Annotated in this window: 56 protein-coding genes, 1 tRNA gene and 1 pseudogene; 9 read left to right on the forward strand and 49 right to left on the reverse strand. The window is 66.2% G+C overall.

Annotation, left to right across the window (positions count from 1 at the left end):
- Positions 1-480: pseudogene (locus tag AB4Z48_RS02490) on the forward strand (hypothetical protein); the annotation flags it as partial.
- 44 nt (positions 481-524) lie between these two features.
- Here AB4Z48_RS02490 and AB4Z48_RS02495 read toward each other — a convergent pair.
- Entirely contained in the window at positions 525-1,460 is a 936-nt protein-coding gene (locus tag AB4Z48_RS02495; protein ID WP_441612282.1) for a LysR family transcriptional regulator, read from the reverse strand.
- A 165-nt stretch (positions 1,461-1,625) separates the two neighbouring features.
- On the opposite strand from AB4Z48_RS02495, the gene AB4Z48_RS02500 reads away from it, so the two are divergent.
- Together AB4Z48_RS02500 and AB4Z48_RS02505 are read left to right on the forward strand one after the other, a co-directional pair.
- Complete coding sequence (locus tag AB4Z48_RS02500) at positions 1,626-2,888, forward strand: acyl-CoA dehydrogenase family protein (protein WP_441612283.1); 1,263 nt, start codon at positions 1,626-1,628, stop codon at positions 2,886-2,888.
- Between the two features lie 180 nt (positions 2,889-3,068).
- On the forward strand, positions 3,069-3,761 hold the full coding sequence (locus tag AB4Z48_RS02505) for a glutathione binding-like protein (protein ID WP_441612284.1): 693 nt from the start codon (positions 3,069-3,071) through the stop codon (positions 3,759-3,761).
- A 47-nt stretch (positions 3,762-3,808) separates the two neighbouring features.
- Here AB4Z48_RS02505 and AB4Z48_RS02510 read toward each other — a convergent pair whose 3' ends face one another.
- Entirely contained in the window at positions 3,809-4,585 is a 777-nt protein-coding gene (locus AB4Z48_RS02510; protein WP_441612285.1) for a hypothetical protein, read from the reverse strand.
- Positions 4,586-4,984: 399 nt separating this feature from the next.
- Here AB4Z48_RS02510 and AB4Z48_RS02515 point away from each other — a divergent pair, with 399 nt between their 5' ends.
- The gene (locus AB4Z48_RS02515) at positions 4,985-5,371 is read left to right on the forward strand and encodes a helix-turn-helix domain-containing protein (protein ID WP_441612286.1); all 387 of its coding nucleotides are present in this window, start codon (positions 4,985-4,987) and stop codon (positions 5,369-5,371) included.
- A 27-nt stretch (positions 5,372-5,398) separates the two neighbouring features.
- Here the strand turns inward: AB4Z48_RS02515 and AB4Z48_RS02520 are convergent, their stop codons facing one another.
- Positions 5,399-6,397 (reverse strand): threonine/serine dehydratase, encoded by a 999-nt coding sequence (locus AB4Z48_RS02520; protein ID WP_441612287.1) that lies wholly within the window; start codon positions 6,395-6,397, stop codon positions 5,399-5,401.
- Positions 6,398-6,782: 385 nt separating this feature from the next.
- On the opposite strand from AB4Z48_RS02520, the gene AB4Z48_RS02525 reads away from it, so the two are divergent.
- Positions 6,783-7,526 carry a class I SAM-dependent methyltransferase gene (locus AB4Z48_RS02525; protein WP_441612288.1) on the forward strand — a complete coding sequence of 248 codons (744 nt, stop codon included), beginning with the start codon at positions 6,783-6,785 and terminating at the stop codon, positions 7,524-7,526.
- A gap of 6 nt (positions 7,527-7,532) precedes the next feature.
- Here the strand turns inward: AB4Z48_RS02525 and ureG are convergent, their stop codons facing one another.
- The 13 genes from ureG to urtA form a co-directional block, all read right to left on the reverse strand.
- Entirely contained in the window at positions 7,533-8,162 is a 630-nt protein-coding gene (gene ureG, locus AB4Z48_RS02530) for an urease accessory protein UreG (RefSeq protein ID WP_441612289.1), read from the reverse strand.
- 63 nt (positions 8,163-8,225) lie between these two features.
- Complete coding sequence (locus tag AB4Z48_RS02535) at positions 8,226-8,918, reverse strand: urease accessory protein UreF (RefSeq protein WP_441612290.1); 693 nt, start codon at positions 8,916-8,918, stop codon at positions 8,226-8,228.
- Between the two features lie 40 nt (positions 8,919-8,958).
- The gene (gene ureE, locus AB4Z48_RS02540; RefSeq protein WP_441612291.1) at positions 8,959-9,588 is read right to left on the reverse strand and encodes an urease accessory protein UreE; all 630 of its coding nucleotides are present in this window, start codon (positions 9,586-9,588) and stop codon (positions 8,959-8,961) included.
- 20 nt (positions 9,589-9,608) lie between these two features.
- A complete protein-coding gene (ureC, locus tag AB4Z48_RS02545) occupies positions 9,609-11,327 on the reverse strand; it encodes an urease subunit alpha (RefSeq protein WP_441612292.1) in 1,719 nt (572 codons plus the stop codon).
- Complete coding sequence (locus AB4Z48_RS02550) at positions 11,327-11,632, reverse strand: urease subunit beta (RefSeq protein WP_441612293.1); 306 nt, start codon at positions 11,630-11,632, stop codon at positions 11,327-11,329. The genes ureC and AB4Z48_RS02550 overlap by 1 nt, the downstream gene beginning before the upstream one ends.
- A 77-nt stretch (positions 11,633-11,709) precedes the next feature.
- Positions 11,710-12,321: a HupE/UreJ family protein gene (locus AB4Z48_RS02555; protein ID WP_441612294.1), complete on the reverse strand. Its 612-nt coding sequence runs from the start codon at positions 12,319-12,321 to the stop codon at positions 11,710-11,712.
- Positions 12,322-12,393: 72 nt separating this feature from the next.
- Positions 12,394-12,696 (reverse strand): urease subunit gamma, encoded by a 303-nt coding sequence (locus AB4Z48_RS02560; RefSeq protein ID WP_441612296.1) that lies wholly within the window; start codon positions 12,694-12,696, stop codon positions 12,394-12,396.
- Positions 12,697-12,800: 104 nt separating this feature from the next.
- Positions 12,801-13,676 carry an urease accessory protein UreD gene (locus tag AB4Z48_RS02565; RefSeq protein ID WP_441612297.1) on the reverse strand — a complete coding sequence of 292 codons (876 nt, stop codon included), beginning with the start codon at positions 13,674-13,676 and terminating at the stop codon, positions 12,801-12,803.
- Between the two features lie 126 nt (positions 13,677-13,802).
- Positions 13,803-14,495 (reverse strand): urea ABC transporter ATP-binding subunit UrtE, encoded by a 693-nt coding sequence (gene urtE / locus AB4Z48_RS02570; RefSeq protein ID WP_441612298.1) that lies wholly within the window; start codon positions 14,493-14,495, stop codon positions 13,803-13,805.
- A 64-nt stretch (positions 14,496-14,559) separates the two neighbouring features.
- Positions 14,560-15,408, reverse strand: coding sequence for an urea ABC transporter ATP-binding protein UrtD (gene urtD, locus AB4Z48_RS02575; protein ID WP_441612299.1), 849 nt, complete (start codon positions 15,406-15,408; stop codon positions 14,560-14,562).
- Complete coding sequence (urtC, locus tag AB4Z48_RS02580) at positions 15,405-16,604, reverse strand: urea ABC transporter permease subunit UrtC (protein WP_441612721.1); 1,200 nt, start codon at positions 16,602-16,604, stop codon at positions 15,405-15,407. Before urtC ends, urtD begins: the two co-directional genes overlap by 4 nt.
- Positions 16,604-18,238, reverse strand: coding sequence for an urea ABC transporter permease subunit UrtB (urtB, locus tag AB4Z48_RS02585; protein ID WP_441612300.1), 1,635 nt, complete (start codon positions 18,236-18,238; stop codon positions 16,604-16,606). Before urtB ends, urtC begins: the two co-directional genes overlap by 1 nt.
- 176 nt (positions 18,239-18,414) lie before the next feature.
- Complete coding sequence (gene urtA, locus AB4Z48_RS02590; protein ID WP_441612301.1) at positions 18,415-19,680, reverse strand: urea ABC transporter substrate-binding protein; 1,266 nt, start codon at positions 19,678-19,680, stop codon at positions 18,415-18,417.
- Positions 19,681-20,070: 390 nt separating this feature from the next.
- On the opposite strand from urtA, the gene AB4Z48_RS02595 reads away from it, so the two are divergent.
- The 3 genes from AB4Z48_RS02595 (at position 20,071) to AB4Z48_RS02605 (ending at position 21,917) form a co-directional block, all read left to right on the forward strand.
- Positions 20,071-20,349: a hypothetical protein gene (locus tag AB4Z48_RS02595; RefSeq protein ID WP_441612302.1), complete on the forward strand. Its 279-nt coding sequence runs from the start codon at positions 20,071-20,073 to the stop codon at positions 20,347-20,349.
- A gap of 52 nt (positions 20,350-20,401) precedes the next feature.
- Positions 20,402-20,548 carry a hypothetical protein gene (locus AB4Z48_RS02600; protein WP_441612303.1) on the forward strand — a complete coding sequence of 49 codons (147 nt, stop codon included), beginning with the start codon at positions 20,402-20,404 and terminating at the stop codon, positions 20,546-20,548.
- Between the two features lie 67 nt (positions 20,549-20,615).
- Positions 20,616-21,917, forward strand: coding sequence for an MFS transporter (locus AB4Z48_RS02605; protein ID WP_441612304.1), 1,302 nt, complete (start codon positions 20,616-20,618; stop codon positions 21,915-21,917).
- A 50-nt stretch (positions 21,918-21,967) separates the two neighbouring features.
- Here AB4Z48_RS02605 and AB4Z48_RS02610 read toward each other — a convergent pair whose 3' ends face one another.
- The 28 genes from AB4Z48_RS02610 to AB4Z48_RS02745 form a co-directional block, all read right to left on the reverse strand.
- A complete protein-coding gene (locus AB4Z48_RS02610) occupies positions 21,968-22,447 on the reverse strand; it encodes a MaoC family dehydratase (protein WP_441612305.1) in 480 nt (159 codons plus the stop codon).
- Positions 22,448-22,542: 95 nt separating this feature from the next.
- Positions 22,543-22,992: a MaoC family dehydratase gene (locus AB4Z48_RS02615; RefSeq protein WP_441612306.1), complete on the reverse strand. Its 450-nt coding sequence runs from the start codon at positions 22,990-22,992 to the stop codon at positions 22,543-22,545.
- A 78-nt stretch (positions 22,993-23,070) separates the two neighbouring features.
- Positions 23,071-24,189 carry an acyl-CoA dehydrogenase family protein gene (locus AB4Z48_RS02620; RefSeq protein ID WP_441612307.1) on the reverse strand — a complete coding sequence of 373 codons (1,119 nt, stop codon included), beginning with the start codon at positions 24,187-24,189 and terminating at the stop codon, positions 23,071-23,073.
- Between the two features lie 13 nt (positions 24,190-24,202).
- Positions 24,203-25,405, reverse strand: a complete 1,203-nt coding sequence (locus tag AB4Z48_RS02625) for an acyl-CoA dehydrogenase family protein (protein WP_441612308.1) — start codon at positions 25,403-25,405, stop codon at positions 24,203-24,205.
- 94 nt (positions 25,406-25,499) lie between these two features.
- Positions 25,500-25,952 carry a DUF1178 family protein gene (locus tag AB4Z48_RS02630; RefSeq protein WP_441612309.1) on the reverse strand — a complete coding sequence of 151 codons (453 nt, stop codon included), beginning with the start codon at positions 25,950-25,952 and terminating at the stop codon, positions 25,500-25,502.
- Positions 25,953-26,170: 218 nt separating this feature from the next.
- The gene (locus tag AB4Z48_RS02635; protein ID WP_441612310.1) at positions 26,171-26,818 is read right to left on the reverse strand and encodes an NUDIX domain-containing protein; all 648 of its coding nucleotides are present in this window, start codon (positions 26,816-26,818) and stop codon (positions 26,171-26,173) included.
- A gap of 51 nt (positions 26,819-26,869) precedes the next feature.
- On the reverse strand, positions 26,870-27,178 hold the full coding sequence (locus AB4Z48_RS02640; protein ID WP_441612312.1) for a DUF2818 family protein: 309 nt from the start codon (positions 27,176-27,178) through the stop codon (positions 26,870-26,872).
- A gap of 20 nt (positions 27,179-27,198) precedes the next feature.
- Complete coding sequence (gene nuoN, locus AB4Z48_RS02645) at positions 27,199-28,674, reverse strand: NADH-quinone oxidoreductase subunit NuoN (protein WP_441612313.1); 1,476 nt, start codon at positions 28,672-28,674, stop codon at positions 27,199-27,201.
- Positions 28,675-28,692: 18 nt separating this feature from the next.
- A complete protein-coding gene (locus AB4Z48_RS02650) occupies positions 28,693-30,159 on the reverse strand; it encodes an NADH-quinone oxidoreductase subunit M (protein ID WP_441612314.1) in 1,467 nt (488 codons plus the stop codon).
- Positions 30,160-30,172: 13 nt separating this feature from the next.
- Positions 30,173-32,275: an NADH-quinone oxidoreductase subunit L gene (nuoL, locus tag AB4Z48_RS02655; protein WP_441612316.1), complete on the reverse strand. Its 2,103-nt coding sequence runs from the start codon at positions 32,273-32,275 to the stop codon at positions 30,173-30,175.
- A gap of 59 nt (positions 32,276-32,334) precedes the next feature.
- The gene (gene nuoK, locus AB4Z48_RS02660; protein WP_006156828.1) at positions 32,335-32,640 is read right to left on the reverse strand and encodes an NADH-quinone oxidoreductase subunit NuoK; all 306 of its coding nucleotides are present in this window, start codon (positions 32,638-32,640) and stop codon (positions 32,335-32,337) included.
- Positions 32,641-32,656: 16 nt separating this feature from the next.
- Positions 32,657-33,292 carry an NADH-quinone oxidoreductase subunit J gene (locus AB4Z48_RS02665; protein WP_441612317.1) on the reverse strand — a complete coding sequence of 212 codons (636 nt, stop codon included), beginning with the start codon at positions 33,290-33,292 and terminating at the stop codon, positions 32,657-32,659.
- A 155-nt stretch (positions 33,293-33,447) separates the two neighbouring features.
- Positions 33,448-33,939: an NADH-quinone oxidoreductase subunit NuoI gene (gene nuoI, locus AB4Z48_RS02670; protein ID WP_441612318.1), complete on the reverse strand. Its 492-nt coding sequence runs from the start codon at positions 33,937-33,939 to the stop codon at positions 33,448-33,450.
- A gap of 65 nt (positions 33,940-34,004) precedes the next feature.
- Positions 34,005-35,069: an NADH-quinone oxidoreductase subunit NuoH gene (gene nuoH / locus AB4Z48_RS02675; protein WP_441612319.1), complete on the reverse strand. Its 1,065-nt coding sequence runs from the start codon at positions 35,067-35,069 to the stop codon at positions 34,005-34,007.
- Positions 35,070-35,087: 18 nt separating this feature from the next.
- On the reverse strand, positions 35,088-37,463 hold the full coding sequence (gene nuoG / locus AB4Z48_RS02680; RefSeq protein ID WP_441612320.1) for an NADH-quinone oxidoreductase subunit NuoG: 2,376 nt from the start codon (positions 37,461-37,463) through the stop codon (positions 35,088-35,090).
- 12 nt (positions 37,464-37,475) lie between these two features.
- Positions 37,476-38,771, reverse strand: coding sequence for an NADH-quinone oxidoreductase subunit NuoF (nuoF, locus tag AB4Z48_RS02685; protein WP_441612321.1), 1,296 nt, complete (start codon positions 38,769-38,771; stop codon positions 37,476-37,478).
- Between the two features lies 1 nt (position 38,772).
- Positions 38,773-39,273: an NADH-quinone oxidoreductase subunit NuoE gene (nuoE, locus tag AB4Z48_RS02690; RefSeq protein WP_441612322.1), complete on the reverse strand. Its 501-nt coding sequence runs from the start codon at positions 39,271-39,273 to the stop codon at positions 38,773-38,775.
- A 204-nt stretch (positions 39,274-39,477) separates the two neighbouring features.
- Positions 39,478-40,731, reverse strand: a complete 1,254-nt coding sequence (locus AB4Z48_RS02695; protein WP_441612323.1) for an NADH-quinone oxidoreductase subunit D — start codon at positions 40,729-40,731, stop codon at positions 39,478-39,480.
- A gap of 8 nt (positions 40,732-40,739) precedes the next feature.
- A complete protein-coding gene (locus AB4Z48_RS02700) occupies positions 40,740-41,339 on the reverse strand; it encodes an NADH-quinone oxidoreductase subunit C (RefSeq protein WP_441612324.1) in 600 nt (199 codons plus the stop codon).
- 1 nt (position 41,340) lies between these two features.
- Positions 41,341-41,823, reverse strand: a complete 483-nt coding sequence (locus AB4Z48_RS02705) for a NuoB/complex I 20 kDa subunit family protein (RefSeq protein ID WP_020203631.1) — start codon at positions 41,821-41,823, stop codon at positions 41,341-41,343.
- Positions 41,824-41,829: 6 nt separating this feature from the next.
- On the reverse strand, positions 41,830-42,189 hold the full coding sequence (locus tag AB4Z48_RS02710) for an NADH-quinone oxidoreductase subunit A (RefSeq protein WP_420992699.1): 360 nt from the start codon (positions 42,187-42,189) through the stop codon (positions 41,830-41,832).
- Between the two features lie 164 nt (positions 42,190-42,353).
- Positions 42,354-42,438, reverse strand: a tRNA-Leu gene (locus AB4Z48_RS02715).
- Positions 42,439-42,628: 190 nt separating this feature from the next.
- On the reverse strand, positions 42,629-42,994 hold the full coding sequence (secG, locus tag AB4Z48_RS02720; RefSeq protein ID WP_441612325.1) for a preprotein translocase subunit SecG: 366 nt from the start codon (positions 42,992-42,994) through the stop codon (positions 42,629-42,631).
- 46 nt (positions 42,995-43,040) lie between these two features.
- Positions 43,041-43,778, reverse strand: a complete 738-nt coding sequence (tpiA, locus tag AB4Z48_RS02725) for a triose-phosphate isomerase (RefSeq protein WP_441612326.1) — start codon at positions 43,776-43,778, stop codon at positions 43,041-43,043.
- A gap of 114 nt (positions 43,779-43,892) precedes the next feature.
- Positions 43,893-44,897 (reverse strand): NAD(P)H-quinone oxidoreductase, encoded by a 1,005-nt coding sequence (locus AB4Z48_RS02730; RefSeq protein ID WP_441612327.1) that lies wholly within the window; start codon positions 44,895-44,897, stop codon positions 43,893-43,895.
- A 179-nt stretch (positions 44,898-45,076) separates the two neighbouring features.
- On the reverse strand, positions 45,077-47,260 hold the full coding sequence (gene pnp, locus AB4Z48_RS02735) for a polyribonucleotide nucleotidyltransferase (protein WP_441612328.1): 2,184 nt from the start codon (positions 47,258-47,260) through the stop codon (positions 45,077-45,079).
- 412 nt (positions 47,261-47,672) lie between these two features.
- Positions 47,673-47,945: a 30S ribosomal protein S15 gene (rpsO, locus tag AB4Z48_RS02740; RefSeq protein ID WP_441612329.1), complete on the reverse strand. Its 273-nt coding sequence runs from the start codon at positions 47,943-47,945 to the stop codon at positions 47,673-47,675.
- A gap of 194 nt (positions 47,946-48,139) precedes the next feature.
- Positions 48,140-49,387, reverse strand: a complete 1,248-nt coding sequence (locus AB4Z48_RS02745; RefSeq protein WP_441612331.1) for a branched-chain amino acid ABC transporter substrate-binding protein — start codon at positions 49,385-49,387, stop codon at positions 48,140-48,142.
- Between the two features lie 247 nt (positions 49,388-49,634).
- On the opposite strand from AB4Z48_RS02745, the gene AB4Z48_RS02750 reads away from it, so the two are divergent.
- Positions 49,635-50,162, forward strand: coding sequence for a hypothetical protein (locus AB4Z48_RS02750; protein ID WP_441612332.1), 528 nt, complete (start codon positions 49,635-49,637; stop codon positions 50,160-50,162).
- 141 nt (positions 50,163-50,303) lie between these two features.
- Here the strand turns inward: AB4Z48_RS02750 and AB4Z48_RS02755 are convergent, their stop codons facing one another.
- From AB4Z48_RS02755 to ilvC, 5 genes are all read right to left on the reverse strand, one after another.
- Positions 50,304-51,842 carry a 2-isopropylmalate synthase gene (locus AB4Z48_RS02755; RefSeq protein WP_441612333.1) on the reverse strand — a complete coding sequence of 513 codons (1,539 nt, stop codon included), beginning with the start codon at positions 51,840-51,842 and terminating at the stop codon, positions 50,304-50,306.
- Positions 51,843-52,199: 357 nt separating this feature from the next.
- Entirely contained in the window at positions 52,200-52,694 is a 495-nt protein-coding gene (gene lysM, locus AB4Z48_RS02760) for a peptidoglycan-binding protein LysM (protein ID WP_441612335.1), read from the reverse strand.
- A gap of 169 nt (positions 52,695-52,863) precedes the next feature.
- A complete protein-coding gene (gene pssA, locus AB4Z48_RS02765; protein WP_441612336.1) occupies positions 52,864-53,766 on the reverse strand; it encodes a CDP-diacylglycerol--serine O-phosphatidyltransferase in 903 nt (300 codons plus the stop codon).
- A gap of 43 nt (positions 53,767-53,809) precedes the next feature.
- The gene (locus AB4Z48_RS02770; protein ID WP_441612337.1) at positions 53,810-54,454 is read right to left on the reverse strand and encodes a phosphatidylserine decarboxylase; all 645 of its coding nucleotides are present in this window, start codon (positions 54,452-54,454) and stop codon (positions 53,810-53,812) included.
- A 154-nt stretch (positions 54,455-54,608) separates the two neighbouring features.
- Positions 54,609-55,625: a ketol-acid reductoisomerase gene (gene ilvC / locus AB4Z48_RS02775; protein ID WP_441612338.1), complete on the reverse strand. Its 1,017-nt coding sequence runs from the start codon at positions 55,623-55,625 to the stop codon at positions 54,609-54,611.
- Between the last annotated feature and the right edge of the window lie 47 nt (positions 55,626-55,672).

Raw genomic sequence — 55,672 nt, forward strand, 5'->3', positions numbered from 1 at the left:
CCGCCGGCCTTTGCGCCGATGGCTGTCGCGCCGCCGCCGGCACCCGCCGCGCCGCGTGCCCAGCCCGCTCCGGTCGCGCCCGTGGCGCCCATTGCACCGGTTTCCCCGCCCGCCCCGGCGCTCGCCATACAGGCTCCGCGCTTCGCGCAGCGCTCTGCCCAGGCCACGCCGGGCGAGACGGCGCGCGCGCGCGCACAGCTCGCAGGCGCGCTGACGATGAACGTACGGGAGGATCCGCAGCTGGCGGTGGAACGCCTGATGCCCGAAGTGCCGGGCGCGGACCAGGCCAGCGGCGCGCCGCTGGCGCTGCGCATCACGGCGGCAGCGCCGGGCAGCCCCGAGATCCGGGCCTGGGTCGAGCGGCTATGGCAGGCGGTGCCGGCGCCGCGGCGCCCGCCGCTGCCCTATGCGGTGCAGGCCGACAGCACACTGCCGCCGGAAACCTTGCGCATCGAACGCATTGCCGACAGCGCACGCTGAGCGCAGGGGCCAAAGCCCGCGCAATGCGCAGGCAATCAGGGGAGTCAGCCCTGCGCGCCCTCAGCCAGTCCGCCGCCCAGCGAAGTGATCACCGCCAGCAACTGCTCGCGCAGCCAGCGGTTGGCACCGTCGTTCTCGCCGCCGCCGTGCCAGTACAGATGCAGCTCCAGCGAAGGCACCTTGAACGGCAGCGACAGCAGCCGGTTGGCGTAGGGTTCGTTGGCGATGCGCGCATAGCGCAGCGGCAGCGTGGCCAGCAGGTCGGTGCAGCTCACCACCCGGCAGGCCCCGGCATAGTGCTGGCAACGCAGCCGCACCCGGCGCGTCAAGCCCATGCGGTGCAGGGCCTGGTCCTCCAGTCCCGCGCCGCGCCGGCGCGAAGACACATGCACGTGCTCGGCAGCCAGGTAGCGCTCCAGCGTCAGCTCCTTCTTCACCAGCGGATGGTCGCGGCGGGCCAGCACCACCATCGGGTCCGCCATGAACGGGGCATGGTGGATGGCAGGTGAAACCGGCAGCAGGATATCGATGGCGGCGTCGAGCGTGCCAGCCAGCAGTTCGGACTCCATCTCGCGCCGGTCGAAGCGAATCGCGGCGATTTCCACCTGCGGCGCCATCGCGGTCACCCGCGTCATCAGCGGCGGCAGCAGCGTGGATTCCAGCGCGTCGCGCATGCCGATGGTGAAGCGGCGCACGGTGGCGGCCGGATCGAAGTGCGGCGTATCCTGCAGCGTGCGCGCGAACGACTGCAGGGCGGCGCGGACCTCGGCCGCCAGCGAGCGCGCCAGTGGCGTGGGCGCCATGCCCTGGCCGCGCCGCTCGAACAGCGGGTCGTCGAACAAGGTGCGCAGGCGGCCCAGCGCATGGCTCACGGCGGGCTGCGTCAGGTTGAGCTGGCGCGCAGCCGCGGTGATGCTGCCTTCGCTGTAGATGGCGTCGAACACCACGAAGAGATTGAGGTCGATCCGGGAGAGCTGCATGGCGGTGATTCTGGCATGGAATGCATCATATTGATACTGGCAAATCCAGAAAATTCATTTTTCTAATTATATGGATTGCGGTACAGTCCTCTCCAGTCGGCGCGGACCGCGTCCGCCAGGACCGGGAACGGCTCCCGGCACTCATTCAGAGGTGGAGGAGACAACATGCAATTCGAGTACACGCCCAAGGTCAAGGAAATGCAGGCCCGCCTGCTGGCCTTCTTCGACAAGCACATCTATCCGAACGAGAAGCGCTTCTACGCGGAGATCCAGGCCAACCGCCAGGCCGGCAACGCCTGGGTCCCGACCAAGGTGATCGAGGAGCTCAAGCCGCTGGCCCGCGAAGCCGGCCTGTGGAACCTGTTCCTGCCCCACTCGAAGCGCGCGCCGGAAGGCCTGTCCAACCTCGAATACGCGCCGCTGTGCGAGATCATGGGCCGGGTGCCCTGGTCGGCCGAGGTATTCAACTGCGCCGCGCCCGACACCGGCAACATGGAAACCCTGGAGCGCTACGCCTCCGAGGAACTCAAGGACCGCTGGCTGGAGCCGCTGCTGCGCGGCGAGATCCGCTCGGCCTTCCTGATGACCGAGCCGGACGTGGCTTCGTCGGACGCCACCAATATCTGCTGCAGCATCGATCGCGACGGCGACGAATACGTGATCAACGGCACCAAGTGGTGGTCGTCGGGCGCGGGCGATCCCCGCTGCCAGGTCTACATCGTCATGGGCAAGACCAATCCGGATGCCGGCCGCCATGAGCAGCAATCGATGATCGTGGTGCCGGCCGATACCCCGGGCATCACCATCAAGCGCTTCCTGCCCGTGTTCGGCTACGACGACGCGCCGCACGGCCACATGGAAATCGAACTGAAGAACGTGCGCGTGCCGGCCGCCAACATCCTGCTGGGCGAAGGCCGCGGCTTCGAGATCGCCCAGGGCCGCCTCGGCCCGGGCCGCATCCACCACTGCATGCGCAGCATCGGCGTGGCCGAGCGCGCGCTCGAACTGCTGTGCAAGCGCAGCCTGGCCCGCGTTGCCTTCGGCAAGCCGGTGGCTGCGCAGGGCGTGACGCGCGAGCGCATCGCCGAAGCCCGCTGCGAAATCGAGATGGCGCGCCTGCTGACGCTCAAGGCCGCCTACATGATGGACACCGCCGGCAACAAGGTGGCCAAGGCCGAGATCGCCATGATCAAGGTGGTCGCACCCAATATGGCGCTCAAGGTAATCGACTGGGCCATCCAGGTGCACGGCGCCGCCGGTGTCTCCGACGATTTCCCGCTGGCTTCGTGGTGGGCGCACCAGCGCACGCTGCGCCTGGCCGACGGTCCGGACGAGGTGCACCGCAACGCCATCGCCAAGCTGGAACTGGCCAAGCACATGAGCATCAACCCGAACGAGATCGACATGCCGGTGACGCGCGGCTTCTGAGCCCCGCATCCGCCACGGCAGGGCCACCCCTGCCGGCAATATGGAAACGCGCAGCCCGTCTGCGCGTTTTTTTCTTCTGTGCTTAAATCGCCCGGTTCGCCACCTCAGTGCTTGATGTGGCAGCCCAACGTCCGCGCGATCGCAGCAATCGCAGCGATCGCAGCCAGGAGAACTTCCCCGATGATCGACGTCTATTCCTGGGCCACGCCCAACGGCCACAAGATCCATATCATGCTCGAGGAGTGCGGCCTCGAGTACAAGGTGCACCCCGTCAACATCGGTGCCGGCGACCAGTTCACGCCCGACTTCCTCGAGATCAGCCCGAACAACAAGATCCCTGCCATCGTCGATCCCGACGGCCCGGACGGCCAGCCCATCTCGCTGTTCGAGTCCGGCGCGATCCTGCTCTACCTGGCCGGAAAAACCGGCAGGTTCCTGCCCGAAGACGTGCGCGGGAAATACGATGCGCTGCAATGGCTGATGTTCCAGATGGGCGGCGTGGGCCCGATGCTGGGCCAGGCGCACCATTTCCGCATGTACGCGCCCGAGAAGCTGGAGTACGCCATCAACCGCTACACCAACGAAGCGCGCCGCCTGTACGGCGTGATCGACAAGCAACTGTCGGCACATCCGTGGCTGGCCGGCGAGACGTATTCGGTGGCAGACATCGCCACCTTCCCCTGGCTGCGCAGCTGGCAGAACCAGGGCGTGGAACTCGACGACTATCCGCACCTCAAGCGCTGGTTCAACGAGATTGCCGAGCGCCCCGCCGTCAAGCGCGGCGTCGAGGTGCTGGCCAGTGCGCGCAAGCCCATCCGCGACGAGAAGGAAAAGGAAATCCTGTTCGGCGCGACGCAATACCAGCGCCGCTGAGCCGCCGAAGCCACCGGCCCGGCGTCACCGGGCCCGGCCATCGGCACTCAGTGCAGCGACACCGCCTGCGCCGCCGTGCTGCCTGCGCGCACGGGCTCGCCCATCGGGCCCTGCAGGCAGCACAGCAGGCTGGCCACGGGCTGAAGGGCATCGATGCGATAGCCCTCTTCCGGATCCGGAGCGAACACCATGCCGGGCTGCAGGTAAGCCACCTGGCGCTCGGCGTGCGGCCAGGGCGAATACCACTGCAGGCATAGCGTGCCCTCGTGGCATGCCGCCCAGTTCAGGCCGCCCGCGCGCAGCCGCTCCGCCCATTCCGGCTCGCCTTCGGCAATCGCCACGAAGGCTGCATTCAGTCGCGGCGGCATGCAGGCATCGGCTGCCCTGGCGCCCTGCCCCGGACGCCAGCGCTCCGACTGCCCCGCGGCAAACGCATCGAAACTGCTCGTCAGCCCGGCCCCCACCAGGCCCACGGCTTGCGGGTCCAGCACCGTGCGGATCAGCACGCTGTCTTGCAGCACCGCGAGCTGCAGGCGCTCGCCCTGGCGGATCGCATACACGCCGCCCGCCGACAGCAGCACCGGCGCGCCGCCCGCCGGGGTCACCTTCACCGTACCGCACAGGCAGGCCCACCACTCGGCCCGCGCCGTGACGATCCCGGGCTGCGCGGCACCCTGCGGCAGGAACACGTAATCGCCGCTGCTGCCGAGCCCGGCGGCCTCCGGCACCACCCTCACCTGCAGGCCGACACGCAACGCCGAAGCACCCCCGCCGGCCAGGATCTCGCCCCGCATCTGCGCGTCGAACAAGGAAAAAATACGCATGACACCCCCTTTTCCGCGTAATGGAAAAATGCCGTCCGCGTTTCCCGGGGGTTGTCGCTTCCTGACGTGCCGCTGCCTGGCCCGCCGGCTCTCCTGTATGCCGGCCAGTTTTTCGTATCAACCAGACATGCTTCGGCTGTCATCATCGGCGACCTGGCCCCGACAGCCAGCGCCGACACCCGAGGCTTACGCGCCGCGGGCAAACTCCCCAAGTGCCAGCCGGCCTCCGGCCGATTACACTCCCATTACAATTGGGTGTATTTGAAAGAAATTAGCCGGCAGTATCCGATATTTTTGCCGGCGTTCAAGCCTGATACTCATGGTGCGTCATACTATAAGGCGTCGATCCAAAGAGGTCAAACCCTTAGCCTCGCTTCGTTCTCTTTCACGAGTCAGGCCATGATCGGTGATCCTCTCAAGCTCTTCGGGCTGCACCTGGCGGAACTGCGCAGGCAGCGCGGCTGGTCGCAGGAAAAACTCGCCCTCGAAAGCGGCATGGCCCGCTCCTACCTCAGCGGCATCGAGCGGGGCGTGCGCAATGTGTCCCTGGTGAATATCTGCGCGTTGTCCGGGACGCTGGGCGTGCATCCCGCGGAGATGCTGAACTTCGCCGGCGGCAAGGGTGAAGGCAGCACGCTGGTGCTCGAGCAGCGCTGCGCGGAGTTCAATATCACCCCTGCCCAGCGCGTGACGGTACGGCACATGGCCCTGATGAACGATACCGAGCAGGACGCCATCGCTTCAGTGGCGCGCGTGATCGCGGCGAGGGCGGCACAGCAGATGTGATCCGGGCGGCGTCATCGCCGCCGGGCCCTAGGCCGCCAGCAGTTCGGCGAAGCGCGCCGCATCGAGGTTGGCCCCGCACAACACCAGCGCCACCTTCTTGCCCTCCAGCCTCTCGCGCAGCGGTCCCAGCAAGGCTGCGGTGGAAACCGCGGTAGCCGGCTCGGTCGCCAGCTTCATGTCGCGGTAGAGGATGCGCATGGCGGCCCGGATGGCCTCGTCCGACACCCGCACCATGCCGTCGACGAAACGGCTGCACACACCGAAGCTGTAGTCCAGCGCGTAGGGCGCCCCGAGACTGTCGGCGACGGTATTCACGCGTGCCAGCACCTGCGGCCGCCCTGACTCGAAGCTGCGCGTCATGGCATCGGCACCTTCGGGCTCGACGCCATAGACCCGGCAGGCCGGATTGATCTGCTTGACCGCGGCGGCGATGCCCGCGCACAGGCCGCCGCCGCCCACCGGCACCACCACCGCATCGAGCCCCGGCACCTGGCGCATCAGTTCCAGCCCCACGGTGCCCGTGCCCTGCGCCACCAGCGGGCCGTCGAACGGGTGGATCATGGTGCGGCCCTCCTGCACCGCCAGTTGCTGCGCGTGATCGAAGGCCGCATGCACGTCCGGGCGCAGCACCACTTCCGCACCCCACTCCCTGCAGGCCGCCACGCGCGCCGGGCTGGCGCTCGCTGGCATCACCAGCCTGGCCCCCACGCCCTCCACCATGGCGGCATAGGCCACTGCCATGGCATGGTTGCCGGCACTGGCCGCCACCACGCCGCGTCTGCGCGCCGCGGCATCGAGGCGCCCCATGCCGTTGAGCGCGCCGCGCAGCTTGAAGGTGCCGGTCTGCTGGAACAGCTCCATCTTGAGCCACACCTCGGTGGCCGGACCGAACTGGCCCATGGCGCCGGTCTGCCAGCGCCACACAGGGGTTTCGAGCACCTTGCCGCGCAGGTAGCGCGCGGCATCCTGGATTTCGGCAAGGACGGGATAGCTGGCGTGCGCGCGCAGCTCGGGAAGATCGGACATCGGGGGTTCTCCATCGCATCGTGAAATCGCGCGCAGGCCGGTTGGCGTGCGCGGTCGGACGAACCACGGGCCACCGAGCACCAGCCAAAGCCGCAGCTCAGCGACCCCGGATAATTCGAATGATGGAGAAAGCGAAGGAAGAAAAGACGTGGAACGCCGAAGACATGGCCGCTGCGCGCGGCAGCCCTGCGCCCGCGCGTGCAGCGGCGCCACCGGCATCGGTGTCGCGGCACAGCGAAGAAAGGGCGAAGGAGGCGGACGTCATGGACGGGCCAGTATGCCACAAGGCGTCAGCGGTGCAAATGCGACAACGTCGCCGCCCGCGTAGAATGCGCTGGGTTTTCCCTCTTGCACCGTTGCCATCCCCGCGGAGAACGTCATCCCGATGCCAGATGCCAGCAAGCCTGCCAGCGCGAAATCGCTGGGCCAGCGGAACTACGAGCAGTTCGCCGCGCGCTACGCGGCCGCCGTCCCGACCAAGCCCCACAACGCGCTCTACGAGCGCCCCGCCACGCTCTCGCTGCTGCCCGACGACATGCGCGGCCTGCGCGTGCTGGATGCCGGCTGCGGCCCCGGCCTCTTCAGCGAGATCCTGGCCGGACGCGGCGCCAGCGTGCATGCCTTCGACGTGACCCCGGAGATGGTCGTGCTGGCGCGCCAGCGTACCGCCGGCCTCGATGTGGACGTGCGCGCAGGCAACCTCGAGCAGCCGCTGCACTGGCTGGCCGATGCCAGCTTCGACGTCGTAGTGTGCCCGCTGGTGCTCGACTACATCGAAGACTGGGGGCCGGTGTTCGCTGAGTTCCACCGCGTGGCACGCCCCGGCGCGCTGCTGGTGTTCTCCGCCGGCCACCCGATCGATGCGTGGCGGCTGTGGGGCGACGGCAACTACTTCGAGACCGAAGCGTTCGCCCTGCCATGGAAGGGCTTCGGCGAGCCCGATCCGGTGATCGACAGCTACCGCCGCCCGCTGTCCGGCTTCCTCAACCCGCTGACGCAAACCGGCTGGATCTTCGACACCCTGCTCGAGCCACGGCCACTCGATGCCATGCGCGAGGTCAATCCCCGGCTGCACGCGTGGCTGTCGCGCGCGCCTTGCTTCCTGTGCGTGCGGGCGCGGCGCGGCTGAGCGAGGCTACACGCCGAGCATGCCCTGGCGCTCGATGAACGCGATCACTTCGTCCAGCCCCTGCCCGGATTTCACGCTGCCCATCACGAACGGACGCGTGCCTCGCATCTTGCGCGCATCGCTTTCCATCACGTCGAGGTTGGCGCCCACGTAGGGTGCCAGGTCGGTCTTGTTGATCACCAGCAGATCCGACTTGGTGATGCCGGGGCCGCCCTTGCGCGGGATCTTCTCGCCGCCGGCCACGTCGATCACGTAGATGGTCAGGTCCGACAGTTCGGGGCTGAAGGTGGCGGCCAGGTTGTCGCCGCCGGATTCGATAAAGACGATGTCGGCATCGGGGAATTTCGCCAGCATGCGGTCGACCGCCTCGAGGTTGATCGAGGCATCCTCGCGGATGGCGGTATGCGGGCAGCCGCCGGTCTCCACGCCCATGATGCGCTCGGCCGGCAAGGCGCCCGAGATGGTCAGCAGGCGCTGGTCTTCCTTGGTGTAGATATCGTTGGTGATGGCCACCAGGTCATAGCGCTCGCGCATGGCCTTGCACAGCATCTCCAGCAACGTGGTCTTGCCGGAGCCGACGGGGCCGCCCACGCCGACGCGCAGCGGGGGATTCTTCTTGGTACGGGCCTGGGTCATGACGGGGATCTTGTATCGGTGAAGGTTGGGCGGCCGCCGCGCGAGCACGCCGGCGCGCGGCGCTCAGGAACGGAACAGCCGGGAATACTGGGTCTCGTGCCGGGCCGACAGCAGGCCCAGCATCGGGGAAAACGTCGATAGCAACGGCGGATCAGCATCGGCGCGGCGCACCGCCTCGCCGACCGTCTCCATCACCGAGGCATGCAGGCGGCGCAGGATATGCTGGCCGGCCACCTGGCCCAGCGGCACGGCCTTGAGCGCGGCGGCCACCTGGTTCTCGGCCCAGCTGAAGCAATAGGCCGCCAGCCCGTCGCGCTCGTCCACGTCAAGCGCCGCGCACGCCGCGGCAAACGCGGTGGGCAGGCATGCCGGCGCCAGCGCGGCGAGCTGCGCCCGCAATCCGGCGTCGCCCCACTCCATCTGCGCCACCAGCCGCGCCAGCGACCAGCCCATCTGCTCCGTCTCCAGCCGCAGCTCCGCGCTCTCGCGCGTGGCGTGGAACCAGTCGTTCCAGTGCGCCACGCCGGCGGCGTCGCGCGCGCGCCATGCGCGAAACAGCAGCAGCCAGACAGGTGCCTCGCACTGCGCCTGCACATCGAGCAGGTTGCTGCGCACCCACTGCTCGGCGCTGCCGGCATCATGCACCAGGCCGCAATCGATGGCCGCCTCCAGCCCCTGCGAATAGCTGAAGCCGCCGATCGGCAGCGCCGGCGAAGCCAGGTGCAGGAGGGAGATCAATTGAGAGAGCTGGGTCATGGTGATGCCGGTCGCGCCCTAGGCGCGGGAAGCCGGCCGCTCAATGCTTGTGCCCGCAATGCTCGTCATGCACATGGTGCTCGTGATCGTGTGCGTGCGAGTGATCGTGCGCATGCGCATGGGAGCGGCCGTGATCGTGATCGTGATCGTGGCCATGATGCTCATGGAATACCGCCTGCGCCGCCGCATAGTCTTCGGCGAACGTGGCGTCGTGTCCATGCTTGTGGCCGCCGCCGTAGGCGCCCGCCTCCGGCTCGAACGGCAGCTCGGCGCGCGCGGCCTGCACGCCCAGGCGCGCCAGCATGTCGGCCAGCACCGGGTCGTATTCCAGGCGCAGGTAGTCGCGCCCCACCTCCACCGGCGTGTGCCGGTTGCCGAGATGATAGGCGGCACGCATCAGCGCCCGCGGATCGCTGGCGCCTACCTGCAGCACCGATTCCGCCGCGGCCAGCACTTCGACGAAGATGCCGCCGTCGGTGACCAGCAGGTCGCCGCCGCGCAGCACCGTGCCGCGCGGCAGGAACAGCGCCACTTCCTCGCCGTTGTCCAGCGTGGCGCGCAGGCGGCTCTTGCTGCGCTCGGCGAAGGGCAGCACCAGCTTGGGCGCGCGGCGCACCAGCACGGCGGCGATGCCGTGCGGTGCGCTGAGGTGTTTGTCGATCTTTTGCAAGGCGGGCTCGGGACGGGAACTCAGAACAGGAAATAGCGCTGCGCCATCGGCAGCACGGTGGCCGGCTCGCACATCAGCAACTGGCCGTCGGCGACGACCTGGTAGGTCTCGGGATCGACCGTGACGTGCGGCTGCCAGTCATTGTGCACCATGTCGCGCTTGCTCACGGTACGCGTGCCGCGCACCGCGCAAAGCGTCTTCGACAGCCCGTAGCGCCCGCCCACGTCGGCCGCCAGCGCGGCCTGCGAGACGAAGGTCAGCGACGACTTGTGCAAGGCGCGGCCGGCTGCCGCGAACATCGGGCGGTAGTGCACCGGCTGCGGCGTGGGGATCGACGCGTTGGGGTCGCCCATGGCGGCCGCGGCAATCATCCCGCCCTTGAGGATCAGGCTCGGCTTGACGCCGAAAAAGGCCGGCTTCCACAGCACCAGGTCGGCCCACTTGCCGACCTCGACCGAGCCCACTTCGCGCGCGATGCCGTGGGTGAGCGCGGGGTTGATGGTGTACTTGGCGATATAGCGCTTGACGCGGAAGTTGTCGTGCCCGCCGCGCGCGTCATCGGGGTCGCCGGGCAGCTTGCCGCGCTGCGCGGCCATCTTGTGCGCGGTCTGCCAGGTGCGGATGATGACCTCGCCCACGCGGCCCATGGCCTGCGAGTCGCTGGAGATCATCGAGAACGCGCCGAGATCGTGCAGGATGTCCTCGGCGGCAATGGTCTCGCGGCGGATGCGGCTTTCGGCGAAGGCGATGTCCTCGGCGATGGACGGGTCCAGGTGGTGGCACACCATCAGCATGTCGAGGTGTTCGTCGAGCGTGTTGATCGTGTACGGCCGCGTCGGGTTGGTCGACGAAGGCAGCACGTTGGCCTCGCCGCACACCTTGATGATGTCGGGCGCATGGCCGCCGCCCGCGCCTTCGGTGTGGTACGTATGGATGGTGCGGCCCTTGAACGCGGCCACGGTGGCCTCGACGAAGCCGGCCTCGTTGAGCGTGTCGGTGTGGATCGCCACCTGCGTGTCGGTGGCATCGGCCACGCTCAGGCAGGTGTCGATGGCCGCGGGCGTGGTGCCCCAGTCCTCATGCAGCTTGAGCCCGATCGCGCCGGCCTCGACCTGCTCGACAAGCGGCCCCGGCTGGCTGGCGTTGCCTTTGCCGAGCAGGCCGATATTCATCGGGTAGGCTTCCACCGCCTGCAGCATGCGCTCCATGAACCACGGCCCCGGCGTCACCGTGGTGGCGAAGGTGCCGGTGGCCGGCCCGGTGCCGCCGCCGATCATGGTGGTGACGCCGCTCATCAGCGCTTCTTCGATCTGCTGCGGGCAGATGAAATGGATGTGGCTGTCGATGCCGCCGGCGGTGACGATCATGCCCTCGCCCGCGATCACCTCGGTGCCGGGCCCGACCACGATGGTCACGCCGGGCTGGATGTCCGGGTTGCCGGCCTTGCCGATGGACGCGATGCGCCCGTCCTTGAGGCCGATGTCGGCCTTGACGATGCCCCAGTGGTCGASGATSAGCGCGTTGGTGATGACGGTGTCGACGCAGTCCCTGGCCATGCGCTGGCTCTGGCCCATGCCGTCGCGGATCACCTTGCCGCCGCCGAACTTCACTTCCTCGCCGTAGATGGTGAAGTCCTTCTCGACTTCGATCACCAGCCCGGTGTCCGCCAGCCGCAGGCGGTCGCCGGTGGTGGGGCCGAACATCTCGGCATAGGCCTGCCTGGAGATTTTCACGCTCATCACAGCGCTCCCATGATCTTGCCGTTGAAGCCGTAGACGATGCGCGCGCCGTCCAGCGCCACCAGTTCCACCGTGCGGCTCTGGCCCGGCTCGAAGCGCACCGCGGTGCCGGCGGCGATGTTCAGGCGGAAGCCGCGCGCGGCTTCGCGGTCGAAGTCCAGCGCGGCATTGGTTTCATAGAAATGGAAATGCGAGCCGACCTGCACCGGGCGGTCGCCGGTGTTGGCCACCGTCACGCTGACCGTCTGGCGGCCAGCGTTGAGTTCGATCTCGCCCTCTGCGGGCATCAGTTCACCGGGAATCATGTCGGGTTCCTTGTCGACGTTTCCAACGCTATCCGTAAGCGGGTCCGAAGGCGGCCCAGGCCACCCTCATGCCACCCTCAGGCCACCATCAGGCCGACGCCATACAGCGCCACGCCCGCGCCGGCCACGCGCACCAGCCAGCCCGCGTGGCGGCGCAGCGCGTTGCCCAGGCCGATGCCGCACAGGTGCAGCGCCATGGTGGCGACGGTAAAGCCGCCCACGTAGGCGGCCGCGGCCGGCAGCGCACCCGCCGCGGTGGGCAGTTCGGCGCCGTGCGCATAGCCGTGGAAGATGGCGAAACCGCCGACGATGGCCATGCCGGCCCACGCTGGCAGCCTGGCGCGCAGCGCCACCAGCAGGCCGATCACCAGCAGCGAAGCGGCGATCATCGGCTCGACCAGCGGCAGCCCGGACCCGGCCAGCCCGAGCGCGGCGCCGGCCAGCATCAGCGCGACAAAGACGAACGGCATGCGCAGCGCCTCGCGCGGCGAACGCGCGCCGAGCGCGCTCCACACGCCCACGCCGGCCATGGCCAGCAGATGGTCCATGCCGGTGAACGGATGCATCAGGCCCGCCCACAGGCTGGCGCCGACGGTGGCGGCATCGTGGCCCGGGTGGGCGATGGCGGCAGCGCTCGCCAGCGCCAGGCAAGCGCCGACGACGGCGCGCGCGCGGTTGGAACGGTTCATGTCTTGAGACCTCGTGTTCTTGTTTGACAGCTTGTGCCGTGCTGGCGGACGCCGCGCCGCGGCCTGCCCGCTTCAGACGATCGGGTGATGCACGGTGACCAGCTTGGTGCCGTCCGGGAAGGTGGCTTCCACCTGGATCTCAGGGATCAGTTCCGCGATGCCGTCCATCACATCCTCGCGCGTGAGCACGGTGGTGCCTTCGTGCATCAGCTCGGCCACGGTGCGGCCGTCGCGCGCGCCTTCCATGATGGCGGCGGTGATCAGCGCCACCGCTTCCGGATAGTTGAGCTTGAGCCCGCGCGCGCGGCGGCGCTCGGCCAGCAGCGCGGCGGTGAAGATCAGCAGCTTGTCCTTTTCCCGCGGAGTCAGTTCCATCCTGGTATTCCCGTTGTTCCGTTGTTATTCGTGCCGTGCCGGCGTTGCCATCGCGACGCTCATGTCGCCGATGTCGCCCATGTCGCCCATGTCGCCCACACCGCTCATGTCGCCCACAGGCGCAGCGGCTTGGCCGGCACGCCATGGATGGGCTCGCGCAACGCGGTCCACGCCTGCACCATCACGCCCCTCACCGCCTCCATGCGCGCGCCCAGCACGCGCAGCAGCAGCATCGCCTGCCCGTCCTGTTCCAGGCGGGTCACGCCCGCTCGCAGATCGGGCCGGTACGGCAGCGCTTCGGCCAGCGTTTCGGCGAGCGCCTGCGTGGCACCCTCGCCCACCGCCCACAGCGTGCCCATGACATTGAGCCCGTCCAGCCCCGCCGGCGCGTGACGCAGCGAGGAGCCGGCATCGAGCTGCGCGCGCTCGATCCACAGGGCGCGCGGGCTGCCCGCGAGGGCGATGCGCGTCTCCATGTGGAGCGTGCCGCGCGACCACGTCTCGCCGCTGGCCTGGCGCCCCAGCACGATGGCATCCCAGCCGATCGCGCTGGCCCCGGGCGCCACCGTCACGGTGGTGGCAAGGCGCGCGTGCGCGTCGTCGAACACGATGTTCTCCTGCGGCAGCCAGTCGAGCCGGGCGCCGGCCTCCAGCGTCAGCGTGACGCGCTGCGCCGCCTCGCGGCCGAGCGATTTGTACCACTTGGTCGCACCGGGCGTGGCGAGCACGGCATGCGCGCCGGCCCCCGCCACCAGGTCGATCTGCAGGGTGTCGCCGCCGGCAATGCCGGCAGGCGGATGCAGAATCACCGCGTGGCAGATACCGCCTTCGGGATAGAGCGGCTTCTGCACCAGCAAGGGGCCGCGATGGCGGCGCTCGACCAGCGCTGTGCGCTCGCCGCGCGCGGCGAAGCCCAGGCGCAGGCTGGCCTCCCATGCGGGCGGCATGGCCAGGGTAGAAGGAAAGTCAGGATGACGCATGCTTGCTTGGAAGGCGGGCGCCGCCGGGGCACACGCGGCGCGCGTGATGCGGGCATCATAGCGCGCGGCCGGGCCGGCTGGAAGTGGTATCGCGAGGCAACGCCATGCGGCCCGCCCGCGCGTCCCTCACACCGCGATCAGCTCCCGCACGCCGTCGTCTTCCATGCGCGCGCCGTCGCCCCTGGCCACCACTTCGCCGCGGCTCATCACCACATAGTTGTCGGCCAGGTGGCGGGCGAACTCGTAGTACTGCTCCACCAGCAGCACCGTCATGCCGAACTCGTCCACCAGCAGCCGCAGCGCGCGGCCGATGTCCTGGATGATCGATGGCTGGATGCCTTCGGTGGGCTCGTCCAGGATCAGCAGTTCCGGCTCGCTCATCAGCGCGCGGCCGATGGCCAGTTGCTGCTGCTGGCCGCCGGAGAGGTCGCCGCCGCGGCGCTGGCGCATGCTGCGCAGGACCGGGAACAACTGGTAGATGCGGTCGGGCACGCCGCTCGGGCGCTTCAGGCTGGCGGCGCCGATCAGCAGGTTTTCCTCCACGGTGAGGCGCGGGAAGATCTCGCGCCCCTGCGGCACGTAGGCCAGACCGGAAGCCACGCGTTCGTAAGGCGGCTTCTTTTCCAGCGCCTTGCCCGCCCAGCTGATGCTGCCGCTCTTGGTCGGCACCACGCCCATCAGGCACTTCAGCAAGGTGCTCTTGCCCACGCCGTTGCGGCCCAGCAGCGTGGTCAGCTTGCCTTGCGGCACGTCGAAGCTGACATTGCGCAGGATATGGCTGCCGCCGTAGAACTGGTTCAGTGCGTTGACCTGCAACATGGTCTTGTTCCTTGTCTTTTCTGTCCGGCCGCGTCGCACGCGGCCGGGTTGGACGGCGCGGGCACTACCGCCCGAGATAGGATTCGATCACGCGCTCTTCGCGCTTGACGGCGTCGAGCGTGCCTTCGGCCAGCACGCTGCCCTCGGCCAGCACGGTCACGGTGCCCTTGTCGCCCGCCAGCRCGGCGACGAACTCCATGTCATGCTCCACCACCATCATCGAGCAGGTGCCGCGCAGGCTGTTGAGCAGCTTGGCGAGCTGCATGGTTTCCTCGTCCGTCATGCCGGCCACCGGTTCGTCGAGCAGCAGCAACTGCGGCTGCTGCATCAGCAGCATGCCGATCTCCAGGCGCTGCTTCTGCCCGTGCGAGAGCAGCCCCGCCGGCCGGTAGGCCTCGGCCTCCAGCCCGGTCACCGCCAGCGTCTCTTCGATGCGGCGATGCCCTTCCGGGCCAAGGCGCGCGCGCAGCGACGACCACCAGCGCTTGTCGGCCTTCATCGCCAGTTCCAGGTTCTCCCACACTTCATGCTGCTCGAACACGGTGGGCTTCTGGAACTTGCGGCCGATGCCGGTCTGCGCGATCCTGGGCTCGGTCATGCGCATCAGGTCGATGCTCTGGCCCAGGAACACGCGGCCGCTCACATTGGCGTTGCGCGGCCCGGTCTTGCCGGTGATCACGTCCATCATGGTGGTCTTGCCCGCACCGTTGGGCCCGATCACGCAGCGCAGCTCGCCGTGGTCGATCGACAGCGTGAGCTGGTTGAGCGCACGAAAGCCGTCGAACTGCACGGTGACGTCTTCGAGGTAGAGGATGGGTCCGTGCGAGACGTCGATGACGCCCGGCTCCAGCACGTGGCCGAGGCCGGTGGCGTCGCCGCTTTCCGCTTGCTGTGCTCCCAGTGCCGCGTTCATGCTTCACCTCCGCTGCGCGTGGCTGCCGCCGGCGTGGCCACCGGTGCCTGCGGCGCCGAAGGCGCGCGCATGCCGCGCAGCCGCTTGACCAGGCCGACCACGCCATCGGGCAGGTACAGTGTGACCAGCACGAACATGGCGCCCAGCAGGAACAGCCAGTATTCGGCGAAGTACGCCGTGAACATGGTCTTGGCGCCGTTGACCAGGAAGGCACCGATGATCGGGCCGATCAGCGTGCCGCGTCCGCCCACCGCCACCCACACCGCCATCTCGATCGAATTGGCCGGCGACATCTCGCCGGGGTTGATGATGCCCACCTGCGGCACGTACAGCGCGCCGGCAATGCCGCACAGCACGGCAGAGAAGGTCCACACGAACAGCTTGTAGCCAAGCGGGTTGTAGCCGGAGAACATCACGCGCATCTCGGCATCGCGCACCGCCGTCACCACGCGGCCGAGCTTGGACGTGACGATGTAGCGGCAGGCCACGAAGCCCGCCAGCAAGGCCGCGAAGGTGAGCACGAACAGCGCGGTGCGCGTGTGCGGCGCGGCCACGGCGAAGCCGGCGATGCGCTTGAAGTCGGTGAAGCCGTTGTTGCCGCCGAAGCCGGTCTCGTTGCGGAAGAACAGCAGCATGGCGGCGTATGTCATCGCCTGCGTGATGATCGACAGGTACACGCCCTTGATGCGCGAACGGAAGGCGAAGAAGCCGAACAGCCACGCCAGCACGCCCGGCACCAGCACCACCAGCAGCATCGAATAGCCGAGGTGCTCGGTGCCGTGCCAGAACCACGGCAGCTCCTTCCAGTCGAGGAACACCATGAAGTCCGGCAGGTCGCTCTTGTACACGCCTTCGCGCCCGATGGAGCGCATCAGGTACATGCCCATGGCATAGCCGCCGAGCGCGAAGAACAGGCCGTGGCCGAGGCTCAGGATGCCGCAATAGCCCCACACCAGGTCCAGCGCGATGGCGGCCAGCGCGAAGCACATGATCTTGCCGACCAGCGTCAACGCGTACGCCGACAGGTGCAGCGGATGGCCTTCGGGCAGCAGCAGCGCGCACACCGGCACGCCCACGCCGACGATCAGCGCGATCGCCAGCAGCGCGGCCCAGCCGCGCCGCGAGAACAGCGGCTGGCGCGCGGGCACCGCCAGGCGGAAGCCCGTTGGGGATGGATTGGTTGTCGTTGTCTGCATCATGCCTCCGCGCTGCGCCCCTTGAGCGCGAACAGTCCCTGCGGGCGCTTCTGGATGAAGAGCACGATCAGCACCAGGACGAAGATCTTGGCCAGCACCGCGCCGTAGAACGGCTCGATGAATTTGTTGATGAGGCCCAGGCCGAAGGCGCCGATGATGGTGCCGGCCAGCTGGCCCACGCCGCCCAGTACCACGACCATGAACGAATCGATGATGTAGGCCTGGCCGAGATCCGGCCCGACATTACCGATCTGCGACAGCGCGCAGCCGCCCAGCCCCGCGATGCCCGCGCCGAAGGCGAAGGCGTAGCTGTCCACCTTCCACGTGCGCACGCCGACGCAGGCCGCCATGGTGCGGTTCTGCGTGGTGGCGCGCACGAACAGGCCGAGCCGCGTGCGGTTGAGCACGCCCCACGCCACCGCCACCACGGCCAGCGCGAACACGATGATGACCATGCGGTTGTAGGGCAGCACCAGGCCCGGCAGCATCTCGATGCCGCCGCTCATCCAGGACGGATTGGCCACTTCCACGTTCTGCGCGCCGAACAGCGTGCGTACCGCCTGCATCAGCAGCAGGCTTACGCCGAAGGTGGCCAGCAGCGTTTCGAGCGGCCGCCCGTAGAGATGGCGCAGCACCAGCCGCTCGAGCACGAAGCCGACGATGCCCGAGGCCAGGAACGATGCCGGCAGCGCCGCCAGCAGGTACCAGTCGAAGGCGCCGGCGAAGTGCGCGCGGAACACGCCCTGCACCATGTAGGTGGCATAGGCGCCGATCATGAGGAATTCGCCGTGCGCCATGTTGATGACGCCGATCAAGCCGTAGGTGATGGCCAGGCCCAGCGCGGCCAGCAGCAGCACGCTGCCAAGGCTCAGGCCGGCGAACAGGTTGCCGATCAGCTCGGCGCGGCGCTGGTCGCCGCGCAGCGCATCGAGCGCCTGCTGGGCGGCGCCGCGCAGTTCCGCATCGGGCTCGCGGTAGTTGCCGGCGGCGTCCTTCTCCAGCAGCGGCTGCAGCTTCTGCCGGCTTTGCGGATTGCTGTCCAGGCCGAGGATCCTGATCGCTTCGAGCCGGTCATTGCGGTTGCCGTCGGCCAGCACGATATTGGCCCAGATCACGTCGAGCTTGGTGCGCAGGCCGGCGTCGGCCTCGGCCTTGCGCGCGGCTTCCACGACTTCGCGCGAGGCGCTGCCGGGCTGGTCCAGCAGCGTATTGACGGCCTGCGCGCGCACCAAAGCGTCGGACGACTGCAGCAGCATGCTGCTGGCCGCGCTGTCCACCATTGCGCGCAGGCTGTTGTTCAGGGTGAGCGACTCCAGCGCGTCGGGCTTGACGTCGACCGGCTTGCCGCTGATGGCATCGACCAGCTTGTCGCCGTCCTGGCGCACCATGCCGACAGCGGGAGCGTATTGCAGCGTATCGTCCTGCAGCGCCTTGAGGATGGGAGCGGCCTGCTCTGCCGGCGCCTTGGTGAGCGCGCTCAGCGCCGCGGTCTTGGCGTCGAAGTCGTCTTCGACCAGCGGCTTGAGGTCGGCCTGTGTCAGCGGCGCCGCCCACAGCGGCGCGGCGGCCAGCAGCAGCGCTGCCAGCAGGGCGCGCAGCCACGGCACGGCGGAAATGAATTGGGATCGGTGCATAAGTGCCGGCGGAGTCTTGGTGGCGCGTTGGGTCGCGTCTTGGTGTTCTCTGTGTTCGGGTGGGAGCAGCACGAGGCGGTAGAAGACCCGCTGTTTCGCTCCCGCTGCCTTGCTCCTCCGTCCCGCGCACGGGACGGAGGAGCAAGGCCTGGCAATGTGAAGTAGCCCGACAGGCCTTACATCACCTTGTCCGGCTTGCCTTCGTTACCCGCGATGAACGGGCTCCACGGTTGCGCGCGGACTGCCTTCGGGGTCTTCCACACCACCGAGAACTGGCCGTCGCCCTTGACCTCGCCGATCATCACCGGCTTGTACAGGTGATGGTTCTCGCCCATGGTCAGCGTGAAGCCGTCCGGCGCCTTGAAGGTCTGGCCATACATGGCGGCGCGCACCTTGTCGGTATCGGTGGTGCCGGCCTTCTTCACTGCCTGCGCCCACATGTGGATGCCAACGTAGGTGGCTTCCATCGGGTCGTTGGTCACGCGCTTCTCCGCGCCCGGCAGGTTGTTGGCCTTGACCCACGCAGCCCATTGCTTCTTGAAGGCATCGTTCTCGGGGTTCTTGACCGACATGAAGTAGTTCCACGCGGCCAGGTGGCCCACCAGCGGCTTGGTATCGATGCCGCGCAACTCTTCCTCGCCGACCGAGAACGCCACCACCGGCACGTCCTTGGCCTTCAGGCCGGCGTTGCCCAGTTCCTTGTAGAAGGGCACGTTGGAGTCGCCGTTGATGGTGGAGATCACCGCGGTCTTGCCGCCCTGCGAGAACTTCTTGATGTTGGCGACGATGGTCTGGTAGTCGCTGTGGCCGAACGGCGTGTAGACTTCTTCGATATCCTTGTCCGCCACGCCCTTGCTCTTGAGGAAGGCGCGCAGGATCTTGTTGGTGGTGCGCGGGTAGACGTAGTCGGTGCCCAGCAGGWAGAAGCGCTTGGCGCCGCCGCCTTCCTTGCTCATCAGGTATTCCACCGCGGGGATGGCCTGCTGGTTGGGTGCCGCGCCGGTATAGAAGACGTTCTTGGACATCTCCTCGCCTTCATACTGCACCGGGTAGAACAGCAACGAATTCAGTTCCTCGTAGACCGGCAGCACCGACTTGCGCGATACCGAAGTCCAGCAGCCGAACGTGACGGCGACCTTGTCCTTGGTGATCAGCTGGCGGGCCTTCTCGGCGAACAGCGGCCAGTTGGAGGCCGGGTCCACCACCACCGGTTCGAGCTTGCGGCCGAGGACCCCGCCGCTCTTGTTGATCTCGTCGATGGTCATCAGCGCCACGTCCTTGAGGGACGTTTCGGAAATGGCCATGGTGCCGGACAGCGAATGCAGGATGCCGATCTTGATCGGCTCCTTGGACTGCGCCATTGCCAGCGGGCTGACGCCAGCGGTTGCGAAAAGCGCCGCGGCGGCTACCGCCGACAGCTTCAGCATGTCACGTCGTTTCATTACAGCTCCCAGATTGTCGTGTTTGATAAGGAACAACGCACCCCGGGAATGCTTCTGCAACTAGCGTGCCATGGCGTGAAGCGCGTGCCCGGGCCCTCCAGCACGGGCCCGGGCGCCTCCGGCGACAACGGCCGGCCCTTGCGCACCACGACAGTGCGCCGCCCGCGCGCACCAAGCATGTGCGGCGCGCAAAGCCCACTTCAGATTGGGGCACACCTGCACACCGGCACCGGCGGCGCTGGTGCGCGGCGGCACCATACTGCAGCGCGCCGGTCGCCTGCCTTCGCGCGCGACATGCTGCGCCGTGACTTGCCCGAATCCGGAAACGGCTCTATGGTTCCCCATCGCTGCGGCGGCACATAGAAAAAGCAGCAACCGGAGACAGCCAATTTGAAAGCCGCACGGCAGCAGCTGGACGGCACCGGCGCCCGCACGGGCGTGCCCGGCGCCGACCGTATCGTGGTCAGCGGGGCGGGCTTGGCCGGCACGGTCGTCGGCACGTGGCGCGACAACACCTGTCCCGGCCGTGGCAGCGACATCCCCTTTCATCCCTGCAGTTTTTCCTTTGCACCGAAGCGGGACCGGTCCGCGGCGTACCGCTGGCAGCCAGCCACGCCGCGCCGGCGGGATTTCACGCTGCGCAAGGCGGCTGAGGCCGCGGCCCGCTAGCCACCCTGCCCGCCCACGCCGTCGGGTCACGACCCGCGACAGGAGAATGCCAATGAGAGCGCCTGCAAGACAAAGCGGTCATGGCCACTGTCGCCGCGCCGGCGATCAGGCGCGCTGCGCGGAGACCGGCGGCGGCCACCTGGCCATGCCGGAGCAGCCCGGACGGCTGCGCGATCTGATCGTGCGGCACCTGGATTGAACGCGCCGCGCCCCGCTTCCCACCCGATTCCCACCCGCCTCTTCCCTGCCACCCACCGCGCATACCCATGAACCTTCCCTCGTCCTACCAGCCGCGTCGCGCCTGGGCCATGGCTTCGATGCTGACCTGGCTCGCGCTGATCAACTTCCTCGACAAGATCGTACTGGGCATGGTCGCCGTGCCGATGATGGCGGACCTGAAGCTGTCGCCCGCGGAATTCGGACTGGTCGCCAGCAGCTTCTTCTGGCTGTTCGCGCTGTCCACCGTGCTGGTGGGCTTTCTCTCCAACCGCGTTGCCACGCGCTGGCTGCTGCTGGCGATGGGCGTGGCATGGGCGGTACTGCAGGTGCCCGTGGTGCTGGCCGGCTCGGCCATGACCATCCTGGTGTGCCGCATGCTGCTGGGCGCGGCGGAGGGTCCGGCCTTCCCGATCTCCGTGCATGCGCTCTACAAATGGTTTCCCGACCACAAGCGCAACCTGCCCGTGGCGGTGGTGAACCAGGGCGCCACGGTGGGCCTGCTGGTGGCGGGCCTGGCGATTCCGCTGGTGTCGCTGCAGTGGGGCTGGCGCGCCAACTTCATCGTCCTCGGCGCGATCGGCGCGGCGTGGAGCGTGATGTGGCTCTGCGTGGGCCGCGAAGGCTCGCTGACCCAGCCCGCGGCGCAACATGCGGGCGGCGGCGCGCCCGCCGCGCGGCTGCCCTACCGGCGCATCTTCCGTGACCCGACCGTGCTGTCGTGCATGGCGCTGAACTTCTGCGCCTACTGGGCACTCGCGCTCGCGCTGACATGGCTGCCGGCGTGGATGGAGAAGGGACTCGGCTTCAACCCGGTGGCCACGGGCCGCTGGTACGCGGTGATCGTGGTGGCGGCCATGCCGACCACGCTGGTGCTGAGCTGGCTGTCGCAGCGCATGCTGCGCAATGGCGCCTCTTCGCGGCTGGCGCGCGGCGTCCTGATTTCAGTCCCGGCCATGGCGGGCGGCGTGATGTACCTGGTGATCGAATCGGTGACGCTGTCGCCGGTGCCGATGGTCCTGCTGCTGGCGGTGGCGGGCGCGCTGCCGCCGGTGGCCTATGCACTCTCGCCCGCCATGCTGGCCCAGGTCGTGCCCGAAGCGCAGCGCGGCAGCGTGCTGTCGATCCATACCGCGGTGATTTCGCTGGCGGGCATCGTGGCGCCGGCGGTGATGGGGCAGCTGGTGCAGCGCCACGGCATGAACGGCGGCTTCGACGTGGGCTTCACCATCAACGCCCTGCTCCTGCTCGTCAGCGGTGCGATGGGCTTGCTGTGGCTGAATCCGGAGCGCTCGGCAAAGGCGCTGGCAAGGGCCACGCAGGAGATGATGCCGGCGCGGTCGCCGGCCTGAGGCAGGCACGCGGCCGGGGCGGGCTCGCCGCCGCGGCCGCGTCGCGAGGACTACGAATAGCGGCGGCTGATCGATTCCGCCACGCACACGGGCCGGTCGCTGCCTTCGCGCTCGACCGTGACCTCCCAGTTCGACTGTGCGCCGACCAGGCCGGGCGCGTTGGGCAGCGGCTCCAGGCGCTCCACCGACAGCAGTTTCACGCGCGCGCGCAGGCGGCTGCCGACCGGCACCGGCGCGGTGAAGCGCACGCGGTTCAGCCCGTAGTTCACGCCCATCTTTACGCCGGGCATGTCCAGCGCGTTATGCATGAAGGCCGGCAGCAGCGACAGCGTCAGGAAGCCGTGCGCCACCGGTCCGCCGAACGGCGATTCGCGGCGGGCGCGCTCCACGTCGATATGGATCCATTGATGATCGCCGGTGGCTTCGGCGAACTGGTTGACCTGTTGCTGGGTGATCTCGATCCAGTCGCTGGTGGCCACTTCCTGGCCCTGCAGGCTTTCCAGTTCTTCGAGCGAAGCGATGGTACGCATGATGTCTCCTCGTTGTTGTGGTGGTGAGCGGCGGCCGCGATCGGCGTCGGTGCGGCCAGATGATGCCTTGATGTCCGCGGGCTGGCAACGGCCTCTCAGACCGGGCGGCGGCCGTACATGCCCATGCCCTTGACCGTGCAGACCAGCTCGCCGCGCTGGTTGGTGGCTTCCCATTGCGTGTGCACCACGCCGCGGTCCGGCCTGGAGGCCGATGCGCGCGCGTCGAGCACCACCAGCGACACGCTCAGCGTATCGCCGGCATAGACCGGCTTGAGCCAGCGGATCTCGTCCACGCCGGGCGAGCCCATGCTGGCCGCACCGGTGGTCATGCTGTCCACCAGCAGCCGCATCATGATCGAGCAGGTCATCCAGCCGCTCGAGATCAGGCCCTTGTAGATGCTGTCCTGCGCCGCTTCCTTGTCGATATGGAAGGGCTGGGGATCATACTGGCGCGCGAAGGCGAGGATCTCCTCCTCGGTCACCAGGCGGGAGCCGAGGTCGCACTTGCTGCCGACGGCGAAGTCTTCGAAATACAGGGTGGGCATGGATCGTTCCGTCTACGGCCACTGCAGAATGAAAAAACCGCGCCTGGACTACGGCGCGGTTCTTGTCTTCGACCTGGATCAGGCAGTTTCCAGGAAGCCGGGCTGGGTCGCGAAGCGGCCCAGATGGTGATCGACATCGCCGAAGGTGGTGTTGATCAGCGTCAGGCGCTTGAACATGTGCGCGGCCGGCAATTCGTCGGTCACGCCCATGCCACCGTGGATCTGCACCGCTTCCTGGCCGACCGAGCGTGCGGCCTGGCCGACGCGCGCCTTGGCCGCGGAAGCCAGGCGACGGCGCTCTTCGGGGCTGGCCTCGTCGAACTTGGCGGCGGCCAGCAGCGTGATCGAGCGCGACTGCTCGGCATGGATGAACATCTCCACCATGCGATGCTGCAGCGCCTGGAAGCGCGCGATGGGCTGGCCGAATTGCTGGCGGGTCTTGGCGTATTCCAGCGTGGCGGCGTTGAGCGTGTCGATCACGCCGACGGCTTCCGCGCACAGCAGCACGGCGGCGTAGTCGGCCACCTGCTCGATCACGTCCCAGGCGGCACCGGCAGTGCCCAGCAGCTCGCCCTGCGCATCCTTGAAGGTGATATCGGCTGCGCGCAGGTTGTCGATGGTGCGGTAGTCGGTGATGCTGACGCCGGCGGCCTTGGGATCGACCAGGAACAGCGAGATGCCGCCGGTGTCGGCATCGGCACCGGAGGTGCGGGCCGAGACGATCAGGCGGCCGGCCTGCGCGCCGTGGATGACCACGGACTTGCGGCCGTTGAGCTTGCCGTCCTTCGCGGTGACGCGCACGTCGTTGAGCGCGTAGCGGGCGTGCGGCTCGTTGAATGCCACGGCCAGCTTCAGCTCGCCACCGGCGACCTGCTCCAGCAGCGCATCCTGGCCGCCGGCCAGCTTGAGCGCGTAGGCGCCGACCACGGTGGCGAAGTACGGCTCCACCACCAGGCCGCGGCCCAGTTCCTGCTGCACCACCATCATGTCGACCGCCGTACCCGAGAAGCCGCCCTGCGCTTCGGGCACCGGCAGCGCGGTCAGGCCGAGCTCGACCAGCGCGCCCCAGGCTGCATCGCCATGGCCGCTGGCGGTCTTGATGCCCTTCTTGCGGGTCTCGAAGTCGTAGCTCTTGTCGATGAAGCGGTGGATGGCATCGGCCAGTTGCTTCTGTTCGTCGCTGAGATTGAAGTTCATATCGCGTGTCTCCTCACAGCCCCAGGATCATCTGGCTGATGATGTTCTTCTGAATTTCGTTGGACCCGCCGTAGATGGAGGTCTTGCGATAGTTGAAGTAGTAGGCGGCCAGCGGCGCGGCATCGTCGTAGCCGGTGACGGCATGTTCGTGCTCGCACTCCAGGTAGGCCGTGTCGAACGGCTGCGCGTAGGGGCCGACGGCCTCCACCATCAGCTCGGTCAGCATCTGCTGGATCTCGGTGCCCTTGATCTTGAGCATCGAGGCCTCGGGGCCGGGGCCCTTGCCGGCGCTCTCGCTCGATACCACGCGCAGCACGGTCAGTTCCAGCGCCATCAGTTCGATTTCCAGCGCGGCGACCTTGGCGCCGAACAGCGGGTCTTCGAGCAGCGGGCGGCCGTTCTTCTGCTGCTGCTTGGCGACGCGCTTGAGGAAGCCCAGCTCGCGCTTGGAGTTGCCCACGCGGGCGATGCCGGTGCGCTCGTGGCCGAGCAGGTACTTGGCATAGGTCCAGCCGCGGTTCTCTTCGCCCACGCGGTTCTCCACCGGCACCTGGACGTTGTCGAAGAACACTTCGTTCACTTCATGCTCTTCGTCGAGCATGATGATCGGGCGCACGGTGATGCCCGGGGTCTTCATGTCGATCAGCAGGAAGGAGATGCCTTCCTGCTTCTTGGCTTCGGGATCGGTGCGGACCAGGCAGAAGATCATGTCGGCGTGCTGGCCGAGCGTGGTCCAGGTCTTCTGGCCGTTGACGATGTAGTGCTTGCCGTCCGAGGTCAGCTCGGCGCGGGTCTTCACCGACGCCAGGTCGGAGCCCGAACCCGGCTCGGAGTAGCCCTGGCACCACCAGTCGGTGCAGTCCAGGATGCGCGGGAGGAAGTACTGCTTCTGCTCCTCGCTGCCGTACTTCATGATCACCGGCGCGACCATGGCCACGCCGAAGGGCAGCACGCCGGGCGCGCCGACGCGGGCATTTTCCTCGTCCCAGATATGGCGCTGGGTGGCGTTCCAGCCGGTGCCTCCGTACTGCACGGGCCAGTGCGGCGCGGACCAGCCGCGGCCTGCCAGCAGCTTGTGCCAGCGCACCAGGTCGTCGCGGTTCGGGCGACGATGGTTGAGAATCTTGCTGCTGATGTCGGCCGGCAGAGTGGCCTCCAGCCAGCCGCGCACTTCCGCGCGGAAGGCATCGTCGGCCGCCGAGTAGTTGAGATCCATGCCCGTCTCCAGTGATGCCGGTGTGAGACCGGCATATTGTTCTAGCTAGCGCGTCATGCGCCGGCAAGACACTGCCGCGGGCACAGGACGCTATTCAGTGAGCCGTCTGCTTGAGCGCATCCGGCACCACGAGCTGGAAGGTATCGATGCCCTCTTCGGCAAGCGCCTGCACTTCGTCCGGGGACGCCGTGCCGCGGATGCCGCGTTCCGGTGTCTCGTCGTAATGCATGCGCCTGGCCTCTTCGGCAAAGCGTTCGCCCACATCCTCCGTCTGCGCCAGTACCTGCCTGACCGCCTTCATGTAAAGCGACTGCAGGGTCACGGCAGCCGCGGCCGGGGCTTTCGCCTCGGCCGGCCTGCCCGCCGGTGCCGCGGTCGCGCCTGACAGGTTCAGGCGCGGCGCGCTGGGCAACCGGGTGATGGCATGGTCCGCGCAGATGGGGCATTGGACGAGTTTCTGCAGAATCTGCGCTTGCGCATCGTCCTCCGAAGCAAACCAGCCCTCGAAACGATGGTCTTGCGCACAACGCAGGTCGAGCACCTTCATGATGTTTCCAGCCCGTCGAAAGCTATAGTATCCGCGAAACGGAATTTTGTGAACGGTCGTGCTAATTTTTTTGCGACCTTGCGCCGCCGGCTTGGCACAACCGCTTGGTACGGCGCCAGAACCGGGGGCATGGTCGCAATGGCACGGCTAAGGAATGGGATTCTACGCGCATGCCCGGCAGCTTGCCGGGCATGGCCTGGAGGGATCGCCGCCGGGGCTCAGCGCAAGCCGGGCAGCGCTTGCTCGCCGGGCTGCCAGGCCCCGGAGATCACTTTCTCCAGCCAGAAGGCGCCGATGATGGTTTTGACGTCGGTGATGCGTCCGCGGCGCACCCAGTCGATCACCTGCCCGGCCGGCGCGATGAAGGTCTCGAGGAATTCGCCCTCGTCGAGCTCGGCGGCGCCCGCGCTCAGGTCGCGCGCGAGGAAGATGTCGATGAACTCGGTGGAATACGAGATGACGGGGTGGATGCGCGTGAGGTAGTCCCAGCGCCGGGCGCTGTAGCCGGTTTCCTCCCGCAGCTCGCGCTCGCCGCAGCGCTGCGCGCCTTCCTGGGCATCGAGCTTGCCGGCGGGAAACTCAAGCATCACCTCGCCGACCGGATAGCGGAACTGCCGCTCCAGCAGCACGCTGCCGTCGTCGAACAGCGGGATCATCATCACCGCGCCCGGATGCAGCACGTACTCGCGCCCGGCATGCTTGCCGTCGGGCAGCCTGACGATGTCCTGCTTGAGCGTGAGGAATTTGCCCTGGTGCAGCGTGGCGGACGCCACGCAGGTTTCCTTCAGGGCCAGATCGCCGCCGGCGGCGAGATCGTCGTTGTCGGTGTCCGCGAGGGCCGCGGCCGTGTCCATCTTGTGGCTCATGAAAGCTCCGGGTCCGGATGCGGCCGGCCGGGCGTCTTCACTGCCCGGGCCTCAGGCCGCGCGATGTTTGACGAGGTATTGCCAGGTGAAGCCGGGGAAGGCGAACACCAGCATCATGCAGGCAGTGATGGCGTAGAACTGCCAGCCCTGCGGGAATGCGTTGCCGAGCCCCGCCTCCACCGCAAAGCCGGCCAGGCCGGCGCCCACGTACCAGGTGATCAACTCGGCCAGCCTGATCCACAGCGGCTTCCGGGCGAAGCGCAGCGGCACCAGGACGAACAGGCGCTGGTTGACGAACGGCAGGTTGGCACAGACGAGTGCCAGCAAGATGACAAACCAGCCTGCCGCGGACGAACTCATATGCCTGTGCCGCCTTTGCTTCAGGACGCCAGCGAGGCGCGGATAGCCTGGTAGCACAGGTTCATCAGCGCCGACGGGAACACGCCCAGGGCGATGATGACCGCGCCGTTCAGGCTCAGCATCGAGCGCAGGCCGAAGGTCGATTCGAGCTTGCGATCGTCTGCCGGCGCATCGAAGTACATCAGCTTGACCACGCGCAGGTAGTAGAACGCGCCGATCAGCGAGAACAGCACCGCCACCACGGCCAGCCAGGTCATGCCGCTCTTGACGACCGCTTCCAGCACGGCCAGCTTGGCGTAGAAGCCCATGGTCGGCGGGATGCCGGCCAGCGAGAACATCATCACCAGCATCAGCAGCGCGTACCAGGGGTTCTTGCGCGACAGGCCCTTGAGGTCGTCCAGGGTCTCGGCTTCGAAGTCCTTGCCGGCGCGCAGCAGCACGATGCCGAAGGTGCCCAGCGTGGTCAGCACGTAGGTCACGGCGTAGAACATCGACGCGCCATAGGCGCCGGCGGCACCGTCGGCACGCCCGTCAGCCACGCCGGACAGCATGCCCAGCAGCAGGAAACCCATGTGCGAGATGGTGGAGTACGCCAGCATCCGCTTCAGGTTGGTCTGCACGATGGCGGTCAGGTTGCCGATGGCCAGCGAGGCCACGGCCAGCACGGCCAGCATCAGCTGCCAGTCCACCGCCAGCGGCAGCAGGCCTTCGACCAGCAGGCGCAGCGCCATGGCGAACGCGGCCAGCTTCGGCGCACCCGCGATCAGCAGCGTCACCGCGGTCGGCGAGCCCTGGTAGATGTCCGGGATCCACATGTGGAACGGCGCGGCGCCCATCTTGAACGCAATGCCGGCCACCAGGAAGACCACGCCGAACGCCAGCATGGTGGTATTCACGCGGCCCGACTCCACCACGCGGAACACTTCGCCCAGGTTCAGCGAACCGGTGGCGCCATACAGCATGGACATGCCATACAGCAGGAAGCCCGAAGCCAGCGCGCCCAGCACGAAATACTTGATGGCGGATTCCGATGTCACGCGGTTGTCGCGGCGCAGGGCCACCAGCGCATACGACGCCAGCGACAGCAGTTCCAGGCCCAGGTACAGGGTCAGGAAGTTGTTGCCGGTGATCATGACGATCTGGCCGCCGAGCGTGAACAGCGCGAGCATGTAGAACTCGCCGCTGAACATCTCGCGGTCGGCCAGGTAGCTGCGGGTATAGACCAGCGTGATGAACAGCGCGGCCGAGCAAAAGGCCGACAGCACGTTGGCCATCGGGTCCACCACCACCAGGTTGGCGAAGGCGTAGTTGGTTTCGCCGGCGGCTGCGTTGAGGCCGAACCATACGGTCAGCACGAGCGTGATCAGCAGCGACAGCGGATAGGCCAGGCTCGTGCGCTTGCTGCCGCGGGCCAGATCGATCCAGTTGACCGCGGCGATCGCGATCGCCAGGAAGATGATTGGCGCCACAGGTGCCATTGTCGAGGACGGTTGCATGTTTGTTTCTCTCCCCGATTACAGCTTCGACTGCGCCACGTGCGACAGCAGGTTCACCACGGAAGCGTGCATCACATCGGTGAAGGGTTTCGGATACAGGCCCATGTACAGGGTCATGATCGCCAGCAGGCCGAGCATGAAGAACTCGCGCTTGTTCAGGTCGATCAACTCGGCCACGTGCTTGTGCACCACGTCGCCGAAGATCACGCGCTTGACCATCCACAGCGAATAGGCGGCGCCCAGGATCAGCGCGGTGGCAGCCAGCAGGCCGATCCAGAAGTTGAACTTGACCGCACCCAGGATCACCATGAACTCGCCGACGAAACCCGAGGTGGCCGGCAGGCCGCAGTTGGCCATGGCGAAGAACACCGACAGCGCGGCGAACTTCGGCATGGTGTTCACCACGCCGCCGTAGTCGGCGATCTGGCGCGAATGCACGCGGTCATACAGCACGCCGATGCAAAGGAACATGGCGCCCGAGATAAAGCCGTGCGAGATCATCTGGATAATGCCGCCCTCGATGCCGATCTCGTTGAAGATGAAGAAACCGAGCGTGACGAAACCCATGTGGGCGATCGACGAATACGCCACCAGCTTCTTCATGTCCGCCTGCACCAGCGCGACCAGGCCGATGTAGATCACCGCGATCAGCGAAATGGTGATGATGAAGGCTGCCATGCTATGGCTGGCGTCGGGTGCGATCGGCAGCGAGAACCGCAGGAAGCCGTAGGCACCCAGCTTCAGCATGATGGCCGCCAGCACCACCGAGCCGCCGGTCGGCGCTTCCACGTGAGCGTCGGGCAGCCAGGTGTGGACCGGCCACATCGGCACCTTGACCGCGAAAGCCAGGAAGAAGGCGATGAACAGGCCGATCTGCTCGTTCATGGACAGCTTGGCCTGGTGCCATTCGAGGATATCGAAGGTACCGGTCTTGCTGTACAGGTACAGCAGCGCAACCAGCGTCAGCAGCGAGCCGAGCAGCGTGTAGAGGAAGAACTTGAAGGCCGCGTACACGCGGTTCGGGCCGCCCCACACGCCGATGATGATGTACATCGGGATCAGGGTGGCTTCGAAGAACACGTAGAACAGCATGCCGTTGAGCGCGCTGAACACACCGATCATCAGGCCCGACAGGATCAGGAACGAGGCCATGTACTCGGCCACGCGCTCGGTGATCACTTCCCAGGCGGAGATCACCACGATCACCGTGATGAAGGCGGTCAGCACCACGAACCACATCGAGATGCCGTCGACACCCAGGTGGTAGTTGATGTTGAAGCGCTCGATCCATTCCGCCTTCTCGACGAACTGCATGGCAGCCGTGGAACGGTCGAAGTGCAAGACCAGGGGCAGCGTGACGATGAAGCTGGCGACCGAGCCGAACAGCGCCGCCCAGCGCACGTAGCAGCGACTGCGATCGGACCCGGAGGCAAGGACTAGCAAGCCAAAGAAGATCGGCAGCCAGATAGCGAAAGACAGAACCATTTTCTTGTTTTCCTTACTTGGCGCCCACCGTGGCGAACGAGGTGCCGAACACCGTCAGCGACAGCAACACCAGCATGCCCAGGATCATGGCGAATGCGTAGTGGTAGATGTAACCGGACTGCAGGTAGCGGCTCACCGAAGCAAACCAGCCCACCACGCGCGCCGCGCCGTTGACCACCAGGCCGTCGATCAGGCCCTGGTCGCCGCCCTTCCAGAGGCCGGTGCCCAGCAGGCGGGCACCGCGTGCGAACACGGCTTCGTTGATGGCGTCCATGTAGTACTTGTTGTCGAGCAGCGTGTACAGGCCCGAGCAACGTTGCTTGATGGCAGCCGGGATATCCGGGCGCTTCATGTAGAAGAACCACGACAGCACCACGCCCGCGATGGCCAGCCACAGCACCGGCGTGGTCAGCGAATGCACGCCCATCGCCACCCAGCCGTGGAAGGCTTCGGCCAGCTCTTCCATCGCATGATGGTTCTCGCCGACGTAGATCACGTTCTTGAAGGCCACGCCGTTCTTGAAGAAGTCGCCGAACAGCATCGGGCCGATGGCGATCRCACCGATCACCACCGAGGGGATGGCCAGCATCACCAGCGGCAGGGTCACCACCCACGGCGACTCGTGCGGCTTTTCGCCGGGCGCCAGGCCATGGTGATGGTCGGCCGAGACTTCCTCGTCTTCGTGGTCGCCATGGTGGTTGTGCTGATCGTGGTTCTCCTTGCCGAAGCGCTCTTCGCCGTGGAACACCAGGAAGTACATGCGGAAGGAATAGAACGCCGTGACGAACACACCGGCCAGCACCGCGAAGTAGGCAAAGCCCGAGCCCGCGATATGGGATTCGGCCACGGCCTCGATGATCGAGTCCTTGGAGTAGAAGCCCGCGAAGAACGGCGTGCCGATCAGCGCCAGCGAACCGACCAGCGAGGTGATCCAGGTGATCGGCATGTACTTGCGCAGGCCGCCCATGTTGCGGATGTCCTGGTCATGGTGCATGCCGATGATGACCGAGCCGGCCGCGAGGAACAGCAGCGCCTTGAAGAAGGCGTGCGTCATCAGGTGGAACACCGCCACCGAGTAGGCCGACGCGCCCAGCGCGACGGTCATGTAGCCAAGCTGCGACAGCGTGGAGTAAGCCACCACGCGCTTGATGTCGTTCTGGATGATGCCCAGGAAGCCCATGAACAGCGCCGTGATCGCACCGATCACCAGCACGAAGGACAGCGCGGTGTCGGACAGCTCGAACAGCGGCGACATGCGCGCGACCATGAAGATGCCGGCCGTCACCATGGTGGCGGCGTGGATCAGCGCGGAGATCGGGGTCGGGCCTTCCATCGAGTCGGGCAGCCACACGTGCAGCGGGAACTGGGCCGACTTGCCCATGGCACCGATGAACAGGCAGATGCAGGCGACCGTGATCATCAGCCAGTCGGTACCCGGGAAGATCACCGTGGCGAGCTGCTCGCGCGCGCCGAACACGTCCGTGTAGTTCATGCTGCCGCTGTAGGCCAGCAGCAGACCGATGCCGAGGATGAAGCCGAAGTCGCCGACGCGGTTGACCAGGAACGCCTTCAGGTTGGCGAAGATCGCGGTCGGGCGGGTGTACCAGAAGCCGATCAGCAGGTAGGACACCAGGCCCACCGCTTCCCAGCCGAAGAACAGCTGCAGGAAGTTGTTGCTCATGACCAGCATGAGCATCGAGAAGGTGAACAGCGAGATGTAGGCGAAGAAGCGGTTGTAGCCGGGGTCTTCCGCCATGTAGCCGACGGTGTAGATGTGCACCATCAGCGAGACGAAGGTCACCACCACCATCATCATCGCGGTGAGCGAGTCGACCAGGAAGCCCACTTCCATCTTGAGGCTGCCGATCGTCATCCACTCGTACACGGTGGCGTTGAAGCTCGCGCCGTTCAGCACGTCCATCAGCACGATGATCGACAGCAGGCAGGAGATCGCCACGCCGAGGATCGTCACGGTGTGGGCCAGCGAGCGGCCGGCGCGCGTCTCCGAGGAGAACGTGCTGAAGAACTTGGTGCCGAACAGGCCGGCGATGGCTGCACCGGCTAGCGGTGCGAGCGGGATCGCCAGTAGCAGGTTGGGGTCGAGCGTGGTTGCCATAGGACGCTTAGTGGTGTGCGGTCGGAGAACGGTCTTGGTTCATAACGTAGCGATGCGGATCAGCCCTTGAGGGTGTCCATGTCGTCCACGTTGATCGTGTCCAGGTTGCGGAACAGCACGACCAGGATTGCCAGACCGATTGCCGACTCGGCCGCGGCCACCGTGAGGATGAAGAAAACGAAAACCTGACCAGCCAGGTCGCCCAGGTAGTGCGAGAAGGCGACGAAGTTCATATTGACCGCAAGCAGCATCAGCTCGATCGCCATCAGCAGCACGATCACGTTCTTGCGGTTCAGGAAAATACCAACGATGCTGATGGCGAAAAGGATCGCACCGAGCACGAGGAAATGGGCGAGAGATAGCACAGCGTTTCTCCGGGCTTCAGTTCTTGTTCGCGGCAGCGGCGGCGTCTTGCGCCTTGGCTTCCGTCGGCATCGAGACCAGGCGCACGCGGTCCTGGCGGCGGGTGCGCAGCTGCTCGCCCACGTCTTGTGCCTTGTTGTCCTTGCGGCGGCGCAGCGTCAGCGCGACGGCGGCGATGATCGCCACCAGCAGGATGATGCCGGCCACTTCGAAGGCGTAGATATAGTCCGTGTAGATCAGCTTGCCGAGCGCCGCGGTATTCGAGTAGTCCGGGCCTTGCGCGACGTTGTTCAGCGGCGTGGTGGTGCCGATGAAGTTGCGCACCAGCACGGTGGCCATCTCGGCGATGATCAGCGCGCCGACCACCGAAGCCAGCGGCACATAGGTCCAGAAGTCCCGTCGCAGGTGCTCGATGTCGATATCGATCATCATCACCACGAACAGGAACAGCACCATCACGGCGCCCACGTACACCAGCACCAGCAGGATGGCCAGGAATTCGGCCTTCAGCAGCATCCAGATCGCGGCGGCCGTAAAGAACGACAGCACGAGGAACAGTGCGGAGTGCACGGGGTTCTTCGCGGTGATGACTTTCAGTGCGGAGAGCACCAGCACCAGCGCAAAGACGTAGAAGATGGTGGTCGTGAGTTCCATGGTCCCTGTCGGATCCTCTTTGAGCCTTCCGGCACAAGCCACCTCTGGTGGCCTGGCCTTGCGGCATCCTTTTCGTTGGCCCCGCAAGGGGCCCGATTCACATTGCATTGGCAGCGCCGGCCAGACTCGGCCGGCGCGCCCGGTCTTGCGCCGCCTTAGCGGTACTTGGCGTCCGCAGCCTTGGCCGCGGCGATCTGCGGTTCGTAGCGGTCGCCCACGGCCAGCAGCATGTCCTTGGTGAAATACAGGTCGCCGCGCTTCTCGCCGTGGTATTCGAGGATATGCGTCTCGACGATGGCGTCGACCGGGCAGGCCTCTTCGCAGAAGCCGCAGAAAATGCACTTGGTCAGGTCGATGTCGTAGCGCGTGGTGCGGCGGGTGCCGTCGGCGCGCGCGTCCGACTCGATGGTGATGGCCATCGCCGGGCAGACCGCCTCGCACAGTTTGCAGGCGATGCAGCGCTCTTCGCCGTTGGGGTAACGGCGCAGCGCGTGCAGGCCACGGAAACGCGGCGAGATCGGCGTCTTCTCTTCGGGGAACTGGACCGTGATCTTGCGGGCGAAGAGATAACGCCCGGTCAGAGCCATGCCCTTGAAGAGTTCCTTCAGGAGCAGGCTGTTGAAGAAGTCCTTGATGGCGAGCAGCATGACGATTGCTTCCTAATAATTCCACAGGGCGCCGCCTGGCATGGAGGCGCCCCTGCTTTGGCCGTTCAGTGCCAGATATTCCACGGCGACCGGATCCAGATCGCGACGATGATCAGCCAGCCGACCGTGAGCGGAATGAAGATCTTCCAGCCCAGGCGCATGATCTGGTCGTAGCGGTAGCGCGGGAACGAGGCGCGCAGCCAGATAAAGACCGACAGGAGCAAAAATACCTTGATCAGCAGCCAGAAGAAGCCCGGGATCGCATTGGTGATGAAGCTCGAGAACGGCGGTGCCCAGCCTCCCAGGAACATCAGCGCGGTCATCGTGGAGATGACGATCATGTTGATGTACTCGGCCAGGAAGAACAGCGCGAACGCCATGCCCGAATATTCGATCATGTGGCCGGCCACGATTTCCGACTCGCCTTCCACCACGTCGAACGGGTGGCGGTTGGTTTCGGCCACGCCGGAGATGAAGTACACCCCGAACATCGGCAGCAGCGGCAGCCAGTTCCACGAGAGGATGTTGATCCCGAGGCCGGCGAAGTAGCCCGTGTTCTGCGTGTTGACGATAGCCGACAGGTTCAGGCTGCCCGACACCATCAGCACCGTCACCAGGGCGAAGCCCATGGCGATTTCGTACGACACCATCTGCGCCGCGGCGCGCATGGCGCCGATGAACGCATACTTGGAGTTAGAGGCCCAGCCGGCCAGGATCACGCCGTACACGCCGACCGAGCTGATCGCCATCACGTACAGCAGGCCGGCATTGACGTTCGCCATCACCACGTCGGCCTGGAACGGCACCACCGCCCAGATCGCGATCGCGGGCATCAGCACCATCAGCGGGGCAACCAGGTACATGCCCCGGCTGACCTGCGTGGGCATCATCACTTCCTTGAGCAGCAGCTTGAGCACGTCGGCGATCGGCTGCAGCAGGCCCAGCGGGCCGACCCGGTTCGGGCCGATACGCACGTGCATCCAGCCGATCAGCTTGCGCTCCCACAGGATCAGGTAGGCCACGCACAGCAGCAGCGGCACCACGATGAGCACGGCGCGAATCAGGATCCACAGCGGCGTCCAGACGCCGCCGAACAGACTCTGACCTTGCGAGGTAATCCAGTCGATCATGTTTCTTTCTCGCTCTTCTTATGCCGTGGCCGCCGGCTCGGCCGCGCCCTTCGCGGCGGTGGCCAGGTCGATGGCTTTCTCAACGGTGACGGTGCCGAACATCGCGCCCAGGCTGGTCGCGGCGACGGTGCCTGCCGACACGCGCACGGTGTTCGCGGGCAGCGCGGCTTCCAGGGCTGCCGGCAGCACCACGCTGCCCTGCCCCTGCGTCACACGCACCGGATCGCCAGCCTGCACGCCCAGCGAGGCGAATAGGTCGGCCGACAGGCCGGCTTGCATGGCGCGGCGCGCGGCCGCGGTCAGCTGCAGCGAATCGGCACGGCGCACGATCGGGTCGGCGTGGTAGATCGGCACGTCGGCGACACGCTCGATGCCGCCGGCGGCCGCGCTCACGCGGATGGCCGCGTCGGTGGCGTTGCCCAGCTGCGGCGCGACCGGCTTGGCCAGCACTTCGTCACGCACGTTCTCGGCGGTCTCGTAGGCGAAGCCCGGCACGTCGAGCAGGTTGCCCAGCACGCGCAGGACCTTCCACGCCGGGCGCGAATCGCCCAGCGCACGGACCACGCCGTTGAAGCTTTGCGCCAGGCCTTCGCAATTGACGAAGGTGCCCGCGGTCTCGGTGTACGGCGTCACCGGCAGGATCACGTCGGCGTACTGCAGCGCGGCTTCCGAGCGGAACGGCGACAGCACCACCACGGTGCCGGCCTGGCCCAGCGCGGCCAGGGCCTGGCGCGGGTTGGCCGCGTCGAACTCGGGTTCCGTGTTGAGCAGCACGTACGCGCGGCGCGGCGTGTCGAACATGGCCTGCGCATTGGCGCCGCCGTTCTGCGGCAGCGCGCCGGCGATATGACCACCCACGGTGTTGGCGGCTTCGGTCAGGAAGCCTAGCGTGGCGCCGGTCTCGGTGGCGATCCACTGCGCCAGCGCATGCAGCGTGGCGAATTGCGGATGGCGCACCGCCTCGTTGCCGAGGAACACGGCGCGGCGCTCGCCCGACAGCAGCGCGTCGGCAACCAGCCTGGCCTTGTCGTCACCGTCGAAGCCGTCGGTGCCGGCCGGAGCGGCCACGCCCTTGGCAGCGGCCACGGCGCGCGCCACGCCGGCCAGGGCGGCTGCCCAGCCCGACGGTGCCACGTCGATACGGGCGGCCAGCGGCATCAGCAGGTCGTCGGCGTTGGCGCCGAGCACCGCGACGCGGGCGCCCTTCTTGCCGGCCTGGCGCAGACGCGCAGCCAGCAACGGGTGATCCTTGCGCAGGGCCGAACCAATCACCAGCACGCGTTGCAGCGCGGATACGTCGGCGATCGGTAGGCCCAGCCACGGCGCGCCCTTCAGGGCGGCCGAGAAATCGGTCTGGCGCTGGCGGAAGTCGACGTTGTCGCTGCCCAGGCCCCGTACCAGCTTGGCCAGCAGGTGGAGTTCTTCCAGCGTGCTGTGCGGGCTGGCCAGGGCGGCGATCTGGTCGGCGCCATGGTCGCGCTTGATGCTGGCCAGGCCGTTGGCCACGTATTCCAGCGCGGTCTGCCAGTCGGTTTCCATCCACTCGCCGCCCTGCTTGAGCAGCGGCTTGGTCAGACGGTCGGCGCTGTTCAGGCCTTCGTACGAGAAGCGGTCCTTGTCGGACAGCCAGCACTCGTTGACGTCTTCGTTTTCCAGCGGCAGCACGCGCATCACGCGCTGGTTCTTGGTCTGCACCACCAGGTTCGCACCCAGGCCGTCATGTGGCGACACCGACTTGCGGCGGGCCAGTTCCCAGGTACGGGCCGAGTAGCGGAACGGCTTGCTGGTCAGCGCGCCGACCGGGCACAGGTCGATCATGTTGCCCGACAGTTCGGAATCGACCGTCTGGCCGACGAACGTCGTGATTTCCGAGTGCTCGCCACGGCCCAGCATGCCCAGCTCCATCACGCCGGCCACTTCCTGGCCGAAGCGCACGCAGCGGGTGCAGTGGATGCAACGGGTCATCTCTTCCATGGAGATGAGCGGGCCCACGTTCTTGTGGAACACCACGCGCTTTTCTTCCTTGTAGCGCGACTCCGATGCGCCGTAGCCAACGGCCAGATCCTGCAGCTGGCACTCGCCGCCCTGATCGCAGATCGGGCAATCCAGCGGGTGGTTGATCAGCAGGAATTCCATCACCGACTTCTGGGCCTTGACTGCCTTCTCCGAATTGGTGAAGACCTTCATGCCCGCGGCGACGGGGGTGGCGCAGGCCGGCAGCGCCTTGGGCGCTTTTTCAACCTCGACCAGGCACATGCGGCAGTTAGCCGCGATGGACAATTTGCGGTGGTAGCAGAAGTGCGGGATGTAGGTGCCCAGCTTGCGGGCGGCTTCCATCACCAGGCTGCCTTCAGCAACCTCAACCTTCTTGCCGTCGATCTCGAGTTCAACCATGTTCTGCCACGCTTAAGAGTAGGCCGGAACCATGCACTGCTTGTGTTCGACGTGATGTTCGAACTCTTTCCAGTAGTGCTTGAGCATGCCGCGGACCGGCATCGCTGCCGCATCGCCGAGCGCGCAGATGGTGCGGCCCATGATGTTTTCAGCGACGTTATTGAGGAGGTCCAGGTCTTCCTGGCGCCCTTCTCCGTGTTCGATACGATTCACCATGCGATAGAGCCAGCCGGTGCCTTCGCGGCACGGCGTGCACTGACCGCACGATTCTTCGAAGTAAAAGTACGACAGGCGCAGCAGCGAGCGGACCATGCAGCGCGTCTCGTCCATCACGATCACCGCGCCCGAGCCCAGCATCGAGCCGGCCTTGGCGATCGAGTCGTAATCCATGTCGGACGCCATCATCATGTCGCCCGGCACCACCGGCGCGGACGAGCCGCCCGGGATCACCGCCTTGATGCGCTTGCCGCCACGCATGCCGCCGGCGAGCTCCAGCAGGGCCGCGAACGGCGTGCCCAGCGGGATCTCGTAGTTGCCGGGGCGCTCGATGTCGCCGGAGATCGAGAAGATCTTGGTGCCGCCGTTGTTCGGCTTGCCCATCTTCAGGTAATTGTCCGGACCGACGGTCAGCAGGAACGGCACCGCGGCGAACGTCTCGGTGTTGTTGATGGTGGTCGGCTTGCCGTACAGGCCGAAGCTGGCCGGGAAAGGCGGCTTGAAGCGCGGCTGGCCCTTCTTGCCTTCCAGCGWTTCGAGCAGCGCCGTTTCTTCGCCGCAGATGTAGGCGCCGTAGCCGTGGTGGGCGTGCAACTGGAAGTCGAAGCCCGAACCCAGGATGTTGTCGCCCAGGAAACCGGCCGCGCGCGCCTCTTCGAGTGCTTCCTCGAAGATCTTGTATTCGTTCCAGATCTCGCCGTGGATGTAGTTGTAGCCCACGGAGATGCCCATCGCGTACGCGCCGATGGCCATGCCTTCGATCAGCGCATGCGGGTTGTAGCGGATGATGTCGCGGTCCTTGAAGGTACCGGGCTCGCCCTCGTCAGTGTTGCAGACCAGGTATTTCTGGCCAGGGAACTGGCGCGGCATGAAGCTCCACTTCAGGCCGGTGGGGAAGCCCGCGCCGCCACGGCCGCGCAGGCCGGAGGCCTTGACGTCCGCGATCACCTGTTCGGGCGTGATCTTCTCGGTCAGGATGCGCTTGAGCTGCTGGTAGCCGCCGCGCTTGACGTAGTCTTCGAGGTGCCAGTTGCTGCCATCGAGGCCGGCCAGGATCAGCGGCTTGATGTGGCGGTCGTGCAGAGAGGTCATGTTACTTGTCCCCCTTGGCGGTGTCGGTGGCCTTGAGCTCGTCAACCAACTGGTCCAGCTTGGCATCGCTCATGAAGCTGCACATGCGGGTGTTGTTGACGATCATCACCGGCGCGTCGCCGCAGGCGCCCATGCATTCGCCTTCCTTGAGGGTGAAGGTGCCGCACGGGCTGGTTTCGTTGTAATCGATGCCAAGCTTGCGCTTGAGGTACTCGCCGGCCCGCTCGCCGCCCGACAGGGCGCAAGGCAGGTTGGTGCAGACCGTCAGCTTGTACTTGCCGACCGGCTTGGTGTCGTACATGTTGTAGAAGGTCGCGACTTCCTCGACCCATACCGGCGGCATGTCGAGGTAGCTGGCGACGAACTGCATGACTTCCGGAGAGACCCAGCCCACTTCGCCCTGTGCCACGGCCAGCGCCGCCATCACGGCCGACTGCTTCTGGTCAGCCGGATACTTGGCGATCGCGCGATCGATTTCCTTGAGAGCTTCTGCTGATAGCATGGTCGTTGCTGTAATACGCCGAGTCATTTGCGGTCATGCCCGCCACATGGCGCGCATTTCGCAGGTTTGCAGCCGTCGCTGCTGTTGCTGCCCGCATGTCAGAGGCATGCTGGGCCCACCGCGGGTTTCCCGTGGCAGGACGCGGGCTTTGCCCGTATCCCTGCCAGGGGCGCCCGGATCGTCGTCCGGGGCCGGCGGCTCTTGTTAGCGGTCGATTTCGCCGAAGACGATGTCCTGGGTACCGATGATCGTCACCGCATCCGCAATCATGTGGCCCTTGGCCATTTCGTCGAGGGCCGCCAGATGGGCAAAGCCCGGGGCGCGGATCTTCAGGCGGTACGGCTTGTTCGCGCCGTCGGAGATCGCGTAGATGCCGAACTCGCCCTTCGGGTGTTCCACTGCCGCGTAGGTCTCGCCCTCGGGCACGTGAATGCCTTCGGTGAAGAGCTTGAAATGGTGGATCAGCTCTTCCATGTTCGACTTCATGTCCACGCGCGACGGCGGCGTCACCTTGTGGTTGTCGCTCATCACCGGGCCGGGGTTGCGGCGCAGCCAGTCGATGCACTGCTTGATGATGTGGTTGGACTGGCGCATTTCTTCGATGCGCACCAGGTAGCGGGCATAGCAATCGCCGCCGATGCCGACCGGCACCTGGAAGTCCATGCGGTCATACACTTCGTAGGGCTGCTTCTTGCGCAGGTCCCACTCGATGCCGGAGCCGCGCAGCATCGGGCCGGTAAAGCCCATCTGCAGCGCACGCTCGGGACTCACCACGCCGATGCCGACCAGGCGCTGCTTCCAGATCCGGTTGTCCGTGAGCAGCGTCTCGTATTCGTCGACGTACTTCGGGAAGCGGTTGGTGAAGTCCTCGATGAAGTCGAGCAGGGAGCCCGAACGCGCCTCGTTCATGGCCTTGATGGCGCGCTCGTTGTGGATCTTCGACGCCTTGTATTGCGGCATCGTGTCCGGCAGGTCGCGGTACACGCCGCCCGGACGGTAGTAGGCCGCGTGCATGCGCGCGCCCGACACCGCCTCGTACATGTCGAACATGTCTTCGCGTTCGCGGAAGGCGTACAGGAAGACGGCCATCGCGCCCACGTCGAGCGCATGCGCGCCGATCCACATCAGGTGGTTCAGCAGGCGCGTGATCTCGTCGAACATCACGCGGATGTACTGCGCGCGGATGGGCACGTCGACGTCGAGCAGCTTCTCGATCGCCATCACGTAGGCATGCTCGTTGACCATCATCGACACGTAGTCGAGGCGGTCCATGTACGGCACGCTCTGGATCCAGGTCTTCTGCTCCGCCAGCTTCTCGGTGGCGCGATGCAGCAGGCCGATGTGCGGATCGGCGCGCTGGATCACTTCGCCGTCGAGCTCGAGCACGAGGCGCAGCACGCCGTGCGCTGCCGGGTGCTGGGGGCCGAAGTTCAGGGTGTAATTCTTGATGTCTGCCATTGCGCTTCTCAGTGCTGCAAGCCGCCGTAGTTCTCTTCCCGGATCACGCGCGGCGTGATTTCACGCGGCTCGATGGTCACGGGTTGATAGATCACCCGCTTCTGCTCGGGGTCGTAGCGCATTTCGACGTAACCCGAGACCGGGAAATCCTTGCGGAACGGATGGCCGACGAAGCCGTAGTCGGTCAGCAGGCGGCGCAGGTCGTTATGGCCTTCGAATACGATGCCGTAGAAGTCGAACGCTTCGCGCTCGAACCAGTTGGCCGAGTTCCAGACGTCGTTCAGCGACGGCACCACGGGCACGTCGTCGTCGGGCGCGAACACGCGCACGCGCAGGCGCCAGTTATGGGTGATCGACAGCAGGTGCGTCACCGCGGCGAAACGGGGGCCGTCCCAGGCACCGTCGCCGTACGCGGAGTAGTCGACGCCGGCCACGTCGAGCAGCTGCTCGAAACGCAGCGAGGGATCGTCGCGCAGCATCAGCGCGGTTTCCAGGGACTCGTCGGCCTTGACGATAAGGGTTAGCTCCCCTACCGCTTCCACCAGTTTCTGGATACGCTTGCCCAATGTTTTTTCGAGCGCGGCCTTCAGGGTATCGAGGTTCGCCATGTCAGCCCTTGCGCGCGATGGTATTGGTGCGACGGATCTTGTTCTGCAGCTGGATGACGCCGTAGATCAGCGCTTCGGCCGTCGGCGGGCAACCCGGCACGTAGATATCCACCGGCACGATGCGATCGCAGCCACGCACAACAGAATACGAGTAGTGATAGTAGCCGCCGCCATTCGCGCACGACCCCATCGAGATCACCCAGCGCGGCTCCGCCATCTGGTCATAGACCTTGCGCAGCGCGGGGGCCATCTTGTTGCACAGCGTGCCGGCGACGATCATCACGTCGGACTGGCGCGGCGACGGACGGAAGACCACGCCGAAGCGGTCCAGGTCGTAGCGTGCCGCGCCGGCATGCATCATTTCCACAGCACAGCAGGCCAGGCCAAACGTCATCGGCCACAGCGACCCGGTGCGGGTCCAGTTGATCAGCTTGTCAGCGGTAGTCGTGACAAAGCCTTCATTGAGAACGCCTTCGATTGCCATTTCACATCACTCCCAATCGAGCGCGCCTTTTTTCCAGATGTAGACGAAGCCCACGATGAATTCCAGCAGAAACACGCCCATGGAGAAGAAACCCGGCCAGCCGATGTCGCGCAGGGCTACACCCCACGGGAACAGGAAGGCGGTTTCGAGATCGAACAGGATAAAAAGAATAGCGATGAGGTAATAGCGCACGTCGAACTTCATGCGCGCGTCCTCGAACGCTTCGAAGCCGCACTCGTACGGAGAGAGCTTCGCGGGATCAGGTTTGTTGGGGCCGAGGATCCGGCCAATCGACATCAGTGCCACGCCGAGCACGACACCGAAGATGATGAAGATGAGGACGGGGAAGTAGGCTTCGAGATTCAAGGTACGGCCAGCCTTATCTGGAATGTTGTCAACAGCACCAGCGCATAGCGGCGTCCTGTTGCCCACCCCAAGCGCCATTCCGTAGAAATTACGACGCCGCCTTGCGGACTGGCCGGGACATGAATCCGGAATGAACCCCGGACCCATGTCCCGATCAAGTTGTTTGGTGCCGACGGCGAGACTCGAACTCGCACAGCTTTCGCCACTACCCCCTCAAGATAGCGTGTCTACCAATTTCACCACGTCGGCTGGGGGAGAAACAATATTGCCTCGCGCCAGGGTTTTTACACCCTTCGGAACTCTGGCTGGGATAACTTTATCCTGGCTGGAGCCCCGTCGCTGGGGGATCGTTTCAAGCCTTGCATTCTAACCCAAAAATCTTGTTTTGTTCAATGCACAACTACAAAAATCTTCAAGAATAAGTCGCAAGGCTGCTTGATTATTTCGGTACCGCAGGCGCAGCTGCGCCCGAGGCCGCCACTGCGGGCGTAGCGGGAGCCGAAGCGGCGGCAGGAGCCGGCGCGGATTGCGGCGCTGCGCCCATCACGCCCAGCGAAGCAGCGGGACGATAGTTGCCCATCAGCGTCAAGCTCAGCGTGCAGATGAAGAACAGCGACGCCAGCACGGCCGTGGTGCGCGACAGGAAGTTGGCCGAGCCGCTGGCGCCGAACAGGCTGCCAGAGGCGCCCGACCCGAACGCCGCGCCGACATCGGCGCCCTTGCCATGCTGCAGCAGCACCAGGCCGATCACGCCAAGCGCGGACAGTACCTGCGCCACTACCAACAAAGTTTTGAAAATTGCCATTTGGTTCGATTCGCTTGCCTGATCAGACCATGTGAGCGGCCGGCATTCAGGCGTTGCCGATCGCGAGGAAATCGTCCGACTTCAGCGAGGCCCCTCCGATCAGGCCCCCGTCGATGTCGGGCATGGAAAACAGTTCTGCCGCATTGTCCGGCTTGACGCTGCCGCCGTACAACATGGCCATGCCGGCTGCCACGCCGGCGTCGCGCGCCGCCACGCGGCCACGCAGGAAAGCGTGCACGGCCTGGGCCTGCTCGCTGCTTGCGGTCTTGCCCGTGCCGATTGCCCACACCGGTTCGTAGGCCAGCACGATGCGGCCGAGCTGCTCGGTCGAAAGCGCCTCCAGCACGGCATCGAGCTGGCGGCCGACGACCGCCTCGGTCTGGCCGGCCTCGCGCTGCGCCAGGGTCTCACCCACGCACACTACCGGCACGATGCCTGCTTCGAGCGCGCGCAACGCCTTGGCGGCCACCACGGCATCGACCTCGCCATGGTAGCTGCGGCGCTCCGAATGCCCCACCAGGGCGTAGGAAGCGCCGAACTCGGCGAGCATCGGAGCCGACACCTCGCCGGTGAACGCGCCGCGCGTCTCGGCCGAGACGTCCTGCGCCCCCCAGGCCACCGCCGAACCGGCCAGCAGCGACTGGCACTGCGCCAGGTACGGGAAGGGCGCACACACCGCCAGGCGGGCGCTTGCGGGCGCGGCCTTGATACCTGCCAGCAGGGCCGCGTTGGCGGCCAGGCTGCCGTGCATCTTCCAGTTGCCGATGACGAGCTTTTGTCTCACGGAGCGCCTCTCTTGATAAAACCCGCTATTGTAGCGTGGGCCAGGGCCCTACGCCACCGAAGCGACCTCAAATCGCGCCGGGAAGCACTCCGCGCGGCCGCGGGCCTCGCCTCCTTACCAGGTCAGGACGATCTTGCCGATGTGCTCGCTGGATTCCATCAGGCGATGCGCGTCGGCGGCCTGCGCGGCCGGGAAGGTCTGGTGGATCACCGGCTTGATCTTGCCCGCGGCCAGCAGGGGCCAGACATGCTGGTGCAAAGCCTGCGCGATCTCGCCTTTGAATGACACCGGACGCGGACGCAGCGTCGAGCCGGTCACGGTGATGCGGCGGCGCAGGATGTCGCCCAGCGGTATTTCGGCCTTGGCGCCGCCGAGCAGCGCGATGATGACGATACGGCCATCGTCGGCCACGCACGACAGCTCGCGCGCCAGGTAAGGCCCGGCCACCATGTCGAGGATGACGTCGGCGCCGCGGCCGCCGGTCAGCGCCTTGACCTCGGCGACGAAGTCCTCGGTCTTGTAGTTGATGGCGCGGTCCGCGCCCAGCGCCTCGCAGGCGCGGCACTTGTCGGCGCTGCCGGCGGTCACGAAGACCTTGTGGCCAAGCGCCTTGGCGATCTGGATGGCGGTGGTACCGATGCCGCTCGAGCCACCCTGGATCAGCAGCGTCTCGTCCTTGCCCAGCGGGCCGCGCCCCAGATAGCCCCGGTCGAACACATTGCTCCACACGGTAAAGAAGGTCTCGGGCAATGCCGCCGCCTCGATGTCCGACAGGCCTGCCGGCACCGGCAGGCATTGCGCCACCGGCGCGGCGCACAGCTCGGCATAGCCGCCGCCCTGCACCAGGGCGCAGACGCGGTCACCCAGCTTCAGGCCGAAGCGGTTGTCGGGGTGCGAGAGATCGCCGCCGGCCACCACGCCCGCCACCTCCAGTCCCGGCAGGTCGGACGCGCCGGGCGGCACGGGATAGTTGCCGGTGCGCTGGAACACGTCGGGGCGGTTGACGCCCGCGGCGGCCACGCGGATCAGGATCTCGCCGGGCCTGGCCTCGGGATCGGGACGCTGCGTCAGTTGCAGGACTTCGGGGGCGCCGTACTCACGGATTTCGATGGCTTGCATTGCTGCTCCTTGCGTTGCGCATGCCGCGGCTTCGCGCGCATGGCTGGGGATCGATGTTTGGGGTCCGCCGCGAAGGCCGGGGCTGGCCGTTGCAGCAGGCGAGACTGGCGGCAGTGTAAACAAAAAAACGGCTGGACATCGCCAGCCGTTTTTTCTGCTACGGGTACTGCCCGGACCGCTTACTGCTGCTGGTCCGCCGACGGTGCGGCCGGTGCGGCCGGCGCGGCCGGTGCCTCGCTGGTGTTGACGATCGGGCTGATGCTGCCGCCCTCTTCGGCCAGCGCGGCCTTCAGGGACAGGCGCAGGCGGCCCTTCTCGTCAGCCTGGATCAGCTTGACGCGAACATGCTGGCCTTCCTTGAGCCAGTCCTTGATGTCCTTGACGCGCTCGTTGACGATCTCGGAGATATGCAGCAGACCGTCCTTGCCCGGCAGGATGTTGACGATCGCGCCGAAGTCCAGCAGCTTGAGCACGGTGCCGGCGTAGATCTTGCCCACTTCGGCTTCCGCGGTGATGCCTTCGATGCGGCGCTTGGCTTCGGCCATGCCTTCGGTCGAGGTCGAGGCGATGGTGATGGTGCCGTCTTCCTGGATGTCGATGGTGGTGCCGGTTTCCTTGGTCAGCGCCTGGATGGTCGAGCCGCCCTTGCCGATCACTTCGCGGATCTTGTCCGGATGGATCTTCATGGTGATCATGCGCGGTGCATGCTCCGACAGCTCGGTGCGCGCGTGGCCCATGGCGTCCTGCATCTTGCCCAGGATATGCAGGCGGCCTTCCTTGGCTTGCGCCAGCGCGACCTGCATGATTTCCTTGGTGATGCCCTGGACCTTGATGTCCATCTGCAGCGCGGTGATGCCGGCGTCGGTGCCCGCCACCTTGAAGTCCATGTCGCCGAGGTGGTCCTCGTCGCCCAGGATGTCGGTCAGCACGGCGAACTTGTTGCCTTCCAGGATCAGGCCCATGGCCACGCCGGCCACGTGCGCCTTGACCGGAACGCCGGCGTCCATCAGTGCCAGGCAGCCGCCGCACACCGATGCCATCGACGACGAGCCGTTGGATTCGGTGATTTCGGAGACCAGGCGGATGGTGTAGGCGAATTCGTCGTCCTTCGGCAGCACCGGGATCAGCGCGCGCTTGGCCAGGCGGCCGTGGCCGATTTCACGACGCTTCGGGCTGCCCACGCGGCCGGTTTCGCCGGTGGCGAACGGAGGCATGTTGTAGTGGAGCATGAAGCGGTCGCGGTATTCGCCGGCCAGTGCGTCGATGATCTGCTCGTCGCCCTTGGTGCCCAGCGTGGCCACCACCAGCGCCTGCGTCTCGCCGCGGGTGAAGATGGCCGAGCCGTGCGCGCGCGGCAGCACCGACGAACGGATCTCGATCGGGCGTACCGTGCGGGTGTCGCGGCCGTCGATGCGCGGCTCGCCCGACAGCACCTGGCTGCGCACGATCTTGGCTTCGATGTCGAACAGCACGTTGCCCACTTCGACCTTGTCGGCTTCCACGCCGGCTTCGGCCAGCTTGGCCGTCACGGCGGCGTAGACTTCCTTGAGCTTCTGGCTGCGCGCCGACTTCTGGCGCAGCTGGTAGGCGTCCTGCAGCAGCGACTGCGCGATCTCGCCGACCTTGGCGATCAGCGCTTCGTTCTTCGGCGCCGGTGCCCAGTCCCACTCGGGCTTGCCGCCGTCGCGCACCAGGTCATGGATGGCGTTGATGGCGGTCTGCATCTGCTCGTGGCCATAGACCACGGCGCCCAGCATCACTTCTTCCGACAACTGGTGGGCTTCCGATTCCACCATCAGCACGGCGCGCTCGGTACCGGCCACGATCAGGTCGAGCTGCGAGGCGGCGATCTGCGAGCGGGTCGGGTTGAGCAGGTACTGCCCATCCTTGTAGCCGACGCGGGCGGCGCCCACGGGGCCGCTGAAGGGGATGCCCGACACGGCCAGCGCGGCCGAGGCGCCGATCAGCGCGGGGATGTCGGCCGGCACTTCCGGGTTCAGCGACAGCACGTGGATCACCACCTGCACGTCGTTGTAGAAACCTTCCGGGAACAGCGGGCGCAGCGGACGGTCGATCAGGCGCGAGGTCAGCGTTTCGTTTTCCGACGGACGGCCTTCACGCTTGAAGAAACCGCCGGGGATCTTGCCGGCGGCGTAGGTCTTCTCGATGTAGTCGACGGTCAGCGGGAAGAAGTCCTGGCCGGCCTTGGGCGACTTGGCCGCCACCACGGTGGCGAGCACCACGGTGTCTTCCACGTCGACGATCACGGCGCCGCCAGCCTGGCGGGCGATTTCACCGGTTTCCAGGCGCACCGTGTGCTGACCCCACTGGAATTCCTTGACGATCTTGTTGAACATGGTCATGAGCGTTCCTTTGTTCGTGCTTGCACGCATTGTGCAATGCCCGCGTTAGCAGCCGCGGGCGAACCGCCGGATGCGCGTCGGTCGCGGTCACAGGGAAGTGCTATGCCATTCCAGCGGGGTACCCGCCGGATACCACGCTGGAATGACACAAAGCCCCGCTTCCTTGCCCGACTCCGGTATGAAAAAAAGCTAAAGAACGAAGTAACTTACTCCGTTGCACGTCTTGGCGCAACGGGCGCCAGGCATGGCCGCCTGGCGATGCCGGGTGAAACGAACATCACTTGCAGCGTTGCGGACATCGGCCCGCAAAAACAAAATGCCTGCATCAGCGGGGCTGACGCAGGCATTCATGGCTTCACGCGAAGGCGTGCATTGCATCCATTCGTGCTGCCATCCGGACGATCCTGGGTGCTTACTTACGCAGGCCCAGCTTCTCGATCAGCGAACGATAACGGTCGGCATCGTTGGCCTTGAGGTAGTCCAGCAGGCGACGACGACGGCTCACCATGCGCAGCAGGCCGCGGCGGCTGTGGTGATCCTTCATGTTGGCCTTGAAGTGGGGGGTCAGTTCGTTGATGCGGTTGGTCAGCAGGGCGACCTGGACTTCGGGGCTGCCGGTGTCGTTGGTTGCACGTGCGAACTGCTTGATGATGTCGGTCTTGCTGCTGGTTTCGGCTACTGCCATGATGATTTCCTTTTCACTTGCGAACGCTACAGCGCGGAATACGCCGCCTGCGTCGTGCCCTTTGCGTCTTTCAGGCAATTTTGTCCTGGCCAGGCCGGAGCATCGGCACCCCGTTGGGTGATCCATCCGCGACCGGTTGGCTGTGACAGCCGGCGATTATAACGGAAATCCGGCGGCGCTTGCCAGGAAATCCCTCAGAACCGCTCCATCCGGCAAGTCGTGGGCAACGTGGTCTGCGCGGCCTTGAGCTTGCGCACCGTGCGGAAGCCGTAGCCCGAGCCCTCGTTGTCGAAGCGCACATCCCCTCCCTGCTTCTCCATCACGGACACATAGAGCGGCTGCAGGACCTGGTGGTCGTCGGCGCGGATGGTGGCGTCGTGGAAGTCGTTGACATAGCGCATGCCCTCCAGCGCGCGCGCCACCTTGACGGCATCGGTCGAACCGGCCTGCTCGATCGCGCGGGCCAGCATTTCCACCATCATCTGCATGCGCAGGTGCACGTAGTCGTCCCGTGGCTCCGGATAGCGCGAGCGGAAGGCCTGGTAGAAGGCGTCCGAGGCGGCTCCGCCGACATTCGGGTGCCATTCCGCCACCGCCAGCACCCGCCCTACCCCGGCGTCGCCCATTGCCGCGGGCGCGCCCAGGCCATTGCCGTAGAAGGTGTAGAACTTGGCGCTCAGGCCCCCTTCGCGCGCCGCCTTGACCATCAGCGTCAGGTCGTTGCCCCAGTTGCCGGTGACCACGGCATCCGCCCCGCTGGCCTTGATCTTGGCGATATACGGGGCGAAATCCTTGATCTTGCCGATCGGATGGAACTCGTCGCCCACGATGCGCAGTTCCGGGCGCTTGGAGGCGAGCATCTCGCGCGCGGAACGCGACACCTGGTGCCCGAAACTGTAGTCCTGGTCGATCAGGTAGACGCGGCGCACACTCGTGTCGGCGCGGATGACTTCGGTCAGGGCCTGCATGCGCATGTCAGCGCTGGCGTCGAAGCGGAAGTGCCAGAAACTGCAGCCTTCGTTGGTGAGCGCTGGGTCGACCGCCGAATAGTTCAGAAACAGCACGCGCGCATCCGTCTGACGCGCGTTGTGCCGGTTGACCGCGCCGACCAGCGCGCCTGCCACCGACGAACTGTTGCCCTGCAGGACGAAGGGAATGCGGCGATCCACCAGGCCGCGGAACTGGATCAGGCTCTCGTCGACATTGCCCTTGCTGTCGAAGGTGACCAGCTCGAACGGGCGCGCGCCCTGGGCGGTCTTGACGCCGCCGCGTGCGTTGACGCGGTCGATGGCGATCCGCAGGTTGCGCACCACCGCGTCGCCTGCATTGGCAAAAGGCCCGGACAGCCCCTCGATCATGCCCAGCCGGATCGGCTCCTGGGCGCCCGCGCCCGCGGCGACCAGCGCCAGCAGGCAGCCGGCCAGCCATCGTTTAACCAACATCGAGAGATCTCCCGCCAAAAGCGATGCATGGTAAGCCACGGCTCCGGCCGAGGCAAACCCCGCCACAGTGTCATACCAGGGCGATATTAGGCCGAGAAGAAGACACTATCGCGCAGATTGGGGCCGGGAGGTGCGTGTGTCACGTGAACCGCACACAACTTTCCGGCGCGGATACACTCTTAATCCTTATCAGCGCAGCAACGCAGCAACGCAGCAGCGCAACCACGCAATCCCGGGGAAGACCGCCATGAACACAGCCTTGCACCGCGCCGCCTGCTGCATCGCGCTCGCTGCGGYGGCCATCCTGCTATCCGCCTGCGCCACGCTGCAACCGGTGCAGGCGGGACAGAAACTGGTGGGTGCGCCGCAAGCCGACGTGCGCGCAATGTTTGGCCTGCCGACCGATACCTACCGCCTCGCGGACGGCACCGAACGCTGGATCTATTCCAGGCAACCGTTCGGGCGCCAGTCGTACGCGGCGGACTTCGACAGCAACGCACGCCTGACCTCGTTCCGGCAGATGCTGCAGACCAGCGAACTCTACAAGGCCAAGGTCGACGTCTGGACCAAGCTCGACGTGGAGCAGCATTTCGGCAAGCCGCGCGAACCCACGCAATACTTCCCGCTGATGAAGCGCGAAGTGTGGTCCTATCGCTTCCGCCACGAAGACAACTGGCCGTCGATGTTCAATTTCTATTTTGACGACGGCGGTGTACTGCGCCAGACGCAGATCACACCCGACCCGCTGGCCGACGGACCCGGCCGTCGCCGCTGAGGCGGCGCACGGGTCCGTCGCAACCCCGCGCCTTGCACGCGGGGAGAACGCAAAACGCCCGCCGGCGTCCTCGTGGGAACGCGGCGGGCCAGTCCAAGCCCGGCGGCCGGGTAGGCCGCGGGGCTTCCGCTCCGATCGGGATCAGATCTGCGGGTTGATCTTCTGCACGGCCTTGTCGTGCAGCTTGTTCAGCGCGGCCAGGTAGGCCTTGGCCGAAGCAGCCACGATGTCGGGGTCGGTGCCCACGCCGTTGACGATGCGCCCGGCCTTGGACAGCCGCACCGTGACTTCGCCCTGGGCCTGCGTGCCGGTGGTGATGGCGTTGACCGAATACAGCACCTGCTCCGCCCCGCTGTTGACCTTGCTCTCGATGGCATGCAGCGTGGCATCGACCGGGCCGTTGCCCTCGGCTTCGCCGACCACCTCCTGGCCATCCATATTGAAGACCACGCGCGCATGCGGGCGCTCGCCGGTTTCCGAATGCTGCGACAGCGAGATGAAGCGGAAGTGGTCGTTGACGTCGTGTGCCTCGTCGGAAACGATGGCCATGATGTCTTCATCGAAGATCTCGGCCTTCTGGTCCGCCAGCTCCTTGAAGCGCGTGAAAGCGGCGTTGACCTCGCTCTCGCTTTCGAGCTCGATGCCAAGTTCGTGCAGGCGCTGCTTGAACGCGTTGCGACCGGACAGCTTGCCCAGCACGATCTTGTTGGCGGTCCAGCCCACGTCTTCGGCCCGCATGATTTCGTAGGTGTCGCGCGCCTTGAGCACGCCGTCCTGGTGGATGCCGGAGGCATGGGCGAAGGCGTTGGCGCCGACCACGGCCTTGTTCGGCTGCACCACGAAGCCGGTGATCTGCGATACCAGCTTGGAGGCCGGCACGATCTGGGTGGTATCGACGCCGACATCCAAGTCGAAGTAGTCGCGGCGGGTCTTGACCGCCATCACCACCTCTTCCAGGCTGGTGTTGCCGGCACGCTCGCCGAGGCCGTTGATGGTGCACTCGACCTGGCGCGCGCCGCCGAGCTTGACCGCCGCCAGCGAATTGGCCACCGCCATGCCGAGGTCATTGTGGCAATGCACGGACCACACGGCCTTGTCGGAATTGGGAATGCGCTCGCGCACCGAGYGGATCAGCGCGGCGTAGCCTTCCGGCACCGCATAGCCCACCGTGTCGGGCAGGTTGATGGTGGTCGCGCCTTCGGCAATCACGCCTTCGAGCACGCGGCACAGGAAATCCATGTCCGAGCGGCTGCCGTCTTCGGGCGAGAACTCGATGTCGTCGGTGAACTGGCGCGCGAAGCGCACGGCGAGGCGGGCCTGCTCATAGACCTGGTCGGGCGTCATGCGCAGCTTCTTTTCCATATGCAGCGCCGAGGTGGCGATGAAGGTATGGATACGGAAGGAGTTGGCGGGCTTGAGCGCTTCGGCGGCACGCGCGATGTCCTTGTCATTGGCGCGCGCCAGCGAGCAGATGGTGGAATCCTTGACCACCTGCGCGATCGAGCGGATGGCCTCGAAATCGCCGTTGGAGCTTGCCGCGAAGCCGGCTTCGATCACGTCGACCTTCAGGCGCTCCAGCTGCCGCGCGATGCGGATCTTTTCATCGCGGGTCATGGAGGCGCCGGGCGACTGCTCGCCATCGCGCAAGGTGGTGTCGAAAATAATGAGTTTGTCGGACATGGGTGGGGCTCCTGGGCTTTATCTGTTGTGCTTTGCGTCTTGCGGACCTGGCTCGCGCTCCCGGCACGCTGGCGCTGAATGCAAAACGCCCCGGCGTGCAGTGATGCAGGCCGGGGCGTTTGTGAATCCTGTGTGACTTTGCGCGAGGGTGTTGGCTTCCCTCAGCGCGAACGCGTCCCGACCTGATGGCCTAGTAGGCCACCTAGAATGGTGCGGGCGAGTAGGGCTTGGCGCGAAATCATGTGAGCGACTATAGCCGAGAAGCCGGGCGCGCGCAATACGGTAGCAACAATCCCGATCGACGCGATCACGCGTCGCCTGCCGGGGCAGGAAAGCGCCCTGCCCCGGCGACCCGGCTCAGGCCTTGGGCGGGATGCGCAGCTTCTGGCCCGGATAGATCTTGTCCGGATGCGACAGCATCGGGCGGTTGGCCTCGAAGATGGCGTTGTACTGTGCGCCGTTGCCGTAGGCCGCCTGTGCGATGGCCCACAGCGTGTCGCCCTTGACCACGGTGTGCCATTGCGACTCGGCCGCCTCGACATTGACCGACATCTTGTCGTCGACCTTGTCCACGCCCTGCACATTGCCGCAGCACAGGATGATCTTCTCTCGCGTGGCCTGGTCCGGCGCCACGCCGAACACCGTCACCAGCCCCTGCGAGCCATCGACCTGCACCATCAGTCCGGTGGCGTCCAGGCCCATCTGCTTGATGTAGGCCTCGATGGCATCGCCGGCGGCGCGGTTGGCCGCGTCGGCGTCGGCCGCCGGCGCGGCATCCGGCGTTGCCGCCTTGGCTGCTGCGCCGCCGAACAGTTTCTCCCCTGCTTCCTTGATGAAGTCGAGCATGCCCATGAGAACCTCCTGTGATCGTGAAAAGAGAACAACGAGGGAACAGCAACCGGAGAACGAGAACAGCAACCCCGGGGGTCAGAGAGCCAAGATAAAAGAGTGGCGGAAAAAGCGCGAGAACAGAAGAGTAAGAAAAAGAAAAGGCGCCGCAGCGCCCTTTCGACCAACCGGGTCAGGAACGTTCGTTCCCGCCGTCGCGCAGCTTGCGCTCGCCGGCCGGGTGGCCGTGCAGCCCACGCCAGCCCCACAGCACATAACCCGAAATGGCATACGCCACGAACAGCCCGAACAGCGCCACCGGCGGATCGGTCGAGACCACCACGAACAACACCAGCACCAGCACCATCATGCCGAACGGCACGCGGTAGCGGACATCGAGGGCCTTGCCGCTGTAGAACGGCGCGTTCGACACCATCGACAGGCCGGCGTACAGCGTGATGCCGAACGCCACCCACGGCATCCACAGCTCCTTGACGGGCAGCTTGTTGTCGATCACCAGCCACACGAAGCCGGCCACCAGCGCCGCCGCCGCCGGGCTGGGCAGCCCCTGGAAGAAGCGTTTGTCGACCACGCCGATATTCGCATTGAAGCGCGCCAGGCGCAGCGCCGCGCAGGTGCAGTAGACGAAGGCCGCGATCCAGCCCCATTTGCCCAGGTCGTGCAGGATCCACTCGTACATCACCAGCGCCGGCGCCACGCCGAAGGAGGTCATGTCGGACAGCGAATCGTACTGCTCGCCGAATGCGCTCTGCGTATTGGTGATGCGCGCCACGCGGCCATCCATGCCGTCGAGCACCATGGCGGCGAAGATGGCGATGGCCGCCGTGTCGAAGCGCATGTTCATGGCCTGCACGATGGCAAAGAAGCCGGCGAACAGCGCCGCGGTGGTAAACGCGTTCGGCAACAGGTAGATGCCGCGCCGGCGCGGGCGCACGTACTCGATGTCGTGGTCTTCGCCGGCGGCGTCGTCGTAGCCGTCCTGTTCGTTTCCGCGCAGCTGGTTGTGGCGGAACGGACGCAGATGCGTCACGTTGCCGTTGCTGGCGCGCTTGTTGCGCCGGTTGAATGCACCCATGCCTGTTCTCCAGTGGCTCCGGTCTGTTGCGGCCGAGGCCCGATCAGTCCAGCTCGGCCAGGACGGTCGAAGAGGCCGACACCTTCTCGCCGATGGTCACGCGCGGGCGCGCATCCACGGGCAGGTACACGTCCACGCGCGAGCCGAAGCGGATAAAGCCATAGCGCTGGCCGCGCGACAGCGTTTCTCCAACCCGGGTATAGCAGAGGATGCGGCGCGCCACCAGGCCGGCCACCTGTACCAGCGTCACCACCTTGCCGTCGCCCGCGCGGCGGATCACCACCGCATTGCGCTCGTTTTCCAGCGAAGCCTTGTCGAGATCGGCATTGACGAACTTGCCGGCAAAGTACTCGACCTTCTCTACCTGGCCGTCCACCGACACACGGTTCGAATGCACGTTGAACACATTCATGAACACGCTGATCTTCAGCGCCTCGCGCCCGGCGTAGGGATCCTGGGTCTTCTCGACAACCACGATGCGGCCGTCGGCGGGGGCCAGCACGGCGTTCGGCTGGGCCGGGATCGGCCGCGGCGGATCGCGGAAGAACTGCAGCACGAACAGCGTAATGATCCACAGCGGCAAGGCCCACCAGAAGCCGGCGCTGACCTGCACCAGCAGCGAGATGACAAAGGCGCCGGCCAGGAATGGCCAGCCTTCACGGGCGATCAGCGGATGAGGATAGTTCATGCAATGCTTGGTAGAAGAAGAAAGTCTGACAAGGATAACAAAAAGCCGTCCAGCCCCCGCGCGAAAGCTCCCTCGGAACAGGGATTCGAACGCGCGGAAGACTGGACGGCCGCGGCCCGCCGCGCGGAACGGCGGGCCCAGACTGGATTCCGACTTAGTTCTTCGACTGGTCGACCAGCTTGTTCTTGGCGATCCAGGGCATCATGGCGCGCAGCTTGGCACCCACTTCTTCGATCTGGTGCTCGGCCGTCAGGCGGCGGCGCGAGATCAGGGTCGGGGCGCCGGCCTTGTTCTCGAGCAGGAAGCTCTTGGCGTACTCGCCGGTCTGGATGTCGGTCAGGCACTGCTTCATGGCCTTCTTGGTCTCCTCGGTCACGACGCGCGGGCCAGTGACGTATTCGCCGTATTCGGCGTTGTTGGAGATCGAGTAGTTCATGTTGGCGATGCCGCCTTCATAGATCAGGTCGACGATCAGCTTCAGTTCGTGCAGGCACTCGAAGTAGGCCATTTCCGGCGCGTAGCCGGCTTCCACCAGCGTCTCGAAGCCAGCCTTGATCAGCTCGACGGTGCCGCCGCACAGCACGGCTTGCTCGCCGAACAGGTCGGTTTCGGTTTCTTCGCGGAAGTTGGTCTCGATGATGCCGGCGCGGCCGCCGCCGTTGGCGGTAGCGTACGACAGGGCGATGTCACGGGCAGCGCCGGACTTGTCCTGGTGCACGGCGATCAGGTGGGGCACGCCGCCGCCCTGCGCGTAGGTCGAGCGCACGGTGTGGCCCGGCGCCTTCGGCGCGATCATGATCACGTCGAGGTCGGCGCGCGGGATCACGGCACCGTAGTGCACGTTGAAGCCGTGGGCGAAGGCCAGCGCGGCGCCTTGCTTGATGTTGTCGTGCACTTCGTTCTTGTACACGTCGGCGATCTGCTCGTCCGGCAGCAGGATCATGACCACGTCGGCGGTCTTGACGGCTTCGGCCACTTCCTTCACTTGCAGGCCGGCGTTGACCGCCTTGTTCCACGATGCGCCGCTCTTGCGCAGGCCGACCGTCACCTTGACGCCGGAGTCGTTCAGGTTCTGCGCGTGGGCATGGCCTTGCGAGCCGTAGCCGATGATGGTGACGTTCTTGCCCTTGATCAGGGAGAGGTCGGCGTCCTTGTCGTAAAACACTTTCATGATGGTTCCTTCAAGCTTTCGTTTTCGTGTGTCGGGGTAGCGGCTGC

This window comes from Cupriavidus sp. 2TAF22, assembly GCF_052115045.1.
Taxonomy (GTDB): Bacteria; Pseudomonadota; Gammaproteobacteria; order Burkholderiales; family Burkholderiaceae; genus Cupriavidus.

Excerpts from the sequence above, each read along its gene's own strand:
- AB4Z48_RS02495 (WP_441612282.1), bottom strand. The coding sequence starts at position 1,460 with ATGCAGCTCTCCCGGATCGACCTCAATCTCTTCGTGGTGTTCGACGCC.
- AB4Z48_RS02500 (WP_441612283.1), top strand. The coding sequence starts at position 1,626 with ATGCAATTCGAGTACACGCCCAAGGTCAAGGAAATGCAGGCCCGCCTG.
- AB4Z48_RS02505 (WP_441612284.1), top strand. The coding sequence starts at position 3,069 with ATGATCGACGTCTATTCCTGGGCCACGCCCAACGGCCACAAGATCCAT.
- AB4Z48_RS02510 (WP_441612285.1), bottom strand. The coding sequence starts at position 4,585 with ATGCGTATTTTTTCCTTGTTCGACGCGCAGATGCGGGGCGAGATCCTG.
- AB4Z48_RS02515 (WP_441612286.1), top strand. The coding sequence starts at position 4,985 with ATGATCGGTGATCCTCTCAAGCTCTTCGGGCTGCACCTGGCGGAACTG.
- AB4Z48_RS02520 (WP_441612287.1), bottom strand. The coding sequence starts at position 6,397 with ATGTCCGATCTTCCCGAGCTGCGCGCGCACGCCAGCTATCCCGTCCTT.
- AB4Z48_RS02525 (WP_441612288.1), top strand. The coding sequence starts at position 6,783 with ATGCCAGATGCCAGCAAGCCTGCCAGCGCGAAATCGCTGGGCCAGCGG.
- ureG (WP_441612289.1), bottom strand. The coding sequence starts at position 8,162 with ATGACCCAGGCCCGTACCAAGAAGAATCCCCCGCTGCGCGTCGGCGTG.
- AB4Z48_RS02535 (WP_441612290.1), bottom strand. The coding sequence starts at position 8,918 with ATGACCCAGCTCTCTCAATTGATCTCCCTCCTGCACCTGGCTTCGCCG.
- AB4Z48_RS02550 (WP_441612293.1), bottom strand. The coding sequence starts at position 11,632 with ATGATTCCCGGTGAACTGATGCCCGCAGAGGGCGAGATCGAACTCAAC.
- AB4Z48_RS02555 (WP_441612294.1), bottom strand. The coding sequence starts at position 12,321 with ATGAACCGTTCCAACCGCGCGCGCGCCGTCGTCGGCGCTTGCCTGGCG.
- AB4Z48_RS02560 (WP_441612296.1), bottom strand. The coding sequence starts at position 12,696 with ATGGAACTGACTCCGCGGGAAAAGGACAAGCTGCTGATCTTCACCGCC.
- AB4Z48_RS02565 (WP_441612297.1), bottom strand. The coding sequence starts at position 13,676 with ATGCGTCATCCTGACTTTCCTTCTACCCTGGCCATGCCGCCCGCATGG.
- urtE (WP_441612298.1), bottom strand. The coding sequence starts at position 14,495 with ATGTTGCAGGTCAACGCACTGAACCAGTTCTACGGCGGCAGCCATATC.
- urtC (WP_441612721.1), bottom strand. The coding sequence starts at position 16,604 with ATGCAGACAACGACAACCAATCCATCCCCAACGGGCTTCCGCCTGGCG.
- urtB (WP_441612300.1), bottom strand. The coding sequence starts at position 18,238 with ATGCACCGATCCCAATTCATTTCCGCCGTGCCGTGGCTGCGCGCCCTG.
- AB4Z48_RS02600 (WP_441612303.1), top strand. The coding sequence starts at position 20,402 with ATGAGAGCGCCTGCAAGACAAAGCGGTCATGGCCACTGTCGCCGCGCC.
- AB4Z48_RS02605 (WP_441612304.1), top strand. The coding sequence starts at position 20,616 with ATGAACCTTCCCTCGTCCTACCAGCCGCGTCGCGCCTGGGCCATGGCT.
- AB4Z48_RS02610 (WP_441612305.1), bottom strand. The coding sequence starts at position 22,447 with ATGCGTACCATCGCTTCGCTCGAAGAACTGGAAAGCCTGCAGGGCCAG.
- AB4Z48_RS02615 (WP_441612306.1), bottom strand. The coding sequence starts at position 22,992 with ATGCCCACCCTGTATTTCGAAGACTTCGCCGTCGGCAGCAAGTGCGAC.
- AB4Z48_RS02620 (WP_441612307.1), bottom strand. The coding sequence starts at position 24,189 with ATGAACTTCAATCTCAGCGACGAACAGAAGCAACTGGCCGATGCCATC.
- AB4Z48_RS02625 (WP_441612308.1), bottom strand. The coding sequence starts at position 25,405 with ATGGATCTCAACTACTCGGCGGCCGACGATGCCTTCCGCGCGGAAGTG.
- AB4Z48_RS02630 (WP_441612309.1), bottom strand. The coding sequence starts at position 25,952 with ATGAAGGTGCTCGACCTGCGTTGTGCGCAAGACCATCGTTTCGAGGGC.
- AB4Z48_RS02635 (WP_441612310.1), bottom strand. The coding sequence starts at position 26,818 with ATGAGCCACAAGATGGACACGGCCGCGGCCCTCGCGGACACCGACAAC.
- AB4Z48_RS02640 (WP_441612312.1), bottom strand. The coding sequence starts at position 27,178 with ATGAGTTCGTCCGCGGCAGGCTGGTTTGTCATCTTGCTGGCACTCGTC.
- nuoN (WP_441612313.1), bottom strand. The coding sequence starts at position 28,674 with ATGCAACCGTCCTCGACAATGGCACCTGTGGCGCCAATCATCTTCCTG.
- AB4Z48_RS02650 (WP_441612314.1), bottom strand. The coding sequence starts at position 30,159 with ATGGTTCTGTCTTTCGCTATCTGGCTGCCGATCTTCTTTGGCTTGCTA.
- AB4Z48_RS02665 (WP_441612317.1), bottom strand. The coding sequence starts at position 33,292 with ATGGAACTCACGACCACCATCTTCTACGTCTTTGCGCTGGTGCTGGTG.
- nuoI (WP_441612318.1), bottom strand. The coding sequence starts at position 33,939 with ATGCTGCTCGCCATCAAGGACTTCTTCAACAGCCTGCTCCTGAAGGAA.
- nuoH (WP_441612319.1), bottom strand. The coding sequence starts at position 35,069 with ATGATCGACTGGATTACCTCGCAAGGTCAGAGTCTGTTCGGCGGCGTC.
- nuoG (WP_441612320.1), bottom strand. The coding sequence starts at position 37,463 with ATGGTTGAACTCGAGATCGACGGCAAGAAGGTTGAGGTTGCTGAAGGC.
- nuoE (WP_441612322.1), bottom strand. The coding sequence starts at position 39,273 with ATGCTATCAGCAGAAGCTCTCAAGGAAATCGATCGCGCGATCGCCAAG.
- AB4Z48_RS02695 (WP_441612323.1), bottom strand. The coding sequence starts at position 40,731 with ATGGCAGACATCAAGAATTACACCCTGAACTTCGGCCCCCAGCACCCG.
- AB4Z48_RS02700 (WP_441612324.1), bottom strand. The coding sequence starts at position 41,339 with ATGGCGAACCTCGATACCCTGAAGGCCGCGCTCGAAAAAACATTGGGC.
- AB4Z48_RS02705 (WP_020203631.1), bottom strand. The coding sequence starts at position 41,823 with ATGGCAATCGAAGGCGTTCTCAATGAAGGCTTTGTCACGACTACCGCT.
- secG (WP_441612325.1), bottom strand. The coding sequence starts at position 42,994 with ATGGCAATTTTCAAAACTTTGTTGGTAGTGGCGCAGGTACTGTCCGCG.
- AB4Z48_RS02730 (WP_441612327.1), bottom strand. The coding sequence starts at position 44,897 with ATGCAAGCCATCGAAATCCGTGAGTACGGCGCCCCCGAAGTCCTGCAA.
- pnp (WP_441612328.1), bottom strand. The coding sequence starts at position 47,260 with ATGACCATGTTCAACAAGATCGTCAAGGAATTCCAGTGGGGTCAGCAC.
- rpsO (WP_441612329.1), bottom strand. The coding sequence starts at position 47,945 with ATGGCAGTAGCCGAAACCAGCAGCAAGACCGACATCATCAAGCAGTTC.
- AB4Z48_RS02745 (WP_441612331.1), bottom strand. The coding sequence starts at position 49,387 with ATGTTGGTTAAACGATGGCTGGCCGGCTGCCTGCTGGCGCTGGTCGCC.
- lysM (WP_441612335.1), bottom strand. The coding sequence starts at position 52,694 with ATGGGCATGCTCGACTTCATCAAGGAAGCAGGGGAGAAACTGTTCGGC.
- pssA (WP_441612336.1), bottom strand. The coding sequence starts at position 53,766 with ATGGGTGCATTCAACCGGCGCAACAAGCGCGCCAGCAACGGCAACGTG.
- AB4Z48_RS02770 (WP_441612337.1), bottom strand. The coding sequence starts at position 54,454 with ATGAACTATCCTCATCCGCTGATCGCCCGTGAAGGCTGGCCATTCCTG.
- ilvC (WP_441612338.1), bottom strand. The coding sequence starts at position 55,625 with ATGAAAGTGTTTTACGACAAGGACGCCGACCTCTCCCTGATCAAGGGC.